The sequence below is a fragment of the Massilia sp. BSC265 genome (genome assembly GCF_000740675.1).
Lineage (GTDB): Bacteria > Pseudomonadota > Gammaproteobacteria > Burkholderiales > Burkholderiaceae_D > Telluria.
In genome coordinates, this window is the sequence record NZ_JPXI01000025.1 from 56,829 (window position 1) to 111,330 (window position 54,502).

Here is a 54,502-nt window from a genome sequence, read left to right on the forward strand (position 1 = left end):
TCGCGACCCGCTTCGGCTTCGACGCCGAGCGCAACCCGGCCTACCTCACGCTGGCCCTGGGCGCCGGCTCGACCACGCCGCTGCAGCTGGCCGGCGCCTACGCGGTGTTCGCGAACGGCGGTTACCGCGTCAGTCCCTACATCATCTCGAAGGTGACCGACAGCGACGGCAAGGTGCTGTCCGAGGCGCGTCCGGAGCGCGCCGGCGTCGAGGCCAACCGCGTGATCGACGCGCGCAACGCCTTCCTGGTCGACAGCATGCTCAAGGACGTGGTGCGCTTCGGCACGGCGACCAAGGCGCTGTCGCTCAAGCGCACCGACCTGGCCGGCAAGACCGGCACCACCAACGATTCGGTCGACGCCTGGTTCGCCGGCTACAACCCGAAGCTGGTGGGCGTGGCCTGGATCGGCTACGACCAGCCGAAGAACCTCGGCAACCGCGAGACCGGCGGCGGCCTGGCCCTGCCGATCTGGATCGGCTACATGGGCAAGGCCCTGAAGGGCGAGGAAAACGTCGAGCGCGAAGTGCCTCCGGGGCTGATCCTGGCCAACGGCGAGTATTACTATGCCGAGACGCCGCCGGGCACCGGGGTGGCGACGCTGGACGTGGGACCACCGCCGGCGCCGGCCGAGCAACGGCAGCGCGATGCGGTCAGGAACGAGCTGTTCTGATTTTGACCGGTTGGTAAAAAAATGGCGACCCTCGGGTCGCCATTCTTATAGGGCGGGCAGGTTTCCCGCCCACACGGTGATAGTGTGCGATCGAAAAACCGCACGCGATGATCTTGCTGCTGGTTGAGCGCGCGGGCGTTTGTCATTCCGGGCTTGCCGAAGTTACCCCGCCCACCCTACCGAGAAGCGGTGATTTACCCCATCGAGACCGGCGCCCCGCCCTGCTCCGTCACATACTGCGACAGCGACGCAAACAGCTCGGTATCGTCGCGGGTATTGCGCCACTGGTCGCCGACGCGCTTGTAGTGGTAGCCGCCCGAGCGCGCCGCCACCCACATTTCCTGCAGCGGGGCCTGGCTGTTGATGATGATCTTCGACGCGTTGGACAGGAATTCGACTTCGAGCACGTTGCCGCTGCGCTTGCACTCGACGTCGACCACGTCGTCGTCGTTCAGCTTGTCGAGGCAGGCCTCGATTCGGTCCAGGGTGCTTTCGGCCAGCGCCAAAAATTCGGTTTCGGTCATGCTACACTCCAAAGTTCGCTAATCAAACCCTCATTCTAATCGTGAACTCCACCATCGCACGTCTTTCCGGTGCCGGCCTCGTAGCCGCCGCCCTGGTTGGCTGCGGCCAGACGGGTCCGCTCTACATGCCGAACCCGCCGGCCAAGCCCTCCCCCGCGGCCACCGCCGCGGCCAATCCGCAGCCCGCCCAGCCTGTTCCGTCGAATAACGCCTCCACCCCGGCCCCAACCAAGTAAAAGCACTCTTCATGTCGCACTTCCAGTACCAGAACGGCGTCCTGCACGCCGACAGCGTTGCCCTGCCCGCCATCGCCGAACAGTTCGGCACGCCGACCTATGTCTATTCCAAATCGGCGCTGCTGGAGAATTTCAGCGCCTATGCCGACGCTTGCCGCGGCCGCGACGCACTGGTGTGCTACGCGATGAAAGCCAACTCCAACCTGGCCATCCTCGACCTGCTGGCGCGCGAAGGCGCCGGCTTCGACATCGTCTCGGGCGGCGAGCTGCTGCGCGTGATCGCCGCCGGCGGCGACCCGGGCAAGACCATCTTCTCGGGCGTCGGCAAGACCGTCGAAGAGATGCGCCTCGCCTTGGAGAAGGGCATCCTGTGCTTCAACGTCGAATCGATCCCCGAACTGCACCGTCTCAACGACGTGGCCGGCAGCATGGGCAAGCGCGCGCCGGTGTCGCTGCGCGTGAACCCGAACGTGGACGCCAAGACCCATCCCTACATCGCCACGGGGCTGAAGGCCAACAAGTTCGGCGTGGCGTTCGATGACGCGCTCGCCACCTACCGCACCGCGGCCAGCCTGCCGCACCTGGACGTGGTCGGCATCGACTGCCACATCGGTTCGCAGCTGCTGGACGATGCGCCGCTGCTGGAAGCGCTGGACAAGCTGATCGAGCTGATCGACACCCTGGCCGGCGAGGGCATCGTGCTGCACCACCTCGACATCGGCGGCGGCCTGGGCGTGAACTACGGCGCCGAAGGCGACAAGCCGCCGGTCCCGGTGGGCGACTACCTGGGCCGCCTGTTCGCCCGCATCGACGCCTGGCGCGCCGAGAAGTACGAGGGCAAGCCGGTCAAGGTGATCTTCGAACCCGGCCGCTCGATCGTGGCCGACACCGGCGTACTGCTGACGAAAATCGAATTCCTGAAGCCGGGCGTGGAAAAGAACTTCGCCATCGTCGACGCGGCCATGAACGACCTGATGCGCCCGACCCTGTACCAGGCCTGGATGGGCGTGCAGCCGGTGACGCCGCGCGAAGGCGCCAAGCTGGCCTATGACGTGGTGGGCCCGGTGTGCGAATCGGGCGACTGGCTGGCGCGCGAGCGCGACCTGGCCGTCGAGCCGGGCGACCTGCTGGCGATCATGACCGCCGGCGCCTACGGCATGACGATGGCCTCGAACTACAATACCCGCGGCCGCGCGGCCGAGGTGATCGTCGACGGCGACAGGGTGCACGTGATCCGGCAGCGCGAGAATCCGGCCGATTTGTTTGCGCTGGAATCGATGCTGTAGGGTGGGCGGATCTCCCGCCCACGCGGTGGTAGTTATCGAATGAAGTGCCGCAGTGGCAGATCTTGCCGGGTTTGACCGCGTGGGCGGCGAAGCCGCCCACCCTACGATACCGCGACCTTTTGCGATTTCCTGGCCGCGCTCCAGTACACCCGCAATCCCAACAGCGCCGCCACGACCAGGCCGAAAATGATCGGCTCCTGGAAGTCGTTCTTCCCCGCCTTCATCCACCAGAAATGCAGGATGCCCAGCGGCGCGACCACGTAGATCAAGCGGTGCAGCCACTGCCAGCGCTTGGCCCCGAGGCGCCTGATCATCGCATTGGTACTGGTCGCCGCCAACGGAATGAGCAGCACGAAGGCGATGAAGCCGACCGTGATGAAGGGTCGTTTCACGACATCCTTCAGCATTTCCGCGATGTCGAAGAAATGGTCGAACCAGAAGAAGCAGGTGAAGTGCAGCAGCGCGTAGAAGAAGGCGAACAGTCCCAGCATGCGCCGCAGCTTCGCGATCCAGTTCCAACCGGTGAGGCGGCGCAGCGGCGTGAGCGCCAGGGCGATGCACAGGAAGTACAGGGTCCAGTCGCCGGTGCCGCGCGTGAGGAACTCGAGCGGCTCGACCGGCACGCCCTGAAACACCAGCCAGGCCATGCGCAGGAAAGGCAGCAGCGCCAGCACGAAGACGACCGCCTTGATCGTGCCGACCTGTTTGCTGGAGGGGTTAAAGCTCATCGTCAGTAGAACTTCTTCAGGTCCATGCCGCTGTACAGCGACGCAACCTGGTCGTAGCCGTTGAACATCAGCGTCTTGCGCTTGCGCTGGAAGAAGCCGTCCTCGCCGATGCGGCGCTCGGTGGCCTGCGACCAGCGCGGGTGATCCACGTTCGGGTTGACGTTCGAATAGAAGCCGTATTCGCTGGGCGCCGAATCGTTCCAGGCGGTGCGCGGCTGCCGGCTCACCAGACGGATCCGGACGATCGACTTGGCCGACTTGAAGCCGTACTTCCAGGGCACCACCAGGCGCACCGGCGCGCCGTTCTGGTTCGGCAGCACCTGGCCGTACATGCCCACGGTGAGCAGCGTGAGCGGATGCATGGCCTCGTCCATGCGCAGGCCCTCCACGTAGGGCCAGTCGAGCACGCCGCTGCGCAGGCCCGGCATCTGCCTGCGGTCGGCCAGGGTGGTGAACTCGACGAATTTCGCATTGCCGGTCGGCTCGACCTGCTTGAGCAGGTTGGACAGCGAATAGCCGACCCAGGGGATCACCATCGACCAGCCCTCGACGCAGCGCAGGCGGTAGATGCGTTCTTCCAGCGGCGCCAGCTTCATGATGCGGTCGATATCCAGCGTGACGGGCTTCTTCACCTCGCCCTCGATCGTGACAAGCCACGGCCGGGTGCGCAGGGTGTGTGCGTTCTCGACCGGGTCGCCCTTGTCGGTCCCGAATTCGTAGAAATTGTTGTAGGAGCTGGCGTCCTTGAACGCGGTCTGCTTTTCCTGCGTCGACAGCGCGGCGTTCGGCGTCGCGGCGAGTTTCGCTCCTTGCGCGAAGGCTTCGCGGTTGGCCATCTCCCAGATGCCGGTTCCCACCGCGGCGGTGGCGGCAATGCGGGCGATGAACTGACGCCGGCCTTCGTAGACCTCGCGCGGCGTGATTTCGGACGGAAGGATGATCCGGTCCCGGCTGGATTTGATGAGCATGTGGCCCCCGCTGGCTGAATACATGTCAGCTTACACGGATTGGCTTAAATGAAGGTTAGCCCACTTATTTTGCTCAGCTTAATCTGGACAAATGCTGTTCAGTCGGCAGCGTCGCCGTTCGCGTCACGCCCGGCCCTATTCGGCCGCAATGCCGTGAACAGGAAGCACAGGCCGAATGCCCCTATCCCGCCGCCGTAGGCCAGCTTGCCGGCATCTTCCCCCAGCAACGAAAACACTGCATTCAAGCCGCATTCCCGGGGGCGGCACATGCTCATCAGAGATTGAGAGGACAGCATGACGGAAACGCCGGCCAGGGCGACGCAGATCCCGATGATTGCGCCGCCAAGCCGGAACAGGATCTCGCCCGTACGCATGCCGGGCAGGATTACAGCTCGCCGTAGGAATGCAGCCCCGACAGGAACATGTTCACGCCCAGGAAGGCGAAGGTCGTCACCAGGAGGCCCACCACCGCCCACCATGCCGCCACGCGGCCGCGCAGGCCCGACATGAGGCGCATGTGCAGCCAGGCCGCGTAGTTGAGCCAGACGATCAGGGCCCAGGTTTCCTTCGGGTCCCAGGACCAGTAGCCGCCCCAGGCTTCGGCCGCCCACAGGGCGCCGAGGATGGTGGCGACCGTGAAGAAGGCGAAGCCGACCGAGATCGACTTGTACATCACGTCGTCCAACACATCGAGCGAAGGCAGGCGGTCGGCCAGGATGCCATGGGATTTCAGCAGGTAGGCGCAGCCGACCATCGCGGCCAGCGCGAAGGTGCCGTAGCCGATGAAGTTGGCCGGCACGTGGATCTTCATCCACCAGCTCTGCAGCGCCGGCACCAGTGGCTGGATCTGGGCGGCGTCGCGCGACACCGTGTACCACAGCAGGAAGGCGACTGCGGCCGAGATGATGAGCAGCACGAAGGGGCCGAGCTGGCGGGTGGCATAACGCCCCTCGTAATACAGGTAGAACATCGCGGTGATGATGGCGAACAGGATGAAGACTTCGTACAGGTTCGACACCGGGATATGGCCCACGTCCGGGCCCATCAGGTAGGACTCGTACCAGCGCACCATCATGCCGACCGACCCCAGCACCACGCCGGCCCAGCACAGCTTGCTGCCGACCGAGCCGCCGAATTCCGAGCGGCTGAACAGTCCCAGCCAGTAGAACACGGTCGAGAACACGAACAGCGCGCTCATCCACAGGATGGCGGACTGGCTCGACAGCATGTATTTCAGGAAGAATTTCTGGTCGGCCGCACCGATGGCGCCCCCGTACAGCGAAATCGCCCACAGCGACAGCGCACCCACCAGCGGCAGCAGCCAGCGCATCGGCTTCCAGTACCAGCCCAGCAGGGCGAAGGTGGGCGCGCTCAGGACGAGGATCACCTTCTCGTAGATGTCCATGTGGTGCGCGTAGCGGTTCAGCGCGAAGAGCGCGGCCGCCAACAGGGCGGCGCCGTACAGCCAATCGATCGCGTTCAGGCTGCGGAAGAAGCCCGGCTGCTGGACATAGGCCCCAGGTTTGCCGGTTTGGGCTTGCGACAGTTCCATCGTACTCTCCTGTTGCCGCGGCATCATGCCGGCTGCGGCAGTTTTGCTTTCAAATCGTCGAATTCACGCTCGAAGTCGAGCGTCTTGCGCTGGGTGCTCATGGCCATCAGCGCATGGGCGCCGCCGTCCTGGTCGCGTACCCATACCCACATGCGCCGTTCACGAATATAAAACATTGCGAACACGCCGGCTACCAGCAGCAGGCAGCCGAAGTAGACGATGTTCTTGCCCGGCGAACGGGTCAGTTGCAGCACCGAAGCTTTTACTTCGGTGAACTCTTCCAGCTGCAGGTAGACCGGGGCGCCGTAGAACACGCTGTCCGACAGCGCGTTGGTGGCCAGCTGCAGGTAGCGGCCGTTGGCCTCGGTCGGCTCGATCGGCGGCAGGCCGGCGCGCGCGTTGGCGGCCTGCCACAACTCCCACAGGGCGCCGTTGAGCATCTTCATGAAGATGTTGGCTGCCTTTTCCTGCTCGGCCGGCGGGATCTTCTCGAGGAATTGCGACACGCCGATGAAGCCGCCGCGGCCGCCGTCCTCGCCGGCAAAGATGGCCAGGGTACGTGCAGCGGACTCCTCCAGTTGGCCCGTGAGGCCGCCCTGGGCCCGCTGTTCCGGCGCCAGCGCACGCGCCGCGTAACGCTTCGCGGCATCGAGGCGCAGGACCGGGTCGGCCAGCGCCGCACGCAGGCGCATCCAGGTGCGCACGCTGTACTCGGCGTCCGCCGGGATGCGCAGGAAGCTGAAGTTCTCCGACGGGTTGCTGCGCACGCCAGCCAGGTAGACCTGGGCGCCGTCGAGCGTCAGCGGCTGCATGTAGTTCATGAACTCGCGTGCCTGGCCGGTCTTGTCGCGCAGCTTGTATTGCACGCTCGGGCCGACGTTCTTCAGGTCCTTGGCCGTATCGTTCCTGGCTGCCGAGCCGGACGCCTTGCCAAGGGTGGCGCTGAGCTGTTCGTTGAACGAGACGTTCTTGGCGACGGCACGGGCATCCTGGTTGGCTGCGATGTTCTCGACGTTGAAGGGACGGAAGCCCGACCACTCCACCGACCAGGTCTCGTTGCCCTGCTTCAGCTCGGTGGCCGAGCCGACCGTGCCTTCGATCTGGAAGGGCTTGTCGCCCGTGCCGCTCATCGGGAAGCCGGTGAGCTTGAGCTTGCTACCGCCGTCGTCGAAGCTCGATTGGTAGACGGCGATGCCCTTGTAGATCAGCGGGTGGTTGACCTTGATCGTGGCCGGGAAGGTCTTGCCGGTTTCATGGTCGCGTACCGTGACATCGCTGGCGAACAGCTTGGGCATGCCGGTCGAATAGAAATCGATATGGAATTTATCGAGCCTGATCGAGAACGGCAGTTCCTGCACCAGCACGCCTGAGGCTTGCGGCAGCAGCGCCGTATCGCTGGTCTGGCCTTCGGCGATCAAGGTATTGCCGCGGAAGGTCGGGTTCGAGATGCCGAGGCGATGCTGGGCCGGGATGTCGGCAATCACGCCACTGCCCCCGAAGGGCGTCTTGCCGAGGAACCACTGCTGGAACTTGACCGGCAGTTCCGAGTCGAGCATGCCGCCCAGCAGGATCACGATGATGGCCGTGTGCGCGAAGATGTAGCCGAACTTGTTGCCGGCGCCCTTCTTCGCAGCCACCAGCATGCCGTCCTCCTTGTCGACCATCTTGACCGCATAGCCGGCGTGGCGCAGGCGTTCGGCGGTCTGGGCAGCGAGAAGGGTACGGGCCACCGGCGCGGTCCATTCGACCTTGTGGTGGAAGTTGCGCAGGGATTCCTCGCGGACATGCTCGCGCCAGCTGCGCATGTCGCGCACCATCTTCGGCGTATTGCGCACCACGCACAGGGCGGTGGAAACGATCAGGGCGACCAGGATCAGCAGGAACCACCAGCTCGTGTACACGTTGTACAGGCCGAGCTTGGCGAACACCTCGAACCAGAAGGGCCCGAACTGGTTCACGTAGTTCGGCATCGGCTCGTTCTGCTTGAGGACGGTGCCGACGACCGAGGCGATCGAGACAATGGTCAGCAGGCTGATGGCGAAGCGCATCGACGACACCAGCTCGACCGCTTCGGCAAACCCGCGGCGGCGGGTGTTCAGTTCAATTCCGGTGGTACTCATGTTCTATTTTCTACAGCGCCCAGGAAACCGGGCAAACCTGCCGAGCATACAGCAAAAAGGGCAGCCAGCTCGACGCCGCCGCCCTTCTTTTTTGGCGTATTGAACGACGCGCAGGTGCGCGTTCGTTGGCTTGCGCTGCTTATTTCAGGCCCGCGATATAGTCGGAGACAGCCTTCATTTCTTCCGCCGACATGCGCTGTGCGAGCGTGGTCATCTGGATGCTGTTCTTGCGGGCGCCGTTCTTGAATGCGTCCAGCTGGGCGTAGGTGTAGTCCTGGTGCTGGCCCGACAGGCGCGGGTACTGGGCCGGGATGCCGCTGCCGGTGGCGCCGTGGCAGCTGGCGCAGGCGGCGACGCCCTTCTCGGCGATGCCGCCGCGGTAGATCTTGCGCCCCAGCTCGACGGTGTCCTTGTTCTTGGCGGCACCCGGCTTGACCTGCTGGGTAGCGAGGTAGGCGGCGATGTGGCGCTTCTCGTCCTCGGTCAGCATCTTCGAGTACGGCGTCATGATCGGGTTCTGGCGGTTCGGGGTGGTGAAATCGACCAGCTGCTTGTGGGTATAGGCTTCGATCTGGCCCGCCAGCTTCGGGTTGGCGACGATGGTCGAGTTGCCGGCGGCGCCGTGGCAGGACATGCAGGCCGGCAGGCCGCGCGCGGCATCGCCCGAATCGTAGAGGGTTCCGCCTTTGGCCGGGTCGGCTTTCGGGGCGGCGCGTGGTGCTTCGGCCGCTGTCACGCCAGCGGAGACAGCCAGGGTTGCAACCAACAAGGACTTCAAAAGCGGAAACGTCAAACGATTCATACAAGCACCCTGAAAAAGTCAACAACAGATTTTGGAATTAACAGTGCAGCGGCCTTACTGGCGCCCCCTCAAGAGCGTCTAACAAAACCTTCAGGACAAGGCGCGCCGCCGGAGACAGTACGCCTGTACGGCGAGACGGGCAACGCAGTCGTGGAGGTTTTGTTGGACGCGCTAAGCGGAACATCAATTAACCCCTTATTGTACAATAGCTTTGTTTCCCCATCGCCATTTCGTTGTCATTTACACCTTCCCCTTATGTCCAAACTTTGGCAGGCCCGGTTCTTCACGACCGTTAACCAGTTGCGCGATCTCCCGGGCACGCAGGTTCCCGAAATCGCCTTCGCCGGGCGCTCGAACGCAGGCAAATCCACGGCGATCAACATCCTTACCAACCAGAAGGGCCTGGCCTTCGCGTCCAAGACGCCCGGCCGCACCCAGCACATCAATTATTTCTCGATCGGCGGCGCCCACGTGGCCCAGCACCGCAAGGACCCGACCATCGTCGAAGAGATTCGTGCCCTGCTGGTCGACCTGCCGGGCTATGGTTACGCCGAAGTGTCGGGCACGGCCAAGCTGCACTGGCAGAAGCTGCTGGGCGACTACGTCCAGCGCCGCGAACAGCTGGCCGCGCTGGTCCTCATCATGGATTCGCGCCGTCCCTTCACCGACCTGGACGTGCAGATGCTGGAATGGTTCGCCCCCACCGGCAAGCCGATCCACTGCATCCTGACCAAGGCCGACAAGCTCAACCAGAACGAAAAGACCAACGCCCTGCGCCAGGCGCGGCAAATCCTCGACAGCTACGTGGACGAGGAAGGCGAAGGCTTTCCCTTCACGGTGCAGCTGTTCTCGGCGCTCAAGCGCATCGGCATCGAGGAAGCGGACGCCAAGATCCTCGAGCTGCTGGGACTGGACGACGACGAAGCCGACGATGCCGCCTCGGAAGCCGACGACGCACAGTAATCCATTCTAGGACTCATTGGGGCCACTTTATGACCATCATCGTTCCTGCCACCTACCCAGCTGCCCGCATGCGCCGCATGCGCCGCGACCCGTTCTCGCGCGACCTGATGCGCGAAAACGTCGTCACCAGCGCAGACCTGATCTACCCCGTCTTCATCCTCGACGGCGAGAACCAGCGCCAGCAGGTGGCCTCGATGCCGGGCGTGGAGCGGGTGTCGGTGGACCTGCTCTTGGCGGTGGCCGAGGAATGCGTGGCGCTGGGCATCCCGATGCTGGCGCTGTTCCCGGTGGTCGATGCCTCGCTCAAGACCTATGACGGCGTCGAAGCGACCAATCCGGAAGGCCTGGTGCCGCGCGCCGTGCGCGCGCTGAAGCGCCAGTTCCCGGAACTGGGCATCATGACCGACGTGGCCCTCGATCCCTATACCACCCACGGCCAGGACGGCCTGCCGGACGAGAACGGCTACATCGTCAACGAAAAGACCATCGAGATGCTGATTCGCCAGTCGCTGGCCCAGGCCGAGGCCGGCGTGGACGTGGTGGCGCCGTCGGACATGATGGACGGCAGGATCGGCGCCATCCGCAACGCCCTGGAAGCGAATGGCCACATCCATACCCGCATCATGGCCTACTCGGCCAAGTATGCATCGAGCTTCTATGGTCCCTTCCGCGACGCGGTCGGCTCGGCGGCCAACCTGGGCAAGGCGGACAAGAACACCTACCAGATGGACCCGGGCAACAGCGACGAGGCGCTGCGCGAAGTGGCGCTCGACCTGGCCGAAGGCGCCGACATGGTGATGGTCAAGCCGGGCATGCCCTACCTGGACGTGGTGCGCCGCGTGAAGGACGAATTCAAGGTGCCGACCTTCGCCTACCAGGTCAGCGGCGAGTACGCGATGCTGAAGGCGGCGGCGCAGAACGGCTGGCTGGACCATGACAAGGTCATGATGGAGTCGATGATGGCCTTCAAGCGGGCCGGCGCCGACGGCGTGCTGACCTACTTTGCGCTGGAAGTGGCGCGCAAGCTGAAGGCGCAGGGCTGAGCCCCGGCCCTCTCGTCAGAAAACCGCGCCGGGTGTGAACCGAGCGCGGTTTTTTTTGGCTTGCCGCCGGAGCGCTCTCAATATGCCTGGACGCTCACCGCAAGCAGCTCGACCGGCTCGCCATGGGCCGTATCGTGATGATGATGGTCATGGCCATGCTCGTGGCAATCCGGCCCGCACATCGGCACGATGCGCAGATGGATGCTGCCGTCCGCCGGCAGCGAGTGCGCCGTGCTGTGCTGGCGCAGCTTGTCACTCAGGGGCAAGGTATAGGTCAGTGCGCCGTGTGCGCCGCGATGGCCGAACATCATGATGGTCGCCAGGTAATAGGGGCTGGATGCGTCCACGTGCAACAGGTCTTCCGGCCCGTTGAGGATCACCATGTAGGCGTCGTGGGACATCTCGGGGAAGTTCAGGGTGACGTTGGCGACCAGAACCTGGCCACTCGTCTTGACCGCATCGACCAGGGTGCCGGGCAGGTTCACTTTCGCGTTGGCCGGTTGCGTGCGGTTCACCCGCCGCCGGAGCACGGTGCCCTCGATCACCTGCCCGCGCTTCGGCTTCCCGCGCGGGACGGGAACAGCGGACGGCACCGCGTCGTCGCCGGAACCTTGCTCGTAGCCGTAGTCGAACGCACTCATCGAGGCGTAGTCGTCGGTCCGGGTTTTGGTCACGGGCTTGCCTTCCTTGTCGACGAAGAACAGGAAGGTTTGGCGCGCCCAGCGGTAGTAATCGGTCGCGCGTTCCGCTGCTGACTTCTGTGCGTCAGGCAGGTCGGTGCGCAGCTCGACGCCGGCCGGCAGGTAGGGCAGTCCCAGTTTCATCTGGCGACGGGTCCAGACCTCCCACAGCCGGTCGACATTGCCGTGGTGGAGGAAGAAGATCGGATCGACCGGGGACAGCATGTCGGCCATGAAGCCGCGCGTCTCGACGAAATTGCAGTCGCGCGAACCGACGCAGCGGTGGACCGAATTGTGGGGCCGGGCTTCCAGGATGCCGAAACCGGCCGAGGTGCTGTGGTTCGAAGTCTTCGCACTGGCGAAGGTGATGAAATCCGGCGCCGCCAACGCGGCCTGGATGGTAGCCGGGGAGCAGGCGTCGGCGGTGGCCAGCGAGAATCCGGGCTGCTCGCGCCGGATGCCGCGTGCGCCCGGCTGGTTGAAGAACATGCCGCCGCGCGGATCGGTCACCATGTCGTACATCAGGTCCTGCTCGAAGCGGATGCGGCGTGTCAGCAGTTGGCTGAGCTGCGAACGGGGGTTGAAGCCACCGCCTGGCAGCGACCAGTAGCCGGCGCCTTCGATCACACCAGTCAGGACGCGCTGGAAATCCTGGGCGGTTGCCGTATAGGCCGGGTGGTTGGGGTCGAGCACGTCGTCGAACATGCCGTCCGGGACTTTCTGCTCCGCGGTCCAGTCCCAGTACGGCAGGGCGAATTGCGGGTCGCCGCTCAGCTCGCGGCAGATCTGCTCGAACCAGCCGAGGTAGGCACGGTGCCAGGGCAGGAACCACCAGTTGCCATGCGGGCAGTCCAGTGTATGGATGATGGCCTGGCGGTACCAGTTGCGCGGATCCTCGGGCGGCAGGGCCAGCATGGCGCGCACCGCCTTGGCATAGCTTTTCAGCATGCGCGCACCATGCGGTCCCGACGCATTGTAGCGGCGGAAGCGCGGGGCTGGCGTATTGGCGCGGGCCAGGCCGCCGAGGGGCAGCATGGTGGTGCAGAGGGCGAGGCTGGCCGCTTTCAGTGTGGCGCGGCGCGACTGGTCGCACACCTCGTATGGCTTGTCGATCATGACGTGCTCTCCGGTAAAGTGTGAACGGTGCCCGCAGGCAGTTGCCGGGGCACGGTTGCGCCTATCTCGATTGGTAGGCGTAGACGTAGCCTAAACGCTCGGGTTCGCTTGCAATTTGGACAAGCACAACAATGCTGAGCGCCCGGCTATTGCGCCAGGTTGAACGCGTTTCTTGAGTGCAGCTATGCGGAGAGAAGCCAGCCTGTCTGCAAGGCAGGCCAGGTTTGCCAAGAGAAATGCTGATTGTGGATGCGGCGGACGCCGCACCTTGGAGGCTTGCTGGAGGGCGCTAGCGCCACTGCGGCGGCGGCTTGTACTCCGGGAACATTTCCTTGAACAGGAAAGTCATCAGCTGGTCCGTATCCTGCGGCCGCGCGCTCAGCTTGACGATGCGCCCCAGCCGGTGCGAATCCCATTCGAAGTCGCCGGTCTTTTCGCGGCGGATCAGCTCGATCATCTTCTTGACCACCGCGATCTCGATGTCCGGCTCGTTGCCCTGCTCCACCGTCACCTGCGTCAGCCAGCGGCGCTGGAAGTTCGGGTTCCAGCCACGGAACTTCAGGTCCATGCTGTGGAAGGTCTTGTTCGACACCGAGAACACGCCGCCGGACTCGTTGCGGTCTTCGCGGCCGCGGCCGTTGATGGCGGCGATGTTGGCCAGCGCATTGCGCATGCCCTTGGCGGATTCGCTTTCCTCGGCGGCCGGCTGCTCGCTGCCCGTGGCCGCGCCGCGCTGGCGGCGCCGGGCTTCGATGAAGGCCTGCATGTCGACCGGCTTTTCCTGGTCAAACTTCTGCGGCGGCTTGGTTTCCTTGACCGGCGCTTCCGGCGGAGTAGTGATCGTGTCCGGCAGGCGGGCGATCTCGATGCGCTCCTGTTGCGGCACCGGAATCGAAGGCATCGGCAGCGGCTTGGGCGCCTGCTCGCGCACGGCTTCCGTCGGCTTTTGTTTCATCGGTGCGACGTAGACCACTTCGCCCTCGTCGCCCGAGGCCGGCTTGGCCTGCTTGGCGTCCTTGTCGGGATTGAACAGCCAGATCAGGACCAGCAGCAGGTGCAGCAGGATCGTGCCGACCAGCGCCGGACGGTTCGGTCCCTGGCGGCCGTACGTGAGCACGGGGCGGCCCTGCATCGGCAGCGGCTGGCCGCAATGTGTGCAGATGTCGCTGTGCTCGTCGTAGATGTGGGAATGGTCACGCAAGGTCGAACGGTTCCTGATCGGCGTCTATCAATACTGCGAGAGCCCGCAGTCTAACCGTTTTGCAGCGGCGGCGCACTTTGAGGGCGCTTAAATAGCAACACAGCTTACCCGGGCGTCCCCTGAACGATGTTACGAGATGTTTCAGGCCTGCGAAAACCGGCAGGCGGGACCAGCCCCGCCTGCTTTTCGCCTTCAAGTACCCTCAGTGCGCCGTCTCCAGCTTGCCCAGCTGGCGGTCCGTCATCGGACCGGTGCCGCTGTACTTGTCGAGATACAGGTAGATCACCGGGGTGATGTACAGCGTGATCACTTGCGAGAAGATCAGGCCGCCGACAACGGCCAGGCCCAGCGGCTGGCGCAGCTCGGCGCCGGCGCCGATGCCCAGCGCGATCGGCAGCGCGCCCATCATCGCCGCCAGCGTGGTCATCAGGATCGGGCGGAAGCGCAGGATGCAGGCCTCGCGGATCGCTTCCTGCGGGCTCATGCCCTGGGTGCGCTGGGCGTCAAGGGCGAAGTCGATCATCATGATCGCGTTCTTCTTCACGATACCGATCAGCATCAGGATACCGATCATCGCGATCAGGGTCAGGTCCATGTCGAAGATCCACAGCGTCAGCAACGCCCCCACTGCCGCCGACGGCAGGCCGGCCAGGATGGTGATCGGGTGGATATAGCTCTCGTACAGCACGCCCAGCAGCACGTAGATCACGCCGATGGCGGCGATGATCAGGATGAGCTGGCTCGACTGGGTGTCCTTGAACACCTGGGCATCGCCGCCGTAGTTGGTGATGATCGAGGCCGGCAGTTTCATGTCGCGGCCCATCTGTTCGATGGCCGCGGTGGCGTCGCCCAGCGGCACGCCCGGCGCCAGGTTGAAGGACAGCGTGATCGCCTGCAGCTGGCCCTGGTGGTTGACCGCCAGCGGGCCCACCGTGCGCTTGACGGTCGCGAAGCTCGACAGCTTGACCAGGTCGCCGTTCTTGGAACGCACCGAGACGCGCGACAGCGCCTCGTCGTAGTAGCGGTCGGTGGCTGCCGCTTCCAGGATCACATAGTAGCTGGCCGCGGTCGAGTAGATGGTCGAGACCTGGCGCTCACCAAACGAGGCGTACAGCACGGTGCGGATGTCGGCCATCTCCACGCCCAGCAGCGCCGCCTTGTCGCGGTCGATGTCGAGGGTGGCCTGCAGCGCCTTGTTCTGCGAGTCGCTGGTGACGTCGCGGAAACGCTGGTCGGCGCGCATGCGCTCGAGGAACTGCTCGGCCCAGCCGCCGATCTCGCCGCCCGACACGCTCTGCAGCGTGTACTGGTAGCGGCTCTTGCTCTGGCGGCCGCCCAGCTGCAGGTTCTGCACCGGGGACATGAACACCTGCACGCCGGCAATGCCGCGGGTAGCCTTGCGCAGCTCGTCGACCACCTGCGGCATCGCCGGCCGCTCGCTCCTAGGCTTGAGCACCAGGAACATGCGGCCGCTATTGCCGCCGCCGGTGAACGAGGTCACGTCCTTCACGTGCGGGTTGGCGCGCACGATGTCCACCACCTGGGCCTGCAGCTTCTGCAGCGCCAGCGAGGATGTGTCCTCGGCCGCCTCGACCGTCACGCGCAGCTGGCCGATGTCTTCTTCCGGAAAAAAGCCCTTTGGCATAGTCACATACAGTACCGCGGTGAGCACGAAAGTACCGAGCGCCAGCATCAACACCAGGAAGCGGTGGCGCAATGCCATGTCCAGGGTACGGGTATAGCCGTCGCGCACATTGGTGAACATCGCTTCGAAGCGGCGGCCGATCCAGGACATTTCTTTCGGATCGACGTGGCCGCCGTGCTTGATCATGCGTGAGCTCAGCATCGGTACCAGGGTCAGCGACACCAGGGCCGAGACCAGCACCGCCAGGCCGACGATCACCGCGAATTCGCGGAACAGCAGACCGATCACACCGGGCATGAAAAAGATCGGAATGAACACCGCCACCAGCGAGATCGAAATCGAGATGATGGTGAAGGCCACCTCGCGCGAGCCGACGAGTGCCGCCTGCAGCGGATTCTTGCCCATTTCCATATGACGCACGATGTTTTCCAGCACCACGATGGCGTCGTCGACCACGAGGCCGACCGCGAGCGTGATGCCGAGCAGCGAAATATTGTCCAGGCTATAGCCGAAGGCATACAGCAGCGAAAGCGCGCCCAGCAGCGAGATCGGCACGGTGACGGCCGGGATGAAGGTAGCGGTCACGCGATGCAGGAACAGGAAGATGACCAGGATGACCAGCAACACGGTGCCGGCCAGGGTCAGGTTGACGTCGTGGATTGCTTCGCGGATCGATTCCGAGCGGTCATTCACCAGGTGGATCGTGATCGACCGCGGCAGCTGCTCCTCGAAACGCGGCATCAGCGCGCGCACCGCGTCGACCACCTGCACGGTATTGGCATTGGGCTGGCGCTGGACCATCAGCACGATCGAGCGTTCGCCGTTCAGGCTGCCCATGGCCTTGACCGATTGGTAGCTGTCCTCGACCTCGGCGATGTCGCGCAGGCGCACGGGCTGGCCGTCGCGGGTGGCGACGATCAGGCCGGCGAAGTCGGCGGCGCGCATCAGCTGGCCGCCGCCCTGGATGGTCAGGCTCTGGGTCGGGCCGTCCAGGATGCCCAGCGGGGTGATGGAGTTGGCCGAGCGCAGCGCCGTGGCCAGCTCGGACATCGAGATGTTACGTGCGTTCATCAGGTCGTGCTTGGCACGTACCCGCACGGCGAAGCGCTTGCCGCCGTTGACCGTCACCTGGGCAATGCCCGGCAGGGTCGAGATCGCCGGCGACACCAGGTTTTCCGCGTAGTCGTTCAGCTCCGACAAGTCCATCGACGGCGAGGTCATGTGCATGAACAGGATCGGGGCGTCGGCCGGATTGATCTTGCGGTAGGACGGCAGGTCGGTCATCTCCTGCGGCAGCTGGCGCTGGGCCTGCAGCAGCGCGGCCTGCACGTCCACGGCGGCCTGATTGACGTCGATCGATTCGTCGAACTCGAGCGTCAGGGAGGTATTCCCCTGGGTACTGGTCGAGCTGATCATCTTGATGCCGGCAATGGTCGCGAACTGCTTTTCCAGGGGCAGCGCGACCGACGAGGCCATGTTCTCCGGACTGGCGCCCGCCAGGTTGGCGTTGACGTTGATGACCGGCGTGTTATAGCTCGGCAGCGCCGCGACCGGGATGTGCATGTAGGCAAGGACGCCGACCAGGATCAGGCACAGCGACATCAACACCACCATCACCGGACGGCGGATACACAGCTCGGACAGATTCATGCCTTCTCACCTTTCTTTGCAGGCGCTTCGGCAGCGGGTGTACCGGCAGCGGCACCGGCCGGCCTGACCTTGCCGCCCGGCCGCAGGTTCTGCTTGCCTTCGGTGATGACCTTCTCGTTGCCGGCCAGGCCGGTCACGGCAGCATACTCGCCGAAGCCGTGCAGGCGCGCCACCTTGACCTGGCGCGCTTCGTTGCCCTCGCCCACCACGTACACGAAGGTGCCCTGGGTGCTGGTGATGATGGCATTCTGAGGAATCACGACGGCATCGCGGATTGTCTGCACGGTGATGCGGGTGCCGACATACTGGCCCGGCCACAGGCTGGACTCGGGATTGGCGAACTGGGCCTTTACGCGGATGGTGCCGGCGACCGGATCGACGGCATTGTCGACGAATTTCAGTTCGCCGGTCAGCGACCGGGCCTCATGGCCGGTGCTGGCCTGCACCGCCACCTTTCCCGCCCGCTGGGCCGCCAGCAATGCGCCGAGCGCGGATTCCGGCAGCGTAAACGAGACGTCGATCGGATCGAGCTGAGTGATGGTAGTCAGCGAGGTGGTCGGCTGCACCAGGGCGCCCGGGTGGATATCGATGGCGCCGACGCGGCCCGACATCGGCGCGCGGATGGTGGTGTAGCTGGCGCTGACCTGGCTGGCGCGCGCGGCTGCGGCATTGCTCTGGACCAGGGCCCTGGCCGCATCGACCTGGCTGCGCAGGGAATCGACCGCACTCTGGGACAGGAAGCCCTGGGCGGCGAGTTCCTGGCTGCGCTTGTACTGGCGCTCGAGGTCGGCCAGGGTGGCGCGGTTCTGCGCGACCTGGGCTTCGGCGCGGGCGACGTTGGCGCGGTCGGCGCGGTCGTCGAGCGAGAACATGACCTGGCCTTCCTTGACGAACTGGCCTTCGCGGATGTGGACCTGGCGGATGGTGGCGGTGGTCTGCGGGTGCAGGTCGACGGTGCGTACCGGGGTTACGGTGCCGTTGGCGGACAGTTCCACGCCCACGTCCTGGCGCTGCGGCGCCACCACGTTCACGGTGGTCGGCGGCATGCCACCCCTGGCCCCCGGGCCCTTGCCCTGGCCGCCCATGCCACCCTCGGCATGGGCGCCGTCACCCTTGTTCAGGTACCAGGCGCCGGCGACGGCCAGCGCCACGACACCTACGATGAATCCCGCGTTCTTCTTTTTCATGTTCGTCCCTTGCCGCCAGTCCGTGCGGCTCTTTCTCTTGTGTTATCCGGCGCCCAGCACAGGTTCCGCGTATGCCCCAAAAAGTAAGCGGCGCTGCATTCTCGCACGGCCGTGTTTCAGGATTGTGTATTCGCTATGTTGTAGTCACAACTTTGCGTTTTTCCCCTCATTTGTTCGGGTAATACTCGGGCAGCACCAGGGTCACTTCCAGGCCGCCTTCCGGATGGTTGGCCAGTGCAATGCTGCCGCCATGCTGTTCGGCGATATTGCGGGCGATGGTCAGGCCCAGGCCGGTACCGCCCGACTCGCGCGAGCGCGAGGTCTCGACACGGTAGAACGGGTCGAACACCCGGCCCAACTCGCCCACCGGGATGCCGGGGCCGCTGTCGCGGATGCGAATACGCGCTGCCCCGTTGATGCGGTCGACGCAGACCCGCGCGTCGCGGCCGTACTTCACCGCGTTGTCGATCAGGTTGCCGAGGCAGCGGCGCAGGTCCAGCGGCCGGCCCAGCAGGGCCATGCCGGCCTGCCCCTTCAGCGCCACCTGCTGGCCGGCGTCGACGGCGTCGGCGCACACGGCTTCGAGCAGCGAGTCGAGATCCAGCATCTGCATGTTCTCGGTGGTGTCCATGCTGCGCGCCAGCACCAGGCCTTCGCGCACCATCTCCTGCATGGCCGACAGGTCGCCGATCAGGCGTTCCTGCAGTTCCGCGTCCGACACCTTTTCCAGGCGCAGGCGCATGCGGGTCAGCGGCGTCTGCAGGTCATGCGTGATCGCCGCCAGCATCTGGGTACGCTGGAAGATGTACTGGCGGATCCGCGCCTGCATCGCGTTGAAGGCGGCGCTGGCCTGGCGGATCTCGCTGGCGCCGTTCAGATCGAGCGGCGCGCGGTTGATGTCCTGGCCCAGGTCCTGGGCGGCGCGCGCCAGCACCTTCAGCGGCCGGGTGGTCATGCGCGCCACCACGTAGGCAAGCGCGGCGATGCTGAGCAGGAACAGGCCGATGGTGACGCGGTAATCGGTTTCGGGGCCGGTGAAGGCAGAGCGCGGAGGCAGCACCGACAGGCGCAGTTCCTCGCCGTCGCGCAGGCGCACGTTCAGGCTTTCACAGGCCCCGCTGTATTGCGTGCGGATCAGGCCGTAGAGCACGGTCTGCTGGTGCGGCATGTCGCACGAGGCCGGGCGCGCTGCCGCCGAACTGATGCCGTAGCCGTCGCCGAGGCGCGTGGCCAGCGAGCGCGCGAACCAGCTCGGCATCTCCGCCAAGGGCTGGGGCGCGCCGACCTCCAGGCGCAGGCCGGGGCGGTTGGCGACGGACAGGTAGACCGAACGCGCCGAGGCCGGCACGATCTCGGTGGCCATGATGAGCTGTTCGGCGCGCTCGAGCAGGAACTGGTCGCGGTGCTGCTCGAGGACGCGCTGGCGTTCGAGGTCGGCGGCCAGCTGGGTGAGTGTTGCCGAGATCAGGATACCGAGCAGCAGCGTGATGAACACGCGCCCGGTCATCGATCCGAGGAAGGCTTTCACGCAGGCGGCTCCACGGTAACCTGGCCGGCCAGCACGTAGCCGCCGTTGCGCACGGTCTTGATGATCTGCGGCATGCGCGCATCCTCGCCGAGCTTCTGGCGCAGGCGGCTGATCTGGATGTCGATCGAGCGATCGAAGGGGTCGGCGTCGCGGCCCTGGGTCAGGTTGAGCAGCTGGTCACGGTTGAGCACGCGGTTCGGATGCTCCAGGAACACGCGCAGCAGGCGGAATTCGGCGCCCGACAGCATGATGACCACGCCCTGCGGGTTGACCAGATGGCGCGCGGTCAGGTCCAGGGTCCAGCCGGAGAAGCGCATCTGCTGCACGTTCTCGGACGGGGCATTGGACGGCATCGCGTGCGAGCGGCGCAGCACGCTGCGGATGCGCGCCAGCAGCTCGCGCGGCTCGAAGGGTTTCGGCAGGTAGTCGTCGGCACCCATCTCGAGGCCGAGGATGCGGTCAAGCGGCTCGTTGCGGGCGGTCAGCATGATGACCGGCAGGCTCGAGGTGGCGCGCAGCTTGCGGCACAGGGTCAGGCCGTCGTCCCCCGGCATGTTCAGGTCGAGCACGATCAGGTCCGGGCGCGCGTCGTCGAGCGCCTTCCACATGCCGGTACCGTCGGCGGCCGAAATGGTCCGGTAGCCGTTCGATTCCAGGTAGTCGGCGAGCAGGGTGCGGATGTCGCGGTCGTCGTCGACGATCAAAATCGTAGAGGGATTGTCCATAGCCTCAATTATCCGCATCTACAGCAAGCATGGACACCGTTTTTGTATCGGCTTGTATATGCCGATGGGCACGAAACATATTGATACAAAGTATCGGACAGGGGAAATTCAACGGTTACAGTTTCTGGCGATGATGGGAACCGTGCAGCGAGCAGCTAGGTGAGCTGGGTGCACATCCACCAGACTCTCACACAAGGAAACCACATGAACACCGTCCGCAAGAACGTCCTGATCGTTTTGACCGCTTTCGGCATCGCCGGCGCCTCGCTGGGCGTGCAGGCACAGGCCGGCGCCCCCGGCGAGGGCCGCCACGGCGACGCCATGAGCAAGGAGCAGCGTGAAGCCAAGCGCGCCGAATTCCATGACCTGACTCCCGAACAGCGCCAGGCCAGGATGGCCGAGTTCCGCGCCAAGCGTCTTGAACAGCGCGCCGCGCGCCAGGCCAAGCTGGCCGAAGCCCTGAAACTGACCCCGGCCCAGCAGCCGGTGTGGCAGGCTTTCGTGGCCAGCATGACCCCGCCGCAAAAGGGTGAACGCGCCAGCCAGCGCCTGAGCCAAGAGCAGCGCGCCGCCTTGAGCGCGCCGCAGCGCATGGAGCGGCGCATCGCCCTGCAGAAGGAGCGCACCGCGCGCATGGAAGCCCGCCTGTCGGCCCTGAACAGCCTGTACGCCGCTCTGACGCCGGAACAGCGCAAGGTGTTCGACGAGCAGCAGCGCCGCGGCGGTCGCCATCATGGCGGCCACGGCAAGATGATGCGCGGCTGATCGCTCGCATCGATGTGAAAAGACGCCCATGCCGGGCGTCTTTTTCGTTGAGAATCAACTCACGGCAACTTGGCCAGCGAATCCAGGAACTTCTTCGCATCCTGGTAGCCGATCACCCGGCTATCCGGAATTTCCTGCCCGTCCGGCCCGAACAGGATGATCCCCGGCGGCCCGAACAGCTTGAAGCGCTTCAGCATCGCCTTGTCCTGCGCATCGTTGGCCGTGACGTCCACCTGCAGCAGGATCGTGTCGGCCAGCTTCGCCTGCACCCTTGGATCGACAAAGGTCAGCTTCTCCATTTCCTTGCACGAGACGCACCAGTCGGCGTAGAAATCCAGCATGACGGCCTTGCCGCCGGTGCCGGCCAGCTCGCGGTCAAGGTCCTGCACCGTCTTGATGCGCTTGAACACCAGGCCCTGGTGCGCCTCGCCTGTCAGGTGCGCCAGCGGCGCCAGCGCATCGCGCCCGCCAGTCGCGGCGCCGACCAGTTGCACTGCACCCAGCAGGGCAAAGGCGGCGCCGGCGGCCATCGAGGCCCAGTGGCGATGTTTGCGCAGGAGATAAAAACCATAACCGAACAGCAGCGCGGCCCAGCCCAGCATCTGCACGCCAGGGGGCAGCATCGGCGACACCAGCCACAGGGCCATTGCCAGCATCAGCACGCCGAACAGGCGCTTGACCGATTCCATCCAGGTGCCGGCGCGCGGCAGCAGCGAACCGGCCGAGACGCCGACCAGCAGCAGCGGGATGCTCATGCCGACCGCCATCGCGAACAGCGCGGCGCCGCCGACCACGACGTCGCGGGTTTGGCTGATGTACACCAGGGCGCCGGCCAGGGGTGCAGCCACACAGGGCCCGACAATCAGCGCCGAGATGGCGCCCATCGCGAAGACGCCGGCCAGCTTGCCGCCCGACTGGCGGCCGGCAGTATTGGCCAGGCGAGTCTGCAGCGCCGCCGGCAGCTGCAGTTGGTAGAAGCCGAACATCGACATCGCCATTGCCACGATCAACAGGGCAAACGCGCCCAGCACCCAAGGGTTCTGCAGGGCGGCGGCCAGGCCCTCCCCCGCCAGGCCGGCGGCAACGCCGAGCGCGGTGTAAACGATGGCCATGCCAAGCGAATAGGTGGCCGACAGGATGAAGCCGCGCGAGCGGCTGACCTGCCGCCCCTCGCCGACGATGATCGAGGACAGGATCGGCACCATCGGCAGCACGCAGGGCGTGAAAGCCAGGCCCAGGCCGAGCAGGACGAAGGCGGGGATGATCGCCAGCAGGCGGCCGCCTTCCAGGATGCCGGCGATGCCGGCCAGTTCGGAAGGCTGGGCCGCGGCGCCGGCGGCCGCCGGTGCGTCGGGTGCCTGCACCGTGGTTGCGGGCGCCGTGTCCGTGCCAGGCGCCGGCGAGAGCGGCGCGGTCGACATCTGCGGTGCGTTGGCGCCCGCGGGCGCGGCCCCGCCGCTGCCGGCGGACAGCTGGGCGCTGTGCTCCTGGGGCGGGTAACACAGGCCGGCGTCCGCGCAGCCCTGGCTGCCCGCCGTCAGCGTGAACGGTCCGTTGCCCTCGACGGGGATACGGATGACGAGCTCGCCCTTGTAGGTTTCGACATCCTTCTGAAAGGTCTCGTCGAACTTCACCTTGCCGGGCGGGATCTCGGGCGTTCCGAGCCTGGCGCCATCCGCGCGGAAAGCGAAGCGCTCGCGGTACATGTAGTAGCCTTCGGCGATCTGGTAGCGCACTTCGAGGGTGGATGGATCGACCATGCGCGCGTCGAAACGGAAGGCGATGGCAGGATCGAGGAAGTCGTCGGCAGCCCGGGCGCTCACCGCGCCCAACAGGAGATAGAGTGCGAACAGGAGCATGCAGCCCTGCAGCAGCCAGCGGGAAAGACGGTAGAACATCGAAAGCATGGTGTCGGATGAGTGTTGGTGCCCGCCGGAATGGTACACCGGCCCGCCCATCCTTGCCTGTGGCCATGCTTAAATACGGGGCGTAGTCAGTGAGACGTGGTGCGAGGTGGACGCTATCCGCGATCCCGGTATGCGTGTGCCAGGTGCACGGCCAGCACGGATCGGGAAATTGGCAAACACGCGGGCGAAAAAAAACCAGGCTCGAAGCCTGGTTTTTCGGGGTGACCGTGATTACTCGGCGGTCGGAGCTTCTTCAGCCGAGGTGACTTCCGGACGGTCCAGCAGTTCGACGTACGCCATCGGCGCGTTGTCGCCCACGCGGAAACCCATTTTCAGGATGCGCAGGTAGCCGCCGTTACGGTTGGCGTAACGCGGGCCCAGTTCGGCGAACAGCTTCTGCACCATTTCGCGGTCGCGCAGGCGAGCGAATGCCAGGCGCTTGTTGGCCAGCGTGTCGGTCTTGCCCAGGGTCAGGATCGGTTCGATGACGCGACGCAGTTCCTTGGCTTTCGGCACGGTGGTCTTGATGGCTTCATGACGCAGCAGCGAGACGGTCATGTTGCGCAGCATTGCCAGGCGGTGGGACGAGGTACGGTTCAGTTTACGGAGGCCGTGACGGTGACGCATGGTACTTCCTTTCGAGTGTTTAATTTCCAGTTCTTCGATCGTTCATGCTTGCGCATGTCCGCGGACCGGTTCTAGGGTTTTAAAGCTGCCCTGACAACATTGTCGGGGCAGGTACAGCAATTACTTCTCGAGGCCTGCGGGCGGCCAGTTTTCCAGCTTCATGCCGAGGGTCAGGCCGCGGGATGCCAGCACTTCCTTGATCTCGTTCAGCGACTTGCGGCCCAGGTTCGGGGTCTTCAGCAGCTCGTTTTCCGAACGCTGGATCAGGTCGCCGATGTAGTAGATGTTCTCGGCCTTCAGGCAGTTTGCCGAACGGACGGTCAGTTCCAGGTCGTCCACCGGACGCAGCAGGATCGGATCGACCAGCGGAGCACGCGACGGCGCTTCGGCGGCGGCTTCGGTGCCTTCCAGAGCGGCGAACACGTTCAGCTGGTCGACCAGCACGCGTGCCGACTGGCGGATCGCTTCTTCCGGGGTGATGACACCGTTGGTCTCGATGTTGATGATCAGCTTGTCCAGGTCGGTACGCTGTTCGACACGGGCCGATTCCACGGCGTAGGACACGCGGCGGACTGGCGAGAACGATGCGTCCAGGATGATGCGGCCGATGGTCTTGTTGGTGTCTTCCGACAGGCGGCGCACGTTACCAGGAACGTAGCCACGGCCCTTCTCGACCTTGATCTGCATGTCCAGCTTGCCGCCGGCGGTCAGGTGGGCGATCACGTGATCCGGGTTGATCAGCTCCACGTCATGCGGCAGGTCGATGTCCGATGCCAGCACGGCGCCTTCGCCTTCCTTCTTCAGGGTCAGGGTGACGGAGTCACGGTTGTGGACTTTGAAGACCACGCCCTTCAGGTTCAGCAGCAGGTCGACGACGTCTTCCTGCACGCCGTCCAGCGACGAGTACTCGTGCACGACGCCGGCGATGGTCACTTCGGTCGGCGCGTAGCCGATCATCGACGACAGCAGCACGCGGCGCAGCGCGTTGCCCAGGGTGTGGCCATAACCACGCTCGAACGGCTCCATCACGACTTTTGCGTGACCAGGAGCGATTGCTTCGACATCGATGATACGTGGCTTCAACAGACTATTTTGCATGAAATGTCCTTTTCAATACCCTCGGCTCGTTACACCGATAAGGCTGATGGCATTAATAGAAAGCGCCTGCTCGGGGAGCAGGCGGTGATACGAATTCGGATGCGAAGGGGGACAGGGATCGGGGATCCGTTGCGTTGCCAAGCCGCGCTTGCTGCAGCCGCTCTGCCCCGCCATCGCCCCCGCCCGGGGCGGGGTTGGCGACAAGGGGACGGCAAGCCGTCCCCAGTCGTCATTAACGCGAGTACAGTTCGACGATCAGCGCTTCGTTGACGTCAGCAGCGATCTCGTTACGCTCCGGGAACGAACGGAAGGTGCCTTCGAACTTCTTGGCATCGACCGACACCCAGCTCGGGAAGCCGACTTGCTCGGCCAGCGACAGGGCTTCAGCGATACGCACTTGCTTCTTGGCCTTTTCGCGCACAGCGATCACGTCGCCGGTCTTGACCTGGTACGACGGGATGTTCACGACGTTGCCGTTCACGGTGAAGGCCTTGTGGCTCACCAGCTGGCGTGCTTCAGCGCGGGTCGAGCCGAAGCCCATGCGGTAAGCGACGTTGTCCAGGCGGGCTTCCAGCAGCTTCAGCAGGGTCTCACCGGTGTTGCCCTTCTTGCGCGATGCTTCTGCGAAGTAGCGGCGGAACTGGCGCTCGAGCACGCCGTAGATACGCTTGACCTTCTGCTTTTCACGCAGTTGGTTGCCGTAGTCCGAGGTGCGGGCACCCGACTTGACGCCGTGCTGGCCTGGCTTGACGTCCAGTTTGCACTTCGAGTCGAGCGAGCGGCGTGCGCTCTTCAGGAACAGATCGGTGCCTTCACGGCGCGACAGTTTTGCTTTTGGTCCGATATAACGTGCCACGTTGAATACCTTTATAAATTAAATCACGCCCCAGAGGCATCGCGCGCGATGCGGCAGGCGCTAGTCCGCTTCTCGGGAGAGCGGACGTGGCTTGAAAAAACGTCCACCGTGAAAACGGCAGACGACAAGAGCCGGGCAGTATAACCCATTTTCAGGGCACTGCGCCGGCCAATCTCGTAAAACACAACGGGGCACAAGGCCCCGTCGTTGGCTTTTCGCGACGCAGGGCGATCCGAGGACCGCCCTGCCCCACGTCAGCGTGCGTACTGATTAGATACGACGACGCTTCGGCGGACGGCAGCCGTTGTGCGGAACCGGGGTGACGTCCTGGATCTCGGTGATCTTGATGCCCAGGTTGTTCAGTGCACGCACAGCCGACTCACGGCCCGGGCCTGGGCCCTTGATGCGCACTTCCAGGTTCTTCACGCCCGATTCCTGAGCGACCTTGCCTGCAGCTTCGGCAGCAACCTGCGCTGCGAACGGTGTCGATTTGCGCGAACCCTTGAAGCCGGCGCCGCCGGAGGTTGCCCACGACAGGGCATTGCCCTGGCGATCGGTGATCGTGATGATGGTGTTGTTGAAGGACGCGTGGACGTGGGCGATGCCCTCGGCGACGTTCTTCTTGACTTTCTTGCGCACGCGGGCTGCTGCTGCGCTGCTCTGTTGCTTGGCCATGGTCGGTTCCTAGATTATTTCTTGAGCGATTGAGCTGCCTTGCGCGGGCCCTTGCGGGTACGTGCATTGGTGCGGGTACGCTGACCGCGCACTGGCAGGCCCTTGCGGTGACGCATGCCGCGGTAGCAGCCCAGGTCCATCAGACGCTTGATGTTCATGGACAGTTCGCGGCGCAGGTCGCCTTCCACGACAAACTTCGCAACTTCGTCACGCAGCTTCTCGAGTTCGTTATCGTCGAGGTCCTTGACCTTCTTGTTGGTAGCGATGCCGGTCGAATCGCAGATCTTCTGCGAACGTGGGCGGCCAATACCGTAGATAGCCGTCAGGCCGATCACGGTGTGCTGATGATTTGGGATGTTAACCCCTGCAATACGTGCCATTCGTTATTCCTCGAAATTAACCTTGACGCTGCTTGTGACGCGGCTCGACGCAGATCACACGGACCACGCCCTTGCGCTTGATGATCTTGCAGTTGCGGCAGATCCGCTTGACTGAAGCGTTAACTTTCATTTTGCACTCTCTTCGGTTCGTTTACTTTAATGATTTTTACTTGGTGCGGAACACGATACGGGCCCGGGACAGGTCGTACGGGGTCAACTCCACCGTCACCTTGTCACCCGGGAGAATGCGGATGTAATTCATGCGCATTTTACCCGAGATATGTCCCAGAACCACGTGCCCGTTTTCCAGCTTCACGCGAAATGTTGCGTTCGGGAGATTCTCCAGAATCTCCCCTTGCATTTGGATGACGTCGTCTTTTGCCATTCGGTCTATGCCTTCCCCGCTTAACGCGACGGAATCCCGCCCTTGAAGTTAGCCTTCCGCAACAATGAGTCGTACTGTTGCGACATGACGTAGTTCTGCACTTGTGCCATGAAGTCCATCGTCACCACAACAACGATGAGGAGCGACGTGCCACCGAAGTAGAAAGGAACTTTCCACTGCGAGGTCATGAACTCCGGCACCAGGCACACCAGGGTGATGTAGACCGCACCGGCCAGGGTCAGGCGCATCAGGATCTTGTCGATGTAGCGTGCAGTCTGCTCGCCCGGACGGATGCCCGGAACGAATGCGCCGCTCTTCTTCAAGTTGTCCGCCGTTTCCTTGCTGTTGAATACCAGCGCCGTGTAGAAGAAGCAGAAGAAAATGATCGCCACCGCATACAGCAACGCGTGGATCGGCTCACCGGTCGTCAGCGAAGCGGCCAGGTCTTTCAGGAACCCGATGAACGGGCCGCTGGCGTCCTTGCCTCGCGTGTACCAGTCGACGATCGTTGCCGGGAACAGGATGATCGAGGAGGCGAAGATCGGCGGGATCACGCCTGCCATGTTCAGCTTCAAGGGCAGGTGGCTGGTTTGGCCACCATAGATCTTGTTGCCGACCTGACGTTTGGCGTAATTGACCAGGATCTTGCGCTGCCCGCGTTCGACGAACACGACGGCATACGTCACGACCGCCACCAGGACTACGATGATGATCGCGGCGATGCTGCTGATCGAACCGTTCGAGACCAGGGTGAACAGGCCACCCAGGGCCGACGGCAGACCTGCTGCGATACCGGCAAAAATGATGATCGAGATACCGTTGCCAATGCCGCGCTCGGTAATCTGCTCGCCCAGCCACATGAGGAACATGGTGCCGGTCAGGAGCGTCGTCACCGTGACGAAGCGGAAGCCCATGCCCGGATCGAGCACGAGGCCGGGCTGCGCTTCGAGCGCTACCGCGATACCGAACGCCTGGAACAGAGCCAGCGCAACCGTGAAGTAACGGGTGTACTGGGTGATCTTGCGGCGGCCGGCTTCGCCCTCTTTCTTCAGCGCCTCGAGTTGCGGCGAGACGATCGATGCAAGCTGCATGATGATCGAAGCCGAAATGTAAGGCATGATGCCGAGGGCGAACACGGTAAAGCGGGACAGGGCGCCACCCGAGAACATGTTGAACATGCCCAGGATGCCGCCTTCGTTCTGCTTGAACAGCGCTGCCAGCTGCACCGGGTCAATCCCGGGGACCGGGATATGAGCACCGATGCGGTACACGACCAATGCGCCAAGCAAAAACCACAGCCGACCCCAGGGGAAGCCGGAAGCGGCGCTTTTACCAAGTTGTGAATTAGTCGCCAATTTTTGCTCCGATCAGGCAGGGCCGCGATTAAGCGACCGAACCGCCAGCTGCTTCGATCGCCGCTTTCGCGCCGGCAGTTGCCTTCAGGCCCTTGAGGGTCACCGCTTTGGTGATCTCGCCCGACAGGATGACGCGCACGTCGCGTGCCACCACCGGCAGGATGCCTGCTTGCTTGAGCACCAGGATGTCGATTTCGCCGACAGCCAGGTTGTTCAGGTCCGACAGGCGAACTTCCGCCTTGAAGGTTGCGTTCAGCGACTTGAAGCCACGCTTCGGCAGGCGACGCTGCAGAGGCATCTGACCGCCTTCGAAGCCGACTTTGTGGAAGCCGCCCGAACGCGATTTCTGACCCTTGTGACCGCGGCCGGCAGTCTTGCCCAGGCCCGAGCCGATACCGCGGCCAACGCGACGCTTCGCGTGCTTGGCGCCGTCAGCTGGTTGAATGGTATTGAGTTCCATTGATTTCTCCGTACGTAAGCCGCGGCTTACGAAACAACTTTAACGAGGTACGCGACTTTGTTGATCATGCCACGCACGGACGGGGTGTCCTGCAGCTCGGAAACCGAGTTGACACGACGCAGACCCAGACCGCGGACGGTAGCACGGTGATCCTGACGGGTACCGATCAGGCCCTTGACGAGCTTGACTTTGACAGTGTTTGCCATGTTTGTTCCCCTTAACCCAGGATGTCTTCAACCGACTTGCCGCGCTTGGCAGCGATGTCAGCCGGAGTGCTCATTTTCGACAGGCCGTCGAGGGTCGCGCGAACCAGGTTGTACGGGTTCGACGAACCGGTCGACTTGGCGACCACGTCGGTCACGCCCATCACCTCGAAGATAGCGCGCATTGCGCCACCAGCGATCACGCCGGTACCCGGCTTGGCCGGCGACATCATGACGCGCGAGGCGCCGTGACGACCGGTCACGGTGTGGTGCAGCGTACCGTTCTTGAGGGGCACCTTGATCAGGTTGCGGCGGGCTTCTTCCATCGCTTTTTGCACGCCGACAGGAACTTCCTTCGACTTGCCTTTACCCATGCCGATGCGGCCATCGCCGTCACCGACAACGGTCAGCGCTGCAAAACCCATGATACGACCACCCTTCACCACTTTGGTGACGCGGTTGATCGCGATCATCTTTTCGCGCATGCCATCATCCGGCTTGTCGCTTTGCATTTTTGCTTGCATTTTTGCCATGACGATTCTTCCTTAGAACTTCAGACCGGCTTCACGCGCGGCTTCTGCCAGCGCCTTCACACGGCCGTGGTAACGGAAACCCGAACGGTCGAATGCGACTTCGGTGATTCCTGCTTTCAGTGCTTTCTCAGCGACGCGCTTGCCGACCAGGGCAGCCGCGGCAGCGTTGCCGCCGGCGCCAGTCTTGCCAGCCAGTTCAGCACGCACTTCAGCTTCCAGCGTCGAGGCCGACACCAGCACCTTAGCGTCCGGGCTGATCAGGTTCGCATAGATGTGCAGGTTGGTGCGGTGAACCGACAGACGGTTCACGCCCAGCTGGGCGATCTTGATGCGGGTTTGACGTCCGCGACGCAGACGCGATTGTTTCTTGTCCATGTCAGCTCCGATTATTTCTTCTTGGTTTCTTTAAGCTTCACCACTTCGTCCGAATAACGGACACCCTTGCCCTTGTAAGGCTCAGGCGAGCGGTAAGCGCGCACTTCAGCGGCCGTCTGACCGACCTTCTGACGGTCGATACCCTTGATCACGATTTCGGTCGGGGTCGGGGTGGTCGCGGTGACGCCTTCCGGCATCGCGTGCAGCACCGGGTGCGAGAAGCCCAGCGACAGGTTCAGGGCGTTGCCCTGCACAGCTGCCTTGTAGCCCACGCCCACCAGGTTCAGCTTCTTCTCGAAGCCCTTGGTGACGCCGGTAACCATGTTGTTGACCAGGGCGCGCAGGGTGCCCGACATGGCGTTCGATTCACGCGAATCGTCCACCACGTCGAAAGTCAGCGTGCCGTTGTTGTTTTCCACTTTGACCAGGCCGTTCAGCGACTGGGTCAGGGTGCCGAGCGGGCCCTTGACGGTGATCGACGACGCGGTGATCGCGACATCGGTACCTGCCGGGACGGCGATTGGCATCTTAGCTACTCGAGACATGTCTACTCCTTAAGCCACGTAGCACAGCACTTCGCCACCGACGCCGGTAGCACGTGCTTTGCGGTCGGTCATCACGCCTTGCGGGGTCGAGACGATTGCCACGCCCAGGCCGTTCATGACCGACGGGATTTCGTTCTTGCCCTTGTAGACGCGCAGGCCAGGACGGGACACGCGCTCGATGCGCTCGATGACCGGACGGCCGGTGTAATACTTCAGACCGATTTTCAGTTCAGCCTTGCCACCTTCGGTGGTCACGGCGAAATCTTCGATGTAACCCTCGTCCTTCAGGACGTTGGCGATCGCAACCTTGACTTTCGACGACGGCATGTTGACGGTGGTCTTCGAAACAGTTTGTGCGTTGCGGATGCGGGTCAGCATATCGGCGATAGGATCGCTCATACTCATTGCTTATTCTCCTATTACCAGCTGGCTTTGGTCATACCCGGGATTTCGCCTTTCATGGCGAATTCGCGGAGCTTGGTGCGGGCCAGACCGAATTTACGGAAGGTGCCACGTGGACGACCGGTCATGGCGCAGCGGTTACGCTGGCGGGTCGGAGCCGAGTTGCGCGGCAGGGCCTGCAGCTTCAGGCGTGCTTCGTAACGTTCTTCTTCCGACTTCGACTGGTCGTCGATGATTGCTTTCAGAGCTGCACGCTTTGCGGCGAATTTCTCCACCAGGTCTGCACGCTTCTGTTCGCGGTTAATCAGTGCAAGTTTTGCCATGCTCTTAGTTCCTGAACGGGAATTTGAATGCGGCGAGCAGCGCTTTGGCTTCTTCGTCGGTCTTAGCGGTCGTGGTGATCGAGATGTTCATGCCACGCAGCGCATCGATCTTGTCGTAATCGATTTCCGGGAAGATGATCTGCTCTTTGACGCCGATGTTGTAGTTGCCACGGCCGTCGAACGACTTACCGTTCACGCCACGGAAGTCACGCACGCGCGGCAGGGCCACGGTGATGAAACGGTCCAGGAACTCGTACATGCGGTTGCCGCGCAGGGTAACCATTGCACCGATCGGGTAGCCTTCGCGGATCTTGAAACCTGCAATTGCCTTACGGGCTTTGGTGACGACCGGCTTCTGGCCGGCGATCTTGGTCAGGTCACCAGTTGCGTGCTCGATGATCTTCTTGTCGGCGACTGCTTCCGACAGACCCATGTTCAGGGTGATCTTGGTCAGGCGCGGGACTTCCATGATCGACTTGTAACCGAATTTCTCGGTCAGCTCGGCGACGACTTTGTCTTTGTAAATTTGTTGGAGACGGGCCATTTATCTTACCCCTTCACTACTTCGCCGTTCGACTTGAAGACGCGGACTTTTTTGCCGTCCACATCCTTGAAGCCAACGCGATCTGCCTTGCCGGTCGCAGCATTGAACAGCGCGACGTTCGACACGTGAATCGGCATAGTCTTGTCGACGATACCACCAGTAACACCGGTCATCGGGTTCGGCTTGGTCGCTTTCTTAGCGACGTTGACGCCTTCAACGATGACGTGTTCAGCGTCTACACGCTTCTGAACGACGCCACGCTTGCCCTTGTCCTTACCGGCCAAAACGATGACTTCGTCGTTTTTACGAATCTTATCCATGTCGACTCCTTACAGAACTTCAGGTGCCAGCGACACGATCTTCATGAACTTCTCGGTACGCAGTTCGCGCGTGACCGGTCCGAAGATACGGGTGCCGATCGGCTCCAGCTTGGCGTTCAGAAGGACAGCGGCATTGCCGTCGAACTTGACCAGGGAACCGTCCTGGCGGCGCACACCTTTAGCGGTACGCACAACCACGGCGTTGTAAATTTCGCCCTTCTTGACGCGACCACGCGGCGCAGCCACCTTGACGGTGACCTTGATGATGTCGCCAATGCTCGCATAACGGCGCTTCGAGCCGCCCAACACCTTGATGCACAGAACTTCCTTGGCACCGGTGTTGTCGGCTACTTCGAGCCGGCTTTCGGTTTGAATCATAGTATTTTCTTTCCCAACTTAAGCCGTAGAAAACCCCACGGAAACCGTGGGCCTGCGGTCAGTCTTGGTCCCGCCGCACCGCCCCTGCTGGAGCAATACGTTTGGGTGATGGACTTTCCATTCGTTACAGGCCGCAGTTACCGAGGAATACAAACTGCGGCAACACATGAACGAAGCCCGCTAGTATCACAGATACCAGCGGGCCACGCAAGACAAATTTTTAGGCTTTAGATGACCTGTGCTTGCTGCACAACACGGGTCACGGTCCAGGCCTTCGTCTTCGAGATCGGGCGACCTTCCGTGATCTCGACCGTGTCACCGGCCTTGACTTGGTTGGTCTCGTCGTGCGCATGATACTTGTTCGAGCGCACGATGATCTTGCCGTACAGCGGGTGCTTCACGTGACGCTCGATCAGGACGGTAACCGTCTTGTCCATCTTGTCGGACACGACCTTGCCGACCAGCGTACGCTTCAGCGCCGTTTTAGTGGTGTCGTTCATTTGGCTTCCTTCGAGTTCATCACAGTCTTCACACGCGCGATGTCGCGACGTACTTTCTTGAGCTGCGCGGTGTTGCCCAGCTGCTGGGTAGCGATTTGCATGCGCAGGCCGAACTGGGCCTTCAGCAGCTCATTCAGCTCCTTCTGCAGCGCTTCCTGGTCCTTGCCGCGGAGTTCCGATGCTTTCATATTCAACTCCTGTTATTGGCCGACTTGACGGACCACGAACGTGGTCGCCAGCGGCAGTTTGGCAGCGGCCAGGCGGAACGCTTCGCGCGCCAGTTCTTCAGCGACGCCGTCCATCTCGTACAGGACTTTGCCTGGCTGGATTTCAGCGACGTAGTACTCCGGGTTACCCTTACCGTTACCCATACGGACTTCAGCCGGCTTGTTCGAGATCGGCTTGTCCGGGAAGATACGGATCCAGATACGGCCGCCACGCTTGATGTGACGGGTCATCGCACGACGTGCAGCTTCGATCTGGCGTGCGGTGATACGGCCGCGGGCAACTGCCTTCAGGCCGAATTCGCCGAACGACACCGAGGTGCCGCGGGTGTGCGAGATGCCGGTGTTACGGCCCTTCTGCTCTTTACGATACTTTCTGCGGGATGGCTGCAGCATCTTTATTCTCCTGCTTTCTCAGCCGGCTTGGCAGCGGCGCGACGACCTGCTGGAGCGGCTCCTGGTTTGGCGCCCGGACGGCCACGGCCGGCTGGCTTGCCATCATCACGGCGCGGGCCGCGCGGCTTCTTCTCGTCGGCCGGCACGTCGATCACAGGTGCTTCGCCCGTTGCCGAACGATCGCCCTTGTAGACCCAGACCTTGACACCGATGATGCCGTAGGTGGTCGATGCTTCGCTGGTGCCGTAGTCGATATCGGCGCGCAGGGTGTGCAGAGGCACACGGCCTTCGCGGTACCATTCGGTACGTGCGATCTCGATGCCGTTCAGGCGGCCCGACGACATGATCTTGATGCCGACAGCGCCCAGGCGCATGGCGTTCTGCATCGCGCGCTTCATGGCGCGACGGAACATGATGCGCTTTTCGAGCTGCTGGGCGATCGAATCGGCGATCAGCTGCGAATCGATTTCCGGCTTGCGGATCTCTTCGATATTGACGTGCACAGGCACGCCCATGATCTTCGTCAGCGACGACTTCAGCACTTCGATGTCTTCGCCCTTCTTGCCGATCACGACGCCAGGACGCGACGAGTAGATCGTGAAGCGTGCGTTCTTGGCAGGACGCTCGATGACGATACGGCCGACCGAAGCGTTCTTCAGCTTCTTCTTCAGGAAAGCGCGAGCTTCCAGGTCTTCCTTCAGCATTTCGGCGAAGTTGCCGTTGCCAGCATACCAGCGCGACGCCCAGTTACGGGTGACCGCCAGGCGGAAGCCGGTTGGGTGGATTTTCTGACCCATCGTGTGACCCCTTAGTTACCGACAGTCACGTAGATGTGACAGGATTGTTTCGAAATGCGATCGCCGCGGCCCTTCGCACGTGCGGTGAAGCGCTTCAGGATCGGGCCCTTTTCAACGTAGATCTGCACGACCTTCAGTTCGTCGATGTCCGCGCCATCGTTGTGTTCCGCGTTGGCGATTGCCGACTCCAGAACCTTCTTGATGATGGTCGCGCCCTTCTTCGGGCTGAACTGCAGAATGTTGAGTGCTGCGTCAACTTTCTTGCCGCGGATCAGGTCCGCAACGAGGCGGCCCTTCTGTTCCGACAGGCGAACGCCTTTGAGGATTGCTTTAGTTTCCATTATCGTTTCGCCTTCTTGTCAGCAGCGTGGCCCTTGAACGTACGGGTCAGCGCGAATTCGCCGAGCTTGTGGCCGACCATGTTCTCCGAGACGTACACCGGCACGTGGACCTTGCCGTTGTGCACGGCAATGGTCAGACCGATGAAGTCAGGAGTGATCGTCGAGCGGCGCGACCAGGTTTTGACTGGCTTCTTGTCTTTGGTCGCTTGCGCGGCTTCGACTTTTTTCACCAGGTGGGCGTCAATGAACGGCCCTTTTTTCAATGAACGAGTCATGTGTTATCCCTTATTTCTTGCCGCGGCGCGAGACGATCATCGACGAAGTGCGCTTGTTCGAACGCGTCTTCTTGCCCTTGGTCTGCTGGCCCCATGGCGACACCGGATGGCGACCTGCTGCCGTGCGGCCTTCACCACCACCGTGCGGGTGGTCGATCGGGTTCATGACGACACCGCGGACGGTCGGGCGGACACCGCGCCAACGCATCGCACCGGCTTTACCGATCTTGCGCAGGCTGTGCTCGGCATTGCCGACTTCACCCACGGTTGCACGGCACTCGATGTGCACGCGACGGACTTCACCCGAGCGCAGGCGAACCTGGGCGTAGGTGCCTTCACGGGCCATCAGCACGACAGCGGCGCCGGCGGTGCGGGCCATCTGTGCGCCTTTGCCAGGCAGCATTTCGACGCAGTGCATCACGGTACCGACCGGGATGTTGCGGATCGGCAGGCAGTTACCGGCCTTGATCGGCGCTTCCGAACCGTTCATCAGGGTGTCGCCGACAGCGACGCCCTTCGGAGCGATGATGTACGCACGCTGGCCGTCCGCGTAGCACAGCAGAGCGATGTGCGCGGTACGGTTCGGGTCGTATTCGATACGCTCGACCTTGGCAGGGATGCCGTCCTTCTGGCGCTTGAAGTCGACCAGACGGTAGTGCTGCTTGTGGCCACCGCCGATGTGGCGGGTGGTGATGTGACCGTTGTTGTTACGGCCAGCAGTCTTCGATTTCTTCTCAACCAGGGCTGCGAACGGACGGCCTTTGTACAGGTCGCTGTTCACAACCTTCACCATGCCGCGGCGGCCTGGGGAGGTTGGCTTCATCTTAACGAGTGCCATTATTTAGCCTCCTCGACAAAATTGATTTCCTGGCCCGGCTTCAGGGCCACGAAAGCGCGCTTGGTGTGGTTGCGGCGACCGGTGAAACGGCCCGAACGCTTGACCTTGCCTTCGCGGTTGACGGTTTGCACCGATTCCACTTCGACCTTGAACAGCAGTTCGACGGCAGCCTTGATTTCCGGCTTGGTTGCATCCGGCAGAACCTTGAACACGATCTGTTCGTTCTTTTCAGCGACGAAGGTCGCCTTTTCGGAAATAACCGGAGCCAGCAGCACCTTCATCAGGCGCTCTTCGCTGAATTTGATAGCGGTGCTCATGCGTACATCTCCTCGATCTTGGCCAGAGCAGCTTTGGTGACCAGGACTTTCTTGTAGAACACCAGCGACATCGGGTCAGCTGCCTTCGGCTCGACGACGAGCACGTTCGGCAGGTTGCGCGATGCCAGTTCCAGGTTTTCATCGATGGTGTCGGTGATCACCAGGACCGATTCCAGGCCCATGCCCTGCAGCTTTTGCGACAGCAGCTTGGTCTTCGGAGCTTCGATCGACAGGTTTTCGACAACGTTCAGACGGCCTTCGCGGGCCAGCTGCGAGAAGATCGAGCAGATACCTGCGCGGAACATCTTCTTGTTGACCTTGTGCGAGAAGTTCTCGTCCGGGGTGTTCGGGAAGATGCGACCACCGCCACGCCACAGAGGCGACGACGACATACCAGCACGAGCGCGGCCGGTGCCCTTCTGGCGCCATGGCTTCTTCGTGGTGTGGCTGACTTCTTCACGGTCTTTCTGCTTGCGGTTGCCGCTGCGCGCGTTGGCGGCGTAGGCGACCACGACCTGGTGGATCAGGGCTTCGTTGTATTCGCGGCCGAACACGGTGTCGGCAGCTGCAACGCCGGCGCCAGCTTGACCTTGCTCATTCAGGAGCTGGAGTTCCATATTTAAGCTCCTTTCTTGGCTTTGGTTTTGACAGCCGGCTTGACGATCACTTGGCCGTTCTTGGCGCCAGGAACGGCACCCTTCACGAGCAGCAGCTGACGGTCAGCGTCGATGCGGGCGATTTCCAGGTTCTGGGTGGTGACGGTAACGTCGCCCATGTGACCGGTCATGCGCTTGCCTGGGAACACGCGGCCCGGATCCTGCGCCATACCGATGGAGCCAGGAACGTTGTGCGAACGCGAGTTACCGTGGGTCTGACGACCCGAGGCGAAGTTGTAACGCTTGATGGTACCGGCGTAGCCCTTACCGATCGAGGTGCCTTGCACGTCGATTTTCTGGCCCACTTCGAACATCGAAGCATTGATGGTGTCGCCGGCCTTGAGTTCAGCGGCTTTGGTGGAATCGATGCGGAATTCACGCAGCATCGTGCCAGCTTCGACGCCAGCTTTGGCGTAGTGACCGGCAGCGGCCTTGTTCACGCGGGAAGCGCGACGTTGACCGAAGACGACTTGCACAGCAGTGTAGCCGTCAGTTTCAGGGGTTTTGACTTGCGCAACACGGTTGTTGGACACGTCCAGCACGGTGACAGGGATCGAATCGCCGTCATCCGTGAAGATACGCATCATGCCAACCTTGCGACCGAGGAGGCCCAGGCTCATTTTTTCTCCATTCCCACCTACGATTGGGCGGGGCTAATTAGTACTACTAAAAAAGTACAGGCTAAAAAGACGTGCCCATACCGAAGCCGGCTAGTATAACGCGCAAACGGCAACGGCGCAACAGGATTGACGAGGTGACCTCGGCCTGTTGCGTTTTCCGCAGTAGCTGGAGAGAGCAAGGAATCTGACCTGGCTGGTCAGCACAGAAAAGGCACACCGCTGCGCCTTTTCTCTGCAGGCTACGACCATTGCTGGGAGCCTGCGATCTGGAAGTCTGGTGGGCGGTGCAGGATTCGAACCTGCGACCCCTTGGATGTCGACCAAGTATTCTAACCAGCTGAACTAACCGCCCGGGGAGCCGCATTATACGTAGCGGCACAACAGTTTTGCAATAGCTTTTTTTCGATCTTGTTTTGCTATGCCTCAACGGCCCGCTCCGTCCGCTGGCCGATAACGGGTTGTCGATGCCCGATTGAAATGCTATTGTACAAATGTATCTAGCGGAACAGGCGCCTGCAGCGAGACCGCACGACGTGCCCCTGCAGCCGGCCGGTCCTCCCGCTTCTCCCGTACTGCCCGTGGCAGTACTCCTTCGCCGGCAGGCGGCAGTCCATCCCACGCGCCGCCTGCCCTTTCCTGGCATGCCGCCTCCCGGCGGATTCTTCGTGCCCCGACCCGGTCCGCCGCCCCGCGCGCGCGGACGCATCGTAGAAAAGGATGATTCATGACCGTCATCGACTCGCAACGCTGGTCCCGCCCCCTCGATCCTTCCCGCCTCGTGCTCGCCACCGACCTCGACGGCACGCTGCTGGCCGGAACCCATGCGGCGCGGCGCCGTGTGCGCGACCTGTTTTCCGACGTGGCCGACGCGCCCGCCGGCGCCCGCCCGACCCTGGTGTTCGTCACCGGACGCGGCCTCGAAACCGTCATGCCCCTGCTGAGTGACCCGACTATCCCGCGTCCGGACTACATCATTGCCGATGTCGGCGCCACCGTGGTCGACAGCGAGTTGCGGCCGGTGGAGCAGATCCAGCGCGAACTCACCGCCCACTGGCCCGGCAGCCAGGCCGTGCTGCGTGCCCTGGCTGGCTTCCCGCAACTGGTGCGCCAGAGCGTACCGCAGGAACGGCGCTGCTCCTTCCTTGCGTCCGAGGACGCGATGACCCCGCTGCTGAAGTCGGTGGTCGAGTCGCTCGATTGCGAACTGCTGTTCTCGGCCGGCCGCTACCTCGACGTGCTGCCGCGGGGCGTCGGCAAGGGCGCCGCGCTGCGCCGCCTGGTGGTCGCGGCCGGCTTCGACCCGGCCAGCGTGGTGGTGGCCGGCGACACCCTCAACGACCTGTCGATGTTCGAGACCGGTTTCCGCGGCGTGGCGGTGGGCGGTTCGGAGCCTGCCCTGGTCGAGCGCGTACGCAAGAACGCGCGCGTCTACGTGGCCGCCGCGGAAGGCTGCGGCGGCATCCTGGAAGCCCTGGCGCACTACGGCATGCCGCTCGGTATGGATGCCGGCACCCAAGTCGCCCCGGCATGCGGCGATGCCGACCTGGTGATGGTCTACCACCGCCTGCCCTACGACGAACTGGTCGTGGACGGCATCACCTTGCAGCGCCGCCCGAAGAGCCCGAACGGCATCATGCCCACCCTGCTGAGCTTCTTTGCAGGCGGGCGCAGGGGTTCGTGGGTGGCCTGGTCGCAGCAGGACAGCCGCGCACCGGAGGGCTTCGAATCGCACGTTGCGGTGGACGCCGCCCGCTACCCGAACCTGAAGGCAGCGCGGATCGCCCTCACGCCGGAAGACATCGACCTGTTCTACAAGAAGTTTTCGAAGGAGGCCTTCTGGCCGATCATCTTCTCCTTCCCGGACAAGGCCGAGTTCAACCAGGCCCACTGGGACCGCTTCCTGGAAGTCAACCGCCTGTTCGCCGAGCAGACCGCGCGCGAAGCGGCCCATGGCGCCACCGCCTGGATCCACGACTACAACCTGTGGATGGTGCCGGCCTTCCTGCGTCCGCTGCGTCCCGACTTGACCATCGCCTTCTTCCACCACACGGCTTTCCCCTCGAGCGACGTGTTCAACATCCTGCCGTGGCGCCGCGACATCATCGGCAGCCTGCTGCAGTGCGACTACGTGGGATTCCACGTGCCGCGCTACGTCGAGAACTTCGTCGACGCGGTGCGCTCGTTTGCGCCGGTCGAGATCGCGGGCAGCGAGCCTTGCGCGCCGCGCTTCCTGACCTATGGCTGCGCGCTCGGGGTCGACCGCATGACGACCGCGATCGAGGTCGGCGAGCGCCGGGTGGCGCTGGGTGCGCACCCGGTCGGCACCGACGTCAAGCTGATTGCGCGCCTGGCCTCGGGCGATGCCGTGCAGCGCCAGCTGAAGGAGCTCGACAGCTACCTGGCCGGCGATGCCGGCAAGGGACGCACCGGCATCGTCTCGATCGAACGCCTCGACTACGTCAAGGGCTCGCTGGAGAAACTGGAAGCGTTCGAGCGCATGCTGGAACGGCATCCGGAGATGCAGGGCAAGGTGACCCTGCTGAACATCGTCACCCCGGCCGCCAGCGGCATGGACATCTACGACAGCCTGCGCGAGGAACTCGACCGCACGGTGGGCCGCATCAATGGCCGCTTCTCGACGCTCGACTGGGTGCCGGTGCGCTACTTCTACCGCTCGCTGCCCTTCGAGGACGTGCTGGCCCATTACGCGGCCGCCGGCGTCGCCTGGATCACGCCGCTGCGCGACGGCCTCAACCTGGTCGCCAAGGAATATATCGCCACCCGCCATGCGCTGGGACGGCCCGGGCTCTTGATCCTGTCCGAGTTCGCCGGCGCCGCCGTGGAGTTGCACGGCGCCGTGCTGGTCAACCCGTACGACGCCAACGCCATGACCGAGACCCTGTACCAGGCGCTGACCATGGGCGCGGACGAGATCGCCTACCGCTCGCAGCGCCTGGCGATGATCGTGGAAGAGCACGACGTGACGCGCTGGGGCGAGGGGTTTCTGGCTGCGCTTGAGCGCGAGGAAGCGCGGCAGGAAGTGCTCGTCGCTACCGTGGACCAGCGTCCCGCCGCCTGACAGGAGCACAGAATGGATACCGTTTTCCTGGGGAACCCGGTGGCCGACTGGCTGCTGGCGCTGGTGGCGGTCGCGGTGGTGGCGGCCGGCCTCGACGCGGCCAAGGCGATCCTGCTGCGGCGCCTGCGTTCCATCGTGGCCGTCAATCCGGGCGGCTCGCGCCCGTTGGGGGCCGCCGTGGCCGCGCTGTCTGCGACCCGCTTGGCGGTACTGGTGCTGGTTGGCCTGTATGCCGGCGCCAGCCTGCTGGCCCTGCCCGAGCGTACCCAGCTGTTTATCAGCCGCGTGGCGGTCGCCTCTGTACTGATCCAATGCGCCACCTGGGGCGACCATGCGCTGCGCGCCTGGCTGGCGGGTACCCGCGTCCAGCAGGCGCCTGACCCGGACCGCGTCACCTCGTCGATCGCGATCGCGTACCTGGCGCGCGTCGTCCTGTGGGCAGTAGTTGGCCTGATGACCCTCGATAACCTGGGTGTCAACATCACCGCCCTGGTGGCCAGCCTGGGTGTCGGCGGTATTGCGGTGGCACTGGCGGTGCAGAGCATCCTGGGCGACCTGTTCGCCAAGCTGTCGATCGTGGTAGACAAGCCCTTCGTGGTGGGCGACTTCATCATCGTCGACACCATGCTGGGCACGGTCGAACACATCGGCCTGAAGACCACCCGGGTGCGCAGCCTGGACGGCGAACAGATCGTGTTCTCGAATGCCGACCTGCTCAAGAGCCGCATCCGCAACCTGCGGCGCATGGAGGCCCGGCGCGTGGCGTTCCGGATTGCCGTCACCTACGGCACGCCCGAGCCAATGCTGCGCGCCCTGCCGGAACTGCTGAAGGCGATCGTGCTGGCCCAGCCGCAGGTGCGGTTCGACCGTGCCCACCTGGCCTCGCTGGCGGCGCCCGCGTATGCCTTCGAAGTCGTGTATTACGTCGAGAGCGCCGACTACACCGTCTACATGGACGTGCAGCAGGCAATCTACCTTGGTATCGTGGCGATGCTGGACGAGCAGGGTGTCCGCCTGGCGCTGCCGGCGCAGACCGTGCACATGGGTGCGGTGAATGATCTGCAGGTCGCCAGGGAGGCATCGGCCGATATCCGTGCCGCGGCGTAGGTGGAATTACCGTGGCTGCGGCGCGCCAGTCGACTGCCGCACCACCAGCCTGCCCTGCAGCCGCTGATGACGGCGCGGCCCGCCGTCGCCGCGAATCCTTCCGACCAGTAAGCCGGTCAGCTGGCGGCCCAGCGCATGGGTGGGCTGGGCGACGGAACTCAGGCGCGGCGTTGCGAACGCCCCCATGCCGAGGTCGTCGCCTCCGACGACCGACAATTGGCCAGGCACCGCCACGCCGGCTTCCGCCGCAGCGCAGAGGCCACCCAGCGCCATCAAATCGTTGCAGGCGAACACCGCCGTCGGTGCGGCGTCCAGCGCCAGCAGGCGTCGTACGGCGTCATGGCCGCCGGCGCAATCCGGCGTAACGTACACCAGGTAGGCATCGGGCAGAGGCAGACCTTCCTCTTCCAAGGCACGGCGCAGGCCGGCAATGCGCTCCAGGCTGTGCGGCTCGGCCTGCGGCCCGGCCACGCAGGCGATGCGGCGGTGCCCCAGCTCGATCAGGTGGCGCGTGGCGGCATAGCCCGTCGCTTCGTGGTCGAGGCCGATGAAATCGGTCTCCACGGCCGGCACCTCGTGGTCGGCCAGCACGATCGGCACGCGCTGCCCGGCCAGCAGCGTGGCCAGCTCGTTGCGCGCAGTGCCGGCCACCAGGATCAGGCCGTCGATGCGCTTTTCGACCAGGCCACGCAGCTGGGCGGCCTGGCGCCGCGCATCCCCGTAGCCGTTGCACAGCATGATGTTGTAGCCGACCTCGAAGGCCGCGTCCTCGATCCCGCGCAGCAGCTCGGCGAAGCAGGGATGGGTGTTGTCGGGAATGGAGACGCCGATGGTATGGCTCTTGTCGTTCTTGAGGCTGCGCGCCATCGCGTTCGGGATGTAGCGCATGTCGTCGATGGTCGCCAGCACCCGCCTGCGCACGTCCTCGCTCACTGCCCGGGTCCCGTTGATCACGTGCGAAACGGTCGACGTCGATACACCGACACGCTCCGCCACCTGCTTCATTGTTGCCATCTTGTCTCCTTCCAGCGGTAATTATGACTGGAATGTTACGAAGCGGCCACTAGCGTATGGACATTACGAGAGTGAGTAATGTGAAATTCGGAGCGTGTACAATCGAATAATTAACGCCGTCATTGGCGGCCGATCAACCTGACCACGTAAGGAGTTCATATGGCAATCAGTCTGCAGAAAGGCGGCAACGTCAACCTGAGCAAGGAAGCACCAGGCCTGACCAAGGTGATCATCGGCCTGGGCTGGGATCCGCGTTCCACCGACGGCGCGGCCTTCGACCTGGACGGCAGCGCATTCCTGTTGAAAGCCGACGCCAAGGTGCGCGGCGATACAGACTTCATCTTCTACAACAACCTGAAGTCCAGCGACGGCTCGGTAGTGCACGCCGGCGACAACACCACCGGGCAGGGCGAAGGCGACGACGAGAAGATCGCGGTCGACTTGTCGCGCGTCCCGGCCGAGGTCGAGAAAGTGTCGTTCTGCGTCACCATTCACGACGCCGATGCCCGCCGCCAGAACTTCGGCATGGTCGCCAAGGCCTATATCCGCTGCCTGAACGCCAACGGCGAAGCCGAGATCGCGCGCTACGACCTGTCCGAGGACAGCTCGACGGAAACTGCGATGATCTTCGGTGAGCTGTACCGCCACGGCGGCGAATGGAAGTTCCGTGCCGTCGGCCAGGGCTTCAAGGGCGGCCTGGGTCCGCTCGCGCGCTCATTCGGCGTCAACGTCTAGGCACACAATCCACGCGTCCGCTGTCGAGCGGGCGCGTACGTCCACCTGTCTTGAAGGGCTTCATGCGCGTCTGGTACAACAGGACGTTTTCGTCCATCTACGCCGCGATCCGGCTGATCCGCGAGGCCGATACCGCCGGCCGTTTTACCATCATCCACAGCAATGCGAACCGCCATACCCCGGCGGCGCGCCTGGCCCATGAGTTTTACGGCGAGCCCGTCGGCCTGGAGCCGGCGGCCTACGTCGACTGGTGCCTGGAATTCTGCCGCACGCACCGCATCGACATCTTCGTGCCGGGCCGCGAGGCCACCCTGCTTTCCGCGCACCATGCACGCTTCCTGGAAGCCGGCACGCGCGTCCTGAGCGCGGCCTCGCCCCAGAAGCTCCAGCTCATGCACGACAAGGCCGGCTTCTATGCGGAGACGGTGCTGCCCCAGGCGCCGGTGGCCGAGTTCCGCCGCTTCGGCAACCTGGAACAGTTCGATGCCGCCTGGGCCGAACTGCGTCCGCGCCACGCGAAGCTGTGCATCAAGCCCTCGCGCGGCATTTACGGCATCGGCTTCGCCATCGTCGACGAGGAACGCAGCAGCGCCGCCCTGCTCCTGGCCGGCGTCGAGTACCACATCGGCTACCAGGACCTGCGCCGTGGGCTGGTCGAGCTGGGCGAGTTCCGCACCATGCTGCTGATGGAATTCCTCGAGGGCGCCGAGTACAGCGTCGACTGCGTGGGCGACAACGGCCGCCTGGTGGCGGCAGTGGCGCGGCGCAAGCTGCAGGCCAGCAGCGGCCAGCTGATCGACATGCGGCCCGAAATCATCGAAGCGACCACCAGGCTGGCCGCCGACTATGGCCTGAACGGCATCTTCAACGTGCAGTTCCGCGAAGCGGCCGGCAAGCCGCGCCTGCTGGAAATCAACCCGCGCATGTCGGGCGGGATCGGCATGGCCTGCGCGGCCGGCCCCAACCTGCCCTGGATCGCGCTGAAGGGCTTTGCCGACGGCTTCGACACGGTCGAGGTGGCCGAGGTACGCAACGGCATGCGCGTGATCGAGGTTTCCGACGCGCTGGAGCTGGCATGAACGCGAAGTCGGAGCTGGATGTGCTGGCCCGGCGCAGCGTGGCGCTGCCGACCGGGACGCTGGAAGTCAAGCTGGCCGACGGCGCCGATGAGCTCGAGGCGCTGCTCGGCTTCGCCGCGCGTGCCAATGCCAAGCGCGGCTTCCTGTTCCTGAGCAAGGTGCTGGGCAAGCACTGGCCGGTGAAGCCCGCCGACATGATCGCGGTTCACGACCGCCTTGCCGCCACCGTGCCGGCGGCCGATGGCCCGGTTGTCTTCATCGCCATGGCCGAAACCGCGATCGGCCTGGGCCAGGGCGTGTTCGAAGCCTGGCTGCGCGCCCATCCGGAGCGTGACGCGCTGTTCATCCACACCACCCGCTACCGCGTGGGCAGCGGTAAGCTGATCGAATTCGAGGAAGCGCACAGCCATGCGCCGCGCCAGTTCCTGCACATGCCGGAAGATCCGGCCCTGCGCGCGCTGCTGCTGGCGGCCTCTACCCTGGTGCTGGTGGACGACGAGGCCAGCACGGGCAACACCTTCCTGAACCTGACCGATGCCTGCCGCCGCCTCAACCCCGGCATCGCGCGCGTGCATCTGGCGACGATCACGAATTTCATGGGAGCGGAGGCAACCAGCGGCCTGTCCGCCCGTTTCGGCCTTCCGGTGACGATGGGCGCGCTGCTCAGCGGCGAATACCGCTTCACGCCCGGCGACTACGTGGCGCCGAACACTCCGGCCCAACGCTTCGACCCGGATGCGGACCGCGGCGCCAGCACGCGCTTCGGGCGCCTGGGCCTGCGCGCCGCCTTGCCCGCGCCCGAGGCGCTGGCGGCCCGCCTGGCAGGCGAATTCGCCCCCGGTGTAAAAGTCGCGGTGCTGGGCACCGGCGAATTCATGCACGCCGCCATGCTGCTGGGAGCAGCGTTGGAACGGCGCGGCGTCGACGTCCGGGTGCAGTCGACCACGCGCTCGCCGATCCTGAACTGGGGTGCGGTGGGCCATGCATTGACCTTCCCCGACAACTATGGCGAGGGCATCGCCAATTTCATCTATAACATCGCGCCCGGCCAGTACGATCATGTGCTGGTCTGCCACGAGACCGCGCCCAACGCCCCCTTGCGCGAGCTCGCCGGGCTGCTCGGTGCGCGCCTGTTCCACTTCCTGTCCGAGGCTGACGTTGAAGAAGTTCCTGTTCGCTGACCTGGACGATACGCTGTTCCAGACCTTCGAGAAGTGCGCTGCCGCGGACGCCCTCGAGCCGGCCGCCTATTACAAGGACGGCAGCATCTGCTCCTACACCACGCGCGCCCAGCGCGCCTTCCTGAGTTTCGTGCAGGACGGGATGACGGTGATCCCGACCACCGCGCGCGACCATGACGGCCTGCGCCGCGTGCACCTGCCTTTCGACAGCTACGCCGTCATCAACTACGGCGGCGTCGTGTTGCAGCCCGGCGGCGGCGCCGACATGCCCTGGCTGGAAGGGATGCGCAGCGCCATGCACGCAGCCCTGCCCGGCCTGCAGGAACTGGCGCGGCACATCGACGACCATGCGCAGCGTACCGGCCTCAAGGGCCGGGCGCGCATGATCGAGGATTTCGCCACGCCCTTCTTCCTGGTCGTGAAAGACCCGGACAAGCGCCACGAGCGCCTGGCGCCGGTCGAGATTGATGTGGTGCGCCCCTGGATCGCGGACGGCCATCCCGACTACGTCGTGCACCGCAACGGCAACAACCTGGCGATCCTGCCAAAGGTGCTCGACAAGGCCAACGCCGTGGCCCATGTCACGGCGCTGCTGCGCGCCGAGCACGGCGACATCGTCACCTTCGGCATGGGCGACAGCCGCTCGGACGCGCGCTTCATGGCCGCCTGCGACTACGCCATCGTCCCGCGCGCCACCCAGCTGGCGCGCCTGACCGTGGAGGCGCTGTGAGCTTCCCGGGCAGCTACCGCCCCGGCGAGGTGGACTTCCTGCTCACGCGTCTGCAGGCGCAGGAATTCACCAGCGTGGCGGATAAAGAACGCCTGATCCAGTCGGGCCTGCGGCACTACAGCCAGATGCTGTCGCCGGAATCGGCACCCTCGCCGCGCTACATGGCCGTGTTCGAGGATGCCTGCCGCGCCAACAACACGCGCATGGCGGCGGACTGCCTGCGGCTGGCCACGCTCGTCGACGAACGGCGTACCGGCCCCATCACCATCGTCTCGCTGGCGCGCGCGGGCACGCCGGTGGGCGTGGTGGTGGCGCGGCTGCTGCGCGAGGTGTTCCAGCGCGAGACGATCCACTATTCGGTATCGATCGTGCGCGACCGCGGTATCGACCGGGCCGCCCTGCGCCACATCCTGGCCAAGGGCCATGCGCCGGAATCGATCGCTTTTGTGGACGGCTGGACCGGCAAGGGCGTGATCGCGCGCGAGCTGGCGCTGTCCGTATCGGCCTTCAATGCGGCGCACTCGACCGGCATCGACAACGGCCTGTACGTGCTGGCGGACCTGGCCGGCGCAGCTGCCGTCGCGGCCTCGGGCGACGACTACCTGATCCCCTCGAGCATCCTGAACGCCACGGTATCCGGGCTGGTAAGCCGCACGGTGCTGGACGAGCGGATCGGGCCGGACGACTTCCACGGCTGCATCTATTACAGTGAACTCGCGCCGCATGACCGGTCGCAGCGCTTTGTCGACACGCTGGTGGCGCTCGCGCTCGAGCAGGCAGGCAGCCAGCCGGCCGGCGCCGAGCCGCTGGACGCGAAGGCGGCCGCCGAGCGCTCGCGTGTGTATCTTGAGGGTGCGATGGCACGCTACGGCATTGCAGACGTGAACCTCATCAAGCCCGGCATCGGCGAAGCGACCCGGGTGCTGCTGCGCCGCGTGCCGCGCCTGCTGGTGCTGCGCCAGCCCGGCGGCCCGGACGTGGCCCACCTCGAAGTGCTGGCCGAAGAAAAACAGGTGCCGGTCGCGATCGACCCGCTTCTCCCCTATCACGCAGTTTCCCTGATCAGGAGTGCATCAGATGGTTAAGTCTTTGGGCGCGTCGCTGTACGTGCCTGCCAATCACAAGGACCTGGCTGGTATCGCCAACGGCGAGAAGCTGCCGGACGCGCGCTCCCTCATCTTCTGCCTCGAGGACGCCATCGCCGACCGCGAGCTGAGCTGGTCCCTGTTCAACCTCTCGGTGGTGCTGGCGAACATGCGCAGCGACGTCACGGCCGAGCGTTTCGTCCGGGTGCGCAATCCGGACGTGATGGCGCGCGTGCTGGCCATGCCGGGGGCCGAGAAGCTGACCGGTTTCGTGCTGCCGAAGATCACGCGCCACAACTTCGAGACCTATTTCCGCCTCGTGCGCGACACAAGCCATGTGCTGATGCCGACGCTGGAGACGGCGGAAGTGTTCAGCGACAGCGAGATGCAGCAACTGCGCGCCGTGTTCGAAGCGCCGGGCGTGCGCCACCGCATCCTGGCCCTGCGCATCGGCGGCAACGACCTGCTCGCCCTGCTGGGCCTGCGCCGGCCGCGCGGCATGACGATCTACCGCACACCGCTCGGCCCAGTCATCGCACGCCTGGTAACGACTTTCCGCCCCTGGGGCTTCGCGCTGACGGCGCCGGTGTTCGAATACCTCGACCTGCCCGAGCTGCTCGACCAGGAGGTGCTGGAAGACCTCGCCCACGGCATGGTCGGCAAGACCGCGATCCACCCGACCCAGATCGGCCCGATCGAGCGGCACTACCAGGTGCGCCCGCAAGACCTGGCGGTGGCGCGCGCCATCCTCGACGACGCCAGCCCCGCCGTGTTCCGCATGAACGACGCGATGTGCGAAGTCGCCACCCACCGCGCCTGGGCCGAACGCCTGGTCGAACAATCGCACCGCTTCGGCTCGCGCTCAATGGAAGGAGAACCCTCATGAACCTGTTTTCGCGTGGCCAGAAAGGCAAGCTGGCGGACCTCGGCACCGGCAGCGCTTTTACCGTCGAGGTCGATATCCAGGCCCCCGGCCTGTCGGTCGACGTGTCCTGCTTCGGGCTCGATGTAGCGGAGCGCCTGTCGGATGAGCGCTACATGGTGTTCTACAACCAGCTGGCCAGCCCCGAAGGCGCGGTGCGGCTCGAGCTGGCCGGGTCGCTGGCCCGTTTCGCCGTGAACCTCGATTCGCTGCCGGCGACGATCGCGAAGCTGGTTTTCGTCGCCGCCATCGACGGCACCCAGACCATGCGCTCGCTCGGCGCCTGCGCCCTGAATCTCGGTAGCGTAGTGCGCTTCCCCTGGTCGGGCGCCGACTTCGGCGACGAGAAAGCGGTCATCGTGGCCGAGCTGTACCGGCGCGACGGATCGTGGCGTTTCGGCGCGGTCGGCCAGGGTTTCAATGGCGGGCTGTCCGCGCTGCTGGCGCATTTCGGTGGTACCGAGGCGAAGCCTGCCGCCGCTCCTGCTCCCATCCCGGCTCCCCCGGCCGCGCCGGCGCAGCCCAGGGTCTCGCTGTCGAAGGTAACGCTGGAGAAGCGCGGCGACAAGGTCTCGCTCGACAAGCGCGCCGGCCGCGGCTTCGGCCGCATCCACGTGAACCTGAACTGGAACCAGTCGGCGGCCGCCGCCCCGCCACAGCCCGCTAAAACCGGCTTCTTCGACAAGCTGATCGGCGGCGGCATTGGCGCCGGCCGCAAGGGCCGCGGCGGCATCGACCTCGACCTCGGCTGCATGTACGAGCTGGCCGACGGCCGGCGCGGACTGGTGCAGGCGCTCGGCAACGCCTGGGGCGACTTCGAACGCGAGCCCTTCATCCGCCTGGATGCCGACGACCGCACCGGCGCGGCAACCGGCGGCGAGAATCTGTACATCAACGGCGAGCGCTTCGACGCGATCCGGCGCGCGCTGATCTTTTCCTTCATCTACGAAGGCGTGCCCAACTGGGCGGCGACCGACGGCGTGGTGACCATTTCCGCACCCGACCAGGCGCCGATCGAGGTGCGCCTGGACGGCGGCGGCAACCAGATGATGTGCGCGATCGCGCTGATCGAGAACCGCAACGGGGCCCTAGTGGTCACCAAACTGGCCGAATACTTCCAGCAGCAGGGCGGCACCAGCGCGCACGAGCTGATGGACCGCCACTTCGGTTTCGGGCTGCGCTGGAAGACCGGAACGAAGGGCTGAACGCGTCGACAGGCGGCCTGCCGCCGCGGGCCTGGCATCCGGCGCTCAGCGTGCGTTACGGTAGGCCGCTGCGGTGGTGGGCCGCGCCGAGTTGTGCTCCTTGAAGATCTTCCAGCCATCGGCCGTGCAGCGCCACAGGATCGAGGTGCGCGAGATCAGGTACATGGCATCGCCCTGCTTCGGCGTCACTTCGAACACGAATTCCATCACCGAGTGGCTGTAGCCGGGGCCCGCGGCAATCACGCCCGGCTGTTCGGTGATCTTGTGGTGCACGCTCTTGAACTTGGGAACCAGTCCATACCAGACCTTGCCGTAGTCGTCCGCCGTGTGGCGCACCTTGAGCTCCGGATCGAAATCGTCGAACAGGTTCAGGTCGCGGCTGTCGAAGTCATAGTATTTGCCGAGGTCTTTCCTGAAATTGAAGTCCGGATCGCCGGCATCGCGTTCCCAGCCGATCATCAGCCAGTCGCGGTGAAGCTGGGCGACGCCTTCCTTGCCGGTGCTCGCGCAATCGGTGCGGACGTCTGCGGCAAACGTCGAGGAGCAGGCAATACCAAGGGCCAGTGCGAGTGCGCTTTTCAACATTTTTCCACCTCTCTATCAATGGGTTCACTTTGGAAGCGGAACCGGCCGGCTTGCAGAGCCTTGCCTGATATTCCGCTGCCGTGATGAGAAGTATAGGAATTCTTACTCTGGGAGAGGTATCAGGATCATCGACAGTTCTTGCCTAATCCTCTACCGTCTTGCTCAGGCAGGCGAAGGCTGGCGCCAGCGCAGCGCCTCGATCAGCGCCGCGACTGCCGGCGCAAGCTGGCGCCGCCCAGGGAAGTAGAGATAGAAGCCGGGCTCCGCGGGACACCAGCTCTTGAGGAGCCGTACGAGGCGCCCGTCCACCAGCTCGGCGCGCGCATGCTCTTCGAACAGGTAGGCGATGCCCAGGCCGTCGATCGCCGCGAGCCGCATCAGGTCGGCATCGTTGGACACGATCGGGCCGTCGACGCGCACTTCCAGCCGCCGTCCTTCCTGGGCGAATTCCCACGCATACAGCGCGCCCGTGCTGGGCAGGCGGTAGTTGATGCAGCGGTGTCCCCCAGCTCGCGCGGCGTGCGCGGCGCCGGGTGGCGCGCCAGGTAAGCCGGCGAGGCCACCACGGCGACACGCACGTCCGGCCCGATGCGCACGGCCACCATGTCCTTGTCGACCTGTTCGCCGAAGCGGATGCCGGCATCGAAACGCTCCGCCACGATATCGACGAAGCGGTCGTTGATGTCGATCTCGACCTGGATATCCGGATACGCGGTCAGGAAACCCGCCAGCTTGGGCTGTACGACCGATAGCGCCAGGCGGCCCATGGTGATGCGCACAGTGCCGGAAGGCGTGTCCCGGCGCGTCCCGAGCAGGGCCGGTCCGGTATCGATGTCGGCGAAAGCGGAGCGTAGCGTGTCCAGCAGCTCTTCCCCCGCCGCGGTCGTGCCCACGCTGCGCGTGGTCCTGGCCAGCAGGCGCACGCCGAGCCGCGCCTCGAGCGCTTTCATCGCATGGCTGAGCGCGGACTGGGACATGCCCAGGCGCGCAGCCGCCTTCGTGAAACTGCGTTCCTCGGCCACGACTGCGAGGGCCGCCAGGTCATCCAGGTCGCCACGGTTCATTTATGCACCACTCGGCGGCCGGCGTCGCGGGCTTTGCCGGCGCCTCGGCCTATTCCGCATCCAAGTTCGCGGTCGAAGGCCTGAGCGAGGCGCTGGCGCAGGAAATTGCCCCCTTGGGCATCAGGTTGACAATCGTCGAACCGGGCTATTTCCGCACCGACTTCCTGTCCCCGCGCTCGCTGCGCATCGGCGCCGCGGCCCTGTCCGACTACGCCCCCGCACGCGACCGGATCCGTGCGTTCTTCGAAGCGCGCAACGGGCGCCAGGTGGGCGACCCGGAGCGGCTGGCGCGCGCGCTGGTCACGCTGGTGAACAATCCGCAACCGCCCCTGCGCTTCCTGGCCGGCACGGCGGCATCGGATGCCGCCCTCCAAAGCTGGACCGGATGCGCGCCGACATCGACGCCTGGCGCGAGCTGTCGACTGGCACCGACGGCGCCTATGCCGACAGCCGGCAATGGCAGCCGCCGGCCCAGGATCACAGGCGCAGCACCATCAGCGCTTCGTCGTAGAACCTGCCGCCAACCTGCATGGCATCGGGCTCGCGACCATAGGTCTCGAAGCCCATTGCACGGTACAAGCCCGCGGCGCGCGGATTCTCGACGTTGACGCTGAGGTGGATTTGCCTGACGCCGGCGCAGCGCGCATGGTCGAATAGGGCCTGCAGCAGGCGGCGTGCGATGCCGCCGCCGCGCCGTTCGGGGTGCACGAACACCCCCCACAGGATTCCCTTGTGCGCCACCTGCACCAGGGCTTCACGGCGCAGGCCGGCAATGCCGACGAGTATCCCGTCCTGGTAGGCGCCGAACACCACCCCGTGCGTCGTTTCCGTGATCCGCGCCCGCACCTGTTCGGGGCTGCGGCTGCTTTCTTCTTCATAGGTCGGATAGATCGCCTCGGGCATGTCGGCGATCGAGCGCAGGCGCAGGGCGTGGAAGGCTTCCCATTCATCGGGACGCAAGGGACGGAACTGGATGTCGGGCATAAAGTAAAACCTGGTACGGAAACGAACGAAGCCGGCAGGAGAACAGTCGTCCCCTACCGGCATGCCGGCTACGATATCACGGCAACAAAATCGCTGCACCGCTCAGGCGCCGTGCCGCGATGTCCTCGTGGGCCAGCACGGCGTCCTGCAGGCGGTAGCGTGTCGGCACCGTCTCGCCGAACACGCCGTCCTTCATCGCCGCAAACAGGGTCGCGCTGGCCAGTTCCAGTTCCTGGCGTTCGCCCACGTACTGGCCGGTGCTGGGCTGCACGTAGCGGATGCCCCGCACGGCGAGCGCCGCCTTGTCCACGAGCGGGTTGCCGGATGCGTTACCGACGTGGACCAGGTGGCCGCCGTCGCGCAGCGCCAGTACCGATTGAGCAAAGGTGGTCTTGCCGACCAGTTCATACACGACATCGACGCCGCGGCCGCCGTTCAGCGCACGGGCCTTGTCGGCCAGCTGCGGGTCGCTCGCATCGAGCACGTGCTCGATGCCCCAGGAGCGCACCAGCCCGGCCTTGTCGCTGCTGCCCACGGTGGCGATCACGGTGGCGCCCAGAGATTTGGCCCAGCGCGCCACCATTGAGCCGACGCCGCCGGCTGCCGCGTGCACCAGCACCGTTTCGCCCGGCTGCAGGCGGTGTGCGCCGAACAGCATCATCCAGGCCGTCAGGCCCTTGGTGAAGGTGGCGGCGGCGGTGTCGGAGGCGATCTCGCGCGGCAGCTTGACCAGGTGCTGTGCCTCGATCAGGCGTTCGCTCGAGTAGGCGCCGAAGGAGAAGAAGTAGGCGGCGCGGTCACCCGGCTGGACGTGGGTCACGCCTTCGCCCACGGCCACGACCTCGCCCGCCCCTTCCACGCCCATGGCCAGCGGCAGCGGTACGTTGAAGGCGCCGGAGCGGAACAGCGTGTCGACGAAATTCACGCCGATCGCCTGGTGGCGCAGGTGCACCTGGCCGCGGCCTGGACGCTTGACTTCGGGTGCTGCTTCGAGGCGCATGACGGAGGACTGGCCGGTTTCGGTGATGCGGATCTGCTGGTTCATGGTGGACCCCTTTGTTGGGTGGTGGTTGGATGAGTCCATCTTAGGCAATCACGCGTCGTGGATAAACCGGCAGATCGAGGCTGCACTATTCCCGATTCGGTGATAATCTGCTTCGCTCGCACGAACGACAAGGAGAAGCGTCCATGGATTACCTCACCGCGGTGCGCGCCTTCGTGCGTGTGGTCGAGAGCGGCAGCTTTGCCAGGGCAGCCGACTCGCTGCAACTGCCGCGCAACTCGGTGACCAAGCTGGTGCAGTCCCTGGAAGCCCACCTGCGCATCAAGCTGCTCAACCGCACCACGCGGCGAGTCTCGATGACGAGCGATGGCGCCGCCTACTATGAACGCATGGCGCGCCTGCTGGAAGAATGGGACGAGGTCGAGGACGAACTGGCGCGCGCGCGCAGCCATCCGCGCGGACGCCTGCGGGTGGACATGGGCACCACCATCGCGTCGCTGCTCCTGATTCCCACGCTGGCGCAGTTTCACGTGCGCTATCCCGACGTCCAGCTCGACATCGGCGCCAGCGACCGTCCGGTGGACCTGGTGGGCGAACGGGTGGACTGCGTGATCCGGGCCGGCACCGTGAGCGACCCGTCGCTGATTGCGCGCCAGCTCGGCAATCTGCCGCAGACAACCGTTGCCACGCCCGGCTATCTCGAAACGCATGGCGTGCCGGGCGACCCGAGCGATCTCGAGACCGGCCACCAGCTGATCCGCTACACCTACGCCGGCTCGACCCGGCAGCTGCCGATCGTGCTGGCCCGCGATGGGCAATCGGTCACGGTGCGAGGAAGCCACTTCGTCTCGGTCAACGACAGCGGCGCGATGCTGGCGGCGACCCTGGCGGGCCTCGGGATCATGCACGGCCCGGCCTTCATCACCGGACGCCACGTGGACAGCGGCGCGCTGGTGCAGGTGCTGGGCGACTGGCAGGCGCCCGCCGTGCCGATCTACATCGTGTACCC

At 64.3% G+C, this 54,502-nt stretch carries 62 protein-coding genes, 1 tRNA gene and 2 pseudogenes (2 of these 65 only partly in view); 17 read left to right on the top strand and 48 right to left on the bottom strand.

The features are described 5' to 3' along the window. Nucleotides 1-671 carry the final stretch of a penicillin-binding protein 1A gene (locus MA09_RS06120; RefSeq protein WP_036246356.1) on the top strand. It extends 1,663 nt beyond the left edge of the window, so 671 of the gene's 2,334 nt are visible here — the last part of the coding sequence; its start codon lies off the left edge, out of view; its stop codon occupies nucleotides 669-671. Between the two features lie 194 nt (nucleotides 672-865). Here the strand turns inward: MA09_RS06120 and cyaY are convergent, their stop codons facing one another. Next, nucleotides 866-1,195 carry an iron donor protein CyaY gene (gene cyaY / locus MA09_RS06125; protein ID WP_036246256.1) on the bottom strand — a complete coding sequence of 110 codons (330 nt, stop codon included), beginning with the start codon at nucleotides 1,193-1,195 and terminating at the stop codon, nucleotides 866-868. A 41-nt stretch (nucleotides 1,196-1,236) separates the two neighbouring features. Here cyaY and MA09_RS24475 point away from each other — a divergent pair, with 41 nt between their 5' ends. After that, complete coding sequence (locus MA09_RS24475; RefSeq protein WP_229440575.1) at nucleotides 1,237-1,431, top strand: lipoprotein; 195 nt, start codon at nucleotides 1,237-1,239, stop codon at nucleotides 1,429-1,431. Between the two features lie 11 nt (nucleotides 1,432-1,442). Then, nucleotides 1,443-2,717: a diaminopimelate decarboxylase gene (gene lysA / locus MA09_RS06130; protein ID WP_036246257.1), complete on the top strand. Its 1,275-nt coding sequence runs from the start codon at nucleotides 1,443-1,445 to the stop codon at nucleotides 2,715-2,717. A 101-nt stretch (nucleotides 2,718-2,818) separates the two neighbouring features. Here the strand turns inward: lysA and MA09_RS06135 are convergent, their stop codons facing one another. The 6 genes from MA09_RS06135 to MA09_RS06160 form a co-directional block, all read right to left on the bottom strand. Further along, nucleotides 2,819-3,445 (bottom strand): sulfite oxidase heme-binding subunit YedZ, encoded by a 627-nt coding sequence (locus MA09_RS06135; RefSeq protein WP_036246259.1) that lies wholly within the window; start codon nucleotides 3,443-3,445, stop codon nucleotides 2,819-2,821. A gap of 2 nt (nucleotides 3,446-3,447) precedes the next feature. Beyond that, nucleotides 3,448-4,413, bottom strand: a complete 966-nt coding sequence (gene msrP, locus MA09_RS06140) for a protein-methionine-sulfoxide reductase catalytic subunit MsrP (RefSeq protein ID WP_036246260.1) — start codon at nucleotides 4,411-4,413, stop codon at nucleotides 3,448-3,450. Between the two features lie 98 nt (nucleotides 4,414-4,511). Further along, nucleotides 4,512-4,787: a hypothetical protein gene (locus MA09_RS06145; protein ID WP_036246261.1), complete on the bottom strand. Its 276-nt coding sequence runs from the start codon at nucleotides 4,785-4,787 to the stop codon at nucleotides 4,512-4,514. Nucleotides 4,788-4,798: 11 nt separating this feature from the next. Continuing rightward, a complete protein-coding gene (gene ccsB, locus MA09_RS06150) occupies nucleotides 4,799-5,965 on the bottom strand; it encodes a c-type cytochrome biogenesis protein CcsB (protein ID WP_036246262.1) in 1,167 nt (388 codons plus the stop codon). A gap of 23 nt (nucleotides 5,966-5,988) precedes the next feature. Further along, the gene (locus tag MA09_RS06155; RefSeq protein WP_036246264.1) at nucleotides 5,989-8,085 is read right to left on the bottom strand and encodes a cytochrome c biogenesis protein ResB; all 2,097 of its coding nucleotides are present in this window, start codon (nucleotides 8,083-8,085) and stop codon (nucleotides 5,989-5,991) included. Nucleotides 8,086-8,224: 139 nt separating this feature from the next. Next, on the bottom strand, nucleotides 8,225-8,887 hold the full coding sequence (locus MA09_RS06160; protein ID WP_036246265.1) for a cytochrome c: 663 nt from the start codon (nucleotides 8,885-8,887) through the stop codon (nucleotides 8,225-8,227). Nucleotides 8,888-9,142: 255 nt separating this feature from the next. On the opposite strand from MA09_RS06160, the gene yihA reads away from it, so the two are divergent. Then, nucleotides 9,143-9,850, top strand: coding sequence for a ribosome biogenesis GTP-binding protein YihA/YsxC (gene yihA, locus MA09_RS06165; RefSeq protein ID WP_036246266.1), 708 nt, complete (start codon nucleotides 9,143-9,145; stop codon nucleotides 9,848-9,850). 29 nt (nucleotides 9,851-9,879) lie between these two features. Continuing rightward, nucleotides 9,880-10,893 carry a porphobilinogen synthase gene (hemB, locus tag MA09_RS06170; RefSeq protein WP_036246267.1) on the top strand — a complete coding sequence of 338 codons (1,014 nt, stop codon included), beginning with the start codon at nucleotides 9,880-9,882 and terminating at the stop codon, nucleotides 10,891-10,893. A 77-nt stretch (nucleotides 10,894-10,970) separates the two neighbouring features. Here hemB and MA09_RS06175 read toward each other — a convergent pair whose 3' ends face one another. The 6 genes from MA09_RS06175 to MA09_RS06200 all read right to left on the bottom strand — a co-directional run bounded on the left by MA09_RS06175 (nucleotide 10,971) and on the right by MA09_RS06200 (nucleotide 20,625). Further along, nucleotides 10,971-12,689, bottom strand: coding sequence for a tyrosinase family protein (locus MA09_RS06175; RefSeq protein ID WP_036246268.1), 1,719 nt, complete (start codon nucleotides 12,687-12,689; stop codon nucleotides 10,971-10,973). 289 nt (nucleotides 12,690-12,978) lie between these two features. Next, nucleotides 12,979-13,890 carry a hypothetical protein gene (locus tag MA09_RS06180; RefSeq protein WP_036246270.1) on the bottom strand — a complete coding sequence of 304 codons (912 nt, stop codon included), beginning with the start codon at nucleotides 13,888-13,890 and terminating at the stop codon, nucleotides 12,979-12,981. A 202-nt stretch (nucleotides 13,891-14,092) separates the two neighbouring features. Next, nucleotides 14,093-17,185: an efflux RND transporter permease subunit gene (locus tag MA09_RS06185; protein ID WP_036246271.1), complete on the bottom strand. Its 3,093-nt coding sequence runs from the start codon at nucleotides 17,183-17,185 to the stop codon at nucleotides 14,093-14,095. Next, entirely contained in the window at nucleotides 17,182-18,372 is a 1,191-nt protein-coding gene (locus tag MA09_RS06190) for an efflux RND transporter periplasmic adaptor subunit (protein ID WP_036246272.1), read from the bottom strand. Before MA09_RS06190 ends, MA09_RS06185 begins: the two co-directional genes overlap by 4 nt. Before the next feature lie 166 nt (nucleotides 18,373-18,538). Continuing rightward, nucleotides 18,539-19,900, bottom strand: a complete 1,362-nt coding sequence (locus MA09_RS06195) for an ATP-binding protein (protein ID WP_036246273.1) — start codon at nucleotides 19,898-19,900, stop codon at nucleotides 18,539-18,541. Then, nucleotides 19,897-20,625: a response regulator gene (locus MA09_RS06200; RefSeq protein ID WP_036208920.1), complete on the bottom strand. Its 729-nt coding sequence runs from the start codon at nucleotides 20,623-20,625 to the stop codon at nucleotides 19,897-19,899. Before MA09_RS06200 ends, MA09_RS06195 begins: the two co-directional genes overlap by 4 nt. A gap of 204 nt (nucleotides 20,626-20,829) precedes the next feature. Between MA09_RS06200 and MA09_RS06205 the strand changes: the two genes are divergently transcribed. Continuing rightward, a complete protein-coding gene (locus MA09_RS06205; protein WP_036246274.1) occupies nucleotides 20,830-21,390 on the top strand; it encodes a Spy/CpxP family protein refolding chaperone in 561 nt (186 codons plus the stop codon). A gap of 59 nt (nucleotides 21,391-21,449) precedes the next feature. On the opposite strand, the gene dsbD is transcribed toward MA09_RS06205, so the two are convergent. The 30 genes from dsbD to MA09_RS06350 all read right to left on the bottom strand — a co-directional run bounded on the left by dsbD (nucleotide 21,450) and on the right by MA09_RS06350 (nucleotide 38,072). Next, on the bottom strand, nucleotides 21,450-23,288 hold the full coding sequence (gene dsbD, locus MA09_RS06210) for a protein-disulfide reductase DsbD (RefSeq protein ID WP_081897449.1): 1,839 nt from the start codon (nucleotides 23,286-23,288) through the stop codon (nucleotides 21,450-21,452). 240 nt (nucleotides 23,289-23,528) lie between these two features. Continuing rightward, on the bottom strand, nucleotides 23,529-23,924 hold the full coding sequence (rplQ, locus tag MA09_RS06215) for a 50S ribosomal protein L17 (RefSeq protein WP_005663400.1): 396 nt from the start codon (nucleotides 23,922-23,924) through the stop codon (nucleotides 23,529-23,531). Nucleotides 23,925-24,044: 120 nt separating this feature from the next. Further along, a complete protein-coding gene (locus tag MA09_RS06220) occupies nucleotides 24,045-25,022 on the bottom strand; it encodes a DNA-directed RNA polymerase subunit alpha (protein ID WP_027867241.1) in 978 nt (325 codons plus the stop codon). A gap of 232 nt (nucleotides 25,023-25,254) precedes the next feature. Continuing rightward, entirely contained in the window at nucleotides 25,255-25,878 is a 624-nt protein-coding gene (gene rpsD / locus MA09_RS06225; RefSeq protein WP_036246275.1) for a 30S ribosomal protein S4, read from the bottom strand. Nucleotides 25,879-26,148: 270 nt separating this feature from the next. Continuing rightward, nucleotides 26,149-26,553, bottom strand: a complete 405-nt coding sequence (gene rpsK, locus MA09_RS06230) for a 30S ribosomal protein S11 (protein ID WP_005663404.1) — start codon at nucleotides 26,551-26,553, stop codon at nucleotides 26,149-26,151. A gap of 14 nt (nucleotides 26,554-26,567) precedes the next feature. Next, entirely contained in the window at nucleotides 26,568-26,933 is a 366-nt protein-coding gene (gene rpsM / locus MA09_RS06235) for a 30S ribosomal protein S13 (RefSeq protein ID WP_027867244.1), read from the bottom strand. A gap of 16 nt (nucleotides 26,934-26,949) precedes the next feature. After that, nucleotides 26,950-27,063, bottom strand: a complete 114-nt coding sequence (rpmJ, locus tag MA09_RS24025; RefSeq protein WP_005663407.1) for a 50S ribosomal protein L36 — start codon at nucleotides 27,061-27,063, stop codon at nucleotides 26,950-26,952. 36 nt (nucleotides 27,064-27,099) lie between these two features. Then, nucleotides 27,100-27,318, bottom strand: coding sequence for a translation initiation factor IF-1 (gene infA / locus MA09_RS06240; RefSeq protein WP_005663428.1), 219 nt, complete (start codon nucleotides 27,316-27,318; stop codon nucleotides 27,100-27,102). Between the two features lie 20 nt (nucleotides 27,319-27,338). Next, the gene (gene secY, locus MA09_RS06245) at nucleotides 27,339-28,673 is read right to left on the bottom strand and encodes a preprotein translocase subunit SecY (protein WP_036246276.1); all 1,335 of its coding nucleotides are present in this window, start codon (nucleotides 28,671-28,673) and stop codon (nucleotides 27,339-27,341) included. A gap of 28 nt (nucleotides 28,674-28,701) precedes the next feature. Continuing rightward, nucleotides 28,702-29,133: a 50S ribosomal protein L15 gene (gene rplO, locus MA09_RS06250; protein WP_036246277.1), complete on the bottom strand. Its 432-nt coding sequence runs from the start codon at nucleotides 29,131-29,133 to the stop codon at nucleotides 28,702-28,704. A gap of 26 nt (nucleotides 29,134-29,159) precedes the next feature. Beyond that, nucleotides 29,160-29,339 carry a 50S ribosomal protein L30 gene (gene rpmD, locus MA09_RS06255; RefSeq protein WP_036246278.1) on the bottom strand — a complete coding sequence of 60 codons (180 nt, stop codon included), beginning with the start codon at nucleotides 29,337-29,339 and terminating at the stop codon, nucleotides 29,160-29,162. 11 nt (nucleotides 29,340-29,350) lie between these two features. After that, a complete protein-coding gene (gene rpsE, locus MA09_RS06260; protein ID WP_036246280.1) occupies nucleotides 29,351-29,869 on the bottom strand; it encodes a 30S ribosomal protein S5 in 519 nt (172 codons plus the stop codon). 12 nt (nucleotides 29,870-29,881) lie between these two features. Continuing rightward, the gene (gene rplR / locus MA09_RS06265) at nucleotides 29,882-30,244 is read right to left on the bottom strand and encodes a 50S ribosomal protein L18 (protein ID WP_005663438.1); all 363 of its coding nucleotides are present in this window, start codon (nucleotides 30,242-30,244) and stop codon (nucleotides 29,882-29,884) included. A gap of 11 nt (nucleotides 30,245-30,255) precedes the next feature. Further along, on the bottom strand, nucleotides 30,256-30,789 hold the full coding sequence (gene rplF / locus MA09_RS06270) for a 50S ribosomal protein L6 (protein WP_036246282.1): 534 nt from the start codon (nucleotides 30,787-30,789) through the stop codon (nucleotides 30,256-30,258). Nucleotides 30,790-30,798: 9 nt separating this feature from the next. Beyond that, entirely contained in the window at nucleotides 30,799-31,194 is a 396-nt protein-coding gene (gene rpsH, locus MA09_RS06275; RefSeq protein ID WP_027867250.1) for a 30S ribosomal protein S8, read from the bottom strand. A 14-nt stretch (nucleotides 31,195-31,208) separates the two neighbouring features. Beyond that, nucleotides 31,209-31,514: a 30S ribosomal protein S14 gene (gene rpsN, locus MA09_RS06280; protein WP_005663444.1), complete on the bottom strand. Its 306-nt coding sequence runs from the start codon at nucleotides 31,512-31,514 to the stop codon at nucleotides 31,209-31,211. Between the two features lie 4 nt (nucleotides 31,515-31,518). After that, entirely contained in the window at nucleotides 31,519-32,058 is a 540-nt protein-coding gene (rplE, locus tag MA09_RS06285; protein WP_036246284.1) for a 50S ribosomal protein L5, read from the bottom strand. 5 nt (nucleotides 32,059-32,063) lie between these two features. Next, a complete protein-coding gene (gene rplX / locus MA09_RS06290; protein ID WP_036208955.1) occupies nucleotides 32,064-32,378 on the bottom strand; it encodes a 50S ribosomal protein L24 in 315 nt (104 codons plus the stop codon). Nucleotides 32,379-32,387: 9 nt separating this feature from the next. Then, entirely contained in the window at nucleotides 32,388-32,756 is a 369-nt protein-coding gene (gene rplN / locus MA09_RS06295; protein WP_005663451.1) for a 50S ribosomal protein L14, read from the bottom strand. Nucleotides 32,757-32,983: 227 nt separating this feature from the next. Next, entirely contained in the window at nucleotides 32,984-33,256 is a 273-nt protein-coding gene (gene rpsQ, locus MA09_RS06300; RefSeq protein ID WP_036246286.1) for a 30S ribosomal protein S17, read from the bottom strand. Further along, the gene (rpmC, locus tag MA09_RS06305; protein WP_027867254.1) at nucleotides 33,253-33,444 is read right to left on the bottom strand and encodes a 50S ribosomal protein L29; all 192 of its coding nucleotides are present in this window, start codon (nucleotides 33,442-33,444) and stop codon (nucleotides 33,253-33,255) included. The genes rpsQ and rpmC overlap by 4 nt, the downstream gene beginning before the upstream one ends. Before the next feature lie 12 nt (nucleotides 33,445-33,456). Continuing rightward, nucleotides 33,457-33,876 (bottom strand): 50S ribosomal protein L16, encoded by a 420-nt coding sequence (rplP, locus tag MA09_RS06310; RefSeq protein ID WP_036246288.1) that lies wholly within the window; start codon nucleotides 33,874-33,876, stop codon nucleotides 33,457-33,459. 2 nt (nucleotides 33,877-33,878) lie between these two features. After that, nucleotides 33,879-34,673, bottom strand: a complete 795-nt coding sequence (gene rpsC / locus MA09_RS06315) for a 30S ribosomal protein S3 (RefSeq protein ID WP_036246290.1) — start codon at nucleotides 34,671-34,673, stop codon at nucleotides 33,879-33,881. Between the two features lie 11 nt (nucleotides 34,674-34,684). Beyond that, nucleotides 34,685-35,017 (bottom strand): 50S ribosomal protein L22, encoded by a 333-nt coding sequence (rplV, locus tag MA09_RS06320; RefSeq protein ID WP_171085678.1) that lies wholly within the window; start codon nucleotides 35,015-35,017, stop codon nucleotides 34,685-34,687. Beyond that, on the bottom strand, nucleotides 35,014-35,289 hold the full coding sequence (rpsS, locus tag MA09_RS06325) for a 30S ribosomal protein S19 (RefSeq protein ID WP_005663463.1): 276 nt from the start codon (nucleotides 35,287-35,289) through the stop codon (nucleotides 35,014-35,016). The genes rplV and rpsS overlap by 4 nt, the downstream gene beginning before the upstream one ends. Nucleotides 35,290-35,299: 10 nt before the next feature. Then, the gene (gene rplB, locus MA09_RS06330; RefSeq protein ID WP_036246291.1) at nucleotides 35,300-36,127 is read right to left on the bottom strand and encodes a 50S ribosomal protein L2; all 828 of its coding nucleotides are present in this window, start codon (nucleotides 36,125-36,127) and stop codon (nucleotides 35,300-35,302) included. After that, nucleotides 36,127-36,444 (bottom strand): 50S ribosomal protein L23, encoded by a 318-nt coding sequence (gene rplW, locus MA09_RS06335; RefSeq protein WP_027867259.1) that lies wholly within the window; start codon nucleotides 36,442-36,444, stop codon nucleotides 36,127-36,129. The genes rplB and rplW overlap by 1 nt, the downstream gene beginning before the upstream one ends. Further along, nucleotides 36,441-37,061, bottom strand: coding sequence for a 50S ribosomal protein L4 (gene rplD, locus MA09_RS06340; protein WP_036246292.1), 621 nt, complete (start codon nucleotides 37,059-37,061; stop codon nucleotides 36,441-36,443). The genes rplW and rplD overlap by 4 nt, the downstream gene beginning before the upstream one ends. A gap of 2 nt (nucleotides 37,062-37,063) precedes the next feature. Continuing rightward, nucleotides 37,064-37,720, bottom strand: coding sequence for a 50S ribosomal protein L3 (rplC, locus tag MA09_RS06345; protein WP_036246294.1), 657 nt, complete (start codon nucleotides 37,718-37,720; stop codon nucleotides 37,064-37,066). 275 nt (nucleotides 37,721-37,995) lie between these two features. After that, nucleotides 37,996-38,072, bottom strand: a tRNA-Val gene (locus MA09_RS06350). Between the two features lie 372 nt (nucleotides 38,073-38,444). Here MA09_RS06350 and ggpS point away from each other — a divergent pair. Both ggpS and MA09_RS06360 read left to right on the top strand, forming a co-directional pair. Beyond that, nucleotides 38,445-40,799 carry a glucosylglycerol-phosphate synthase gene (gene ggpS, locus MA09_RS06355; protein ID WP_051933211.1) on the top strand — a complete coding sequence of 785 codons (2,355 nt, stop codon included), beginning with the start codon at nucleotides 38,445-38,447 and terminating at the stop codon, nucleotides 40,797-40,799. A gap of 12 nt (nucleotides 40,800-40,811) precedes the next feature. Then, a complete protein-coding gene (locus MA09_RS06360; RefSeq protein ID WP_036246296.1) occupies nucleotides 40,812-41,906 on the top strand; it encodes a mechanosensitive ion channel family protein in 1,095 nt (364 codons plus the stop codon). Nucleotides 41,907-41,912: 6 nt separating this feature from the next. Here MA09_RS06360 and MA09_RS06365 read toward each other — a convergent pair whose 3' ends face one another. After that, on the bottom strand, nucleotides 41,913-42,920 hold the full coding sequence (locus MA09_RS06365) for a LacI family DNA-binding transcriptional regulator (RefSeq protein WP_036246298.1): 1,008 nt from the start codon (nucleotides 42,918-42,920) through the stop codon (nucleotides 41,913-41,915). 159 nt (nucleotides 42,921-43,079) lie between these two features. On the opposite strand from MA09_RS06365, the gene MA09_RS06370 reads away from it, so the two are divergent. From MA09_RS06370 to MA09_RS06400, 7 genes are all read left to right on the top strand, one after another. After that, on the top strand, nucleotides 43,080-43,655 hold the full coding sequence (locus tag MA09_RS06370; protein ID WP_036246300.1) for a TerD family protein: 576 nt from the start codon (nucleotides 43,080-43,082) through the stop codon (nucleotides 43,653-43,655). A 62-nt stretch (nucleotides 43,656-43,717) separates the two neighbouring features. Then, entirely contained in the window at nucleotides 43,718-44,734 is a 1,017-nt protein-coding gene (locus MA09_RS06375) for an ATP-grasp domain-containing protein (RefSeq protein WP_036246302.1), read from the top strand. Next, complete coding sequence (locus tag MA09_RS06380) at nucleotides 44,731-45,915, top strand: phosphoribosyltransferase domain-containing protein (protein ID WP_036246303.1); 1,185 nt, start codon at nucleotides 44,731-44,733, stop codon at nucleotides 45,913-45,915. The genes MA09_RS06375 and MA09_RS06380 overlap by 4 nt, the downstream gene beginning before the upstream one ends. Further along, the gene (locus MA09_RS06385; protein WP_036246305.1) at nucleotides 45,893-46,645 is read left to right on the top strand and encodes a hypothetical protein; all 753 of its coding nucleotides are present in this window, start codon (nucleotides 45,893-45,895) and stop codon (nucleotides 46,643-46,645) included. The genes MA09_RS06380 and MA09_RS06385 overlap by 23 nt, the downstream gene beginning before the upstream one ends. Then, the gene (locus tag MA09_RS06390) at nucleotides 46,642-47,730 is read left to right on the top strand and encodes a cysteine protease StiP family protein (protein ID WP_036246306.1); all 1,089 of its coding nucleotides are present in this window, start codon (nucleotides 46,642-46,644) and stop codon (nucleotides 47,728-47,730) included. The genes MA09_RS06385 and MA09_RS06390 overlap by 4 nt, the downstream gene beginning before the upstream one ends. Further along, nucleotides 47,723-48,616: an HpcH/HpaI aldolase/citrate lyase family protein gene (locus tag MA09_RS06395; protein WP_036246307.1), complete on the top strand. Its 894-nt coding sequence runs from the start codon at nucleotides 47,723-47,725 to the stop codon at nucleotides 48,614-48,616. Before MA09_RS06390 ends, MA09_RS06395 begins: the two co-directional genes overlap by 8 nt. Next, complete coding sequence (locus tag MA09_RS06400; protein ID WP_036246308.1) at nucleotides 48,613-49,857, top strand: TerD family protein; 1,245 nt, start codon at nucleotides 48,613-48,615, stop codon at nucleotides 49,855-49,857. Before MA09_RS06395 ends, MA09_RS06400 begins: the two co-directional genes overlap by 4 nt. A 45-nt stretch (nucleotides 49,858-49,902) precedes the next feature. Here the strand turns inward: MA09_RS06400 and MA09_RS06405 are convergent, their stop codons facing one another. After that, entirely contained in the window at nucleotides 49,903-50,442 is a 540-nt protein-coding gene (locus MA09_RS06405) for a hypothetical protein (RefSeq protein ID WP_051933213.1), read from the bottom strand. Between the two features lie 162 nt (nucleotides 50,443-50,604). Then, nucleotides 50,605-51,506: pseudogene (locus tag MA09_RS06410) on the bottom strand (LysR family transcriptional regulator). Nucleotides 51,507-51,508: 2 nt separating this feature from the next. On the opposite strand from MA09_RS06410, the pseudogene MA09_RS25575 reads away from it, so the two are divergent. Beyond that, nucleotides 51,509-51,619 (top strand): annotated as a pseudogene (locus MA09_RS25575) (SDR family NAD(P)-dependent oxidoreductase); the annotation flags it as partial. Nucleotides 51,620-51,983: 364 nt separating this feature from the next. Here MA09_RS25575 and MA09_RS06420 read toward each other — a convergent pair. Then, nucleotides 51,984-52,490, bottom strand: a complete 507-nt coding sequence (locus MA09_RS06420) for a GNAT family N-acetyltransferase (RefSeq protein WP_036246310.1) — start codon at nucleotides 52,488-52,490, stop codon at nucleotides 51,984-51,986. 76 nt (nucleotides 52,491-52,566) lie between these two features. Further along, nucleotides 52,567-53,535: a quinone oxidoreductase gene (locus MA09_RS06425; protein WP_036246311.1), complete on the bottom strand. Its 969-nt coding sequence runs from the start codon at nucleotides 53,533-53,535 to the stop codon at nucleotides 52,567-52,569. Between the two features lie 143 nt (nucleotides 53,536-53,678). On the opposite strand from MA09_RS06425, the gene MA09_RS06430 reads away from it, so the two are divergent. Further along, on the top strand, nucleotides 53,679-54,502 hold the 5' portion of the coding sequence (locus MA09_RS06430) for a LysR family transcriptional regulator (RefSeq protein ID WP_036246312.1). Its footprint extends 103 nt past the window's final position; 824 of the gene's 927 nt are visible here — the first part of the coding sequence; the start codon lies at nucleotides 53,679-53,681; its stop codon lies off the right edge, out of view.

Coding starts and splice junctions, on each gene's coding strand:
- MA09_RS06380 (WP_036246303.1), top strand. CDS start 44,731: ATGAACGCGAAGTCGGAGCTGGATGTGCTGGCCCGGCGCAGCGTGGCG.
- cyaY (WP_036246256.1), bottom strand. CDS start 1,195: ATGACCGAAACCGAATTTTTGGCGCTGGCCGAAAGCACCCTGGACCGA.
- rpsN (WP_005663444.1), bottom strand. CDS start 31,514: ATGGCAAAACTTGCACTGATTAACCGCGAACAGAAGCGTGCAGACCTG.
- rpsE (WP_036246280.1), bottom strand. CDS start 29,869: ATGGCAAAAATGCAAGCAAAAATGCAAAGCGACAAGCCGGATGATGGC.
- MA09_RS06365 (WP_036246298.1), bottom strand. CDS start 42,920: ATGGCAACAATGAAGCAGGTGGCGGAGCGTGTCGGTGTATCGACGTCG.
- MA09_RS06405 (WP_051933213.1), bottom strand. CDS start 50,442: ATGTTGAAAAGCGCACTCGCACTGGCCCTTGGTATTGCCTGCTCCTCG.
- lysA (WP_036246257.1), top strand. CDS start 1,443: ATGTCGCACTTCCAGTACCAGAACGGCGTCCTGCACGCCGACAGCGTT.
- rplR (WP_005663438.1), bottom strand. CDS start 30,244: ATGGACAAGAAACAATCGCGTCTGCGTCGCGGACGTCAAACCCGCATC.
- MA09_RS06395 (WP_036246307.1), top strand. CDS start 47,723: ATGGTTAAGTCTTTGGGCGCGTCGCTGTACGTGCCTGCCAATCACAAG.
- rplD (WP_036246292.1), bottom strand. CDS start 37,061: ATGGAACTCCAGCTCCTGAATGAGCAAGGTCAAGCTGGCGCCGGCGTT.
- MA09_RS06220 (WP_027867241.1), bottom strand. CDS start 25,022: ATGCAAAATAGTCTGTTGAAGCCACGTATCATCGATGTCGAAGCAATC.
- rplP (WP_036246288.1), bottom strand. CDS start 33,876: ATGCTGCAGCCATCCCGCAGAAAGTATCGTAAAGAGCAGAAGGGCCGT.
- MA09_RS06135 (WP_036246259.1), bottom strand. CDS start 3,445: ATGAGCTTTAACCCCTCCAGCAAACAGGTCGGCACGATCAAGGCGGTC.
- rplQ (WP_005663400.1), bottom strand. CDS start 23,924: ATGCGTCACCGTCACGGCCTCCGTAAACTGAACCGTACCTCGTCCCAC.
- ggpS (WP_051933211.1), top strand. CDS start 38,445: ATGACCGTCATCGACTCGCAACGCTGGTCCCGCCCCCTCGATCCTTCC.
- rplE (WP_036246284.1), bottom strand. CDS start 32,058: ATGGCCCGTCTCCAACAAATTTACAAAGACAAAGTCGTCGCCGAGCTG.
- rplW (WP_027867259.1), bottom strand. CDS start 36,444: ATGAGCACCGCTATCAAATTCAGCGAAGAGCGCCTGATGAAGGTGCTG.
- rpmD (WP_036246278.1), bottom strand. CDS start 29,339: ATGGCAAACACTGTCAAAGTCAAGCTCGTCAAGGGCCTGATCGGTACC.
- hemB (WP_036246267.1), top strand. CDS start 9,880: ATGACCATCATCGTTCCTGCCACCTACCCAGCTGCCCGCATGCGCCGC.
- MA09_RS06205 (WP_036246274.1), top strand. CDS start 20,830: ATGAACACCGTCCGCAAGAACGTCCTGATCGTTTTGACCGCTTTCGGC.
- rpsH (WP_027867250.1), bottom strand. CDS start 31,194: ATGAGTATGAGCGATCCTATCGCCGATATGCTGACCCGCATCCGCAAC.
- MA09_RS06420 (WP_036246310.1), bottom strand. CDS start 52,490: ATGCCCGACATCCAGTTCCGTCCCTTGCGTCCCGATGAATGGGAAGCC.
- rpmJ (WP_005663407.1), bottom strand. CDS start 27,063: ATGAAAGTTAACGCTTCAGTCAAGCGGATCTGCCGCAACTGCAAGATC.
- MA09_RS06155 (WP_036246264.1), bottom strand. CDS start 8,085: ATGAGTACCACCGGAATTGAACTGAACACCCGCCGCCGCGGGTTTGCC.
- rplN (WP_005663451.1), bottom strand. CDS start 32,756: ATGATTCAAACCGAAAGCCGGCTCGAAGTAGCCGACAACACCGGTGCC.
- MA09_RS06190 (WP_036246272.1), bottom strand. CDS start 18,372: ATGAAAAAGAAGAACGCGGGATTCATCGTAGGTGTCGTGGCGCTGGCC.
- rpsM (WP_027867244.1), bottom strand. CDS start 26,933: ATGGCACGTATTGCAGGGGTTAACATCCCAAATCATCAGCACACCGTG.
- rplB (WP_036246291.1), bottom strand. CDS start 36,127: ATGGCACTCGTTAAGATGAAGCCAACCTCCCCAGGCCGCCGCGGCATG.
- yihA (WP_036246266.1), top strand. CDS start 9,143: ATGTCCAAACTTTGGCAGGCCCGGTTCTTCACGACCGTTAACCAGTTG.
- MA09_RS06160 (WP_036246265.1), bottom strand. CDS start 8,887: ATGAATCGTTTGACGTTTCCGCTTTTGAAGTCCTTGTTGGTTGCAACC.
- infA (WP_005663428.1), bottom strand. CDS start 27,318: ATGGCAAAAGACGACGTCATCCAAATGCAAGGGGAGATTCTGGAGAAT.
- ccsB (WP_036246262.1), bottom strand. CDS start 5,965: ATGGAACTGTCGCAAGCCCAAACCGGCAAACCTGGGGCCTATGTCCAG.
- rpsK (WP_005663404.1), bottom strand. CDS start 26,553: ATGGCCAAGCAACAGAGCAGCGCAGCAGCAGCCCGCGTGCGCAAGAAA.
- rpsQ (WP_036246286.1), bottom strand. CDS start 33,256: ATGAACGACACCACTAAAACGGCGCTGAAGCGTACGCTGGTCGGCAAG.
- MA09_RS06375 (WP_036246302.1), top strand. CDS start 43,718: ATGCGCGTCTGGTACAACAGGACGTTTTCGTCCATCTACGCCGCGATC.
- MA09_RS06200 (WP_036208920.1), bottom strand. CDS start 20,625: ATGGACAATCCCTCTACGATTTTGATCGTCGACGACGACCGCGACATC.
- MA09_RS06370 (WP_036246300.1), top strand. CDS start 43,080: ATGGCAATCAGTCTGCAGAAAGGCGGCAACGTCAACCTGAGCAAGGAA.
- MA09_RS06360 (WP_036246296.1), top strand. CDS start 40,812: ATGGATACCGTTTTCCTGGGGAACCCGGTGGCCGACTGGCTGCTGGCG.
- MA09_RS06175 (WP_036246268.1), bottom strand. CDS start 12,689: ATGATCGACAAGCCATACGAGGTGTGCGACCAGTCGCGCCGCGCCACA.
- MA09_RS06400 (WP_036246308.1), top strand. CDS start 48,613: ATGAACCTGTTTTCGCGTGGCCAGAAAGGCAAGCTGGCGGACCTCGGC.
- rpsC (WP_036246290.1), bottom strand. CDS start 34,673: ATGGGTCAGAAAATCCACCCAACCGGCTTCCGCCTGGCGGTCACCCGT.
- MA09_RS06425 (WP_036246311.1), bottom strand. CDS start 53,535: ATGAACCAGCAGATCCGCATCACCGAAACCGGCCAGTCCTCCGTCATG.
- rplF (WP_036246282.1), bottom strand. CDS start 30,789: ATGTCTCGAGTAGCTAAGATGCCAATCGCCGTCCCGGCAGGTACCGAT.
- rpsS (WP_005663463.1), bottom strand. CDS start 35,289: ATGACTCGTTCATTGAAAAAAGGGCCGTTCATTGACGCCCACCTGGTG.
- dsbD (WP_081897449.1), bottom strand. CDS start 23,288: ATGTTCTACCGTCTTTCCCGCTGGCTGCTGCAGGGCTGCATGCTCCTG.
- rplO (WP_036246277.1), bottom strand. CDS start 29,133: ATGGAACTCAATACCATTCAACCAGCTGACGGCGCCAAGCACGCGAAG.
- rpmC (WP_027867254.1), bottom strand. CDS start 33,444: ATGAAAGCATCGGAACTCCGCGGCAAGGACCAGGAAGCGCTGCAGAAG.
- MA09_RS06145 (WP_036246261.1), bottom strand. CDS start 4,787: ATGCGTACGGGCGAGATCCTGTTCCGGCTTGGCGGCGCAATCATCGGG.
- rplX (WP_036208955.1), bottom strand. CDS start 32,378: ATGGATAAGATTCGTAAAAACGACGAAGTCATCGTTTTGGCCGGTAAG.
- rplC (WP_036246294.1), bottom strand. CDS start 37,720: ATGAGCCTGGGCCTCCTCGGTCGCAAGGTTGGCATGATGCGTATCTTC.
- msrP (WP_036246260.1), bottom strand. CDS start 4,413: ATGCTCATCAAATCCAGCCGGGACCGGATCATCCTTCCGTCCGAAATC.
- MA09_RS06185 (WP_036246271.1), bottom strand. CDS start 17,185: ATGAATCTGTCCGAGCTGTGTATCCGCCGTCCGGTGATGGTGGTGTTG.